A 57,671-nucleotide genomic window follows, 5' to 3' on the forward strand; every position below is an offset into this window, starting at 1 on the left:
AGTTTTCAAAGGTCTACCAAAGCTGATAAACAGCTTTTTAAGTATATCAGATAAGTCATACCCTTGTCAAGAACTTTTTAAATCAATGAATGTTTATGCATTTATTAATTTATTTCGTTCAATTGACAACTTTTATATCTTATCAAAATGATTTGTTGTCGTCAAGGACTTTTTAAATCAATTTTGAATGAATCAAATCAATTCGGTTTGCTCCTTGACAACGAATACTATCTTATCAGCAATCCAGAGCTACGTCAACGGTACTTTCACAACATTTTACAAAAGTCATCAAATCATCATTCTTCGTGTATTACAAATTCAGAATGTATAATAATCAGATATTTGATTATTCAATCATCTTGTCATGAATTATAGCGAACAAAATTATATGAAATATCATTAAAGTTCGTTTATTACCGTAAAATCATACTTATTTATCTCAAAATAATTCTTTTTCGTTCTTAGAAGCTTCTCATTTTACATAAAAATCATCGATTGCTTTAAATAGCCATTATCCGTTTCCTACTATAATATGCTAACTAAATATACTTGCATGGCTATTAATTGTCCTGCCTCAACCTAGTCCTTCCGAATAGTACTTCACATGCCAAGGCATCCTACGTTACTTACTTGCAGCAATTAAGCCATTGTCGTTTTCTATTGCTAAGTGTCCCTGGTGAGATAAAGTCATTCCCTTCCATTTGTTTGAAATGAACTAACTTTTATCGCTAAACATCGTTCATTTCAAACAATTTGTACTGGCCACACTGCATGACCATACCAAATTAGCACACAAAAGTTGCCATTAACGCTAATATCTAAGTCAATCATCGTTACCGCCCACATGCCGATAGCATGAACATCACTCAAAAAGCACGATTCGATCTAGCAGTTACCACTTATCACCGCCTCACATCACCCGCGTGTACCGGCTCAAACGCCACCTGCAAATGCTGTCCGGTGATGGCGATTCGTTTAAGTAGCGGCAGCGTCGCATCTACCGTCCCGTTTTCCAAACCAGTGATCACTTGTGGCAAACACCCAACACGCTGCGCCAACTGGGCTTGCGTCAGGCCTAATTCATAGCGCAATTGAAAAACGGCGACGCTGGCATCAAAATTCAGACCCTGTTGGACTAATATTTCGGTGAAAGCTGATTGTTGAACTTGTAATTGTTCCATGTGAAACCTTCCTAACCCTATTTTTTTGGTTCTATTATTAACTTACGCAACACAACCACATTTCCGTTTTATTCATCCAACTTTTTTGTGCCAGCACCCGGATCTCATTACGTATGTAATAGGCTTGACGTTCGCTAACACCCATCCTATCCGCAATTTCAGCGTATGAATGCCCTTTTTGACGTAAGGTTAAAAACCGGTATTATACTGGTTTTAAGCACTGCATGAAACGGCGACAGCATTATGCCCTAACAATTAGGTGCTATTAGCCGTTACCTAAAATTACAACTATTTAAAGGAAGAATTTTTAGATGAAACCTTTAGATCTAGCAGTCTTAAACGTAATCGACAAAACCAAACGCTTACGCCAACCAAGACTTAGATGAAGTCACTGTCAAACAAGCCATGGACACCATTGCTGGCTTGAAAATGTTCGAACAGGACTTGATCAATCCTTACGCCACCCCACGTTCGGCGCAATACATCGAACGGAAGGTCACACCAATTTTTGGTGGTGATGGTGAAGCTGTCGCTGAATAAGCGTTAGCCAGAACTCTTTCGTTGACGCAACACAAAACAAGCCACACGTCCGATTTGGGGCGTGTGGCTTGTTTGTTTTTGGAAGAAAATTAGCAATTTTTGCGAGTTGACTGTTACCGTTTTTGGGGAATCAAAGAGGTACCAGATAAACTGATATTAGGGGCAATTAATCCCCTAATAATATAAGGAGGTGATATTGACATGGCAACAAATCGAACGCGTATCATCGCAATCTGCCTGATACTAGCTAACGGCATCTATTTGCTGGGGACAGCAGCCACAGTCGAGGCAATCGGGCCACTAGGCAGTGTCAGCGGTAGTCCACTCGCTAGCCTGCTGACCTGGCTAGTCCCAACTTGGTTGATCACTGGTATCCGTTGGTGTCTCATGCTGATTTTGATTGGTACAATGGTTGATCTTATTATTTTAATTATTTGGTTGGTCGTGGCTGTTTGCCAGCGGTGGGGGCGATAATTCATCTACTAGAATCAAAAAAGGCAGTTTGTGTCGTTATAAGACTGCAAACTGCTTTTTTTAGAATCAAGATATGGAGAAATTCAAATTTCAGATTTAAAGTAATCCCATAAGCCGCCACATTGGATACATAACAGCGATAAATCCGACAAACATAATAACAAATTTCAAGGACATTTGTTTAAAGAAATCTTTCATAGGCATCATTCCGTAACCATACATAATCAAATTACCAGCGGATTCATAGGGTAGAAAGAGTAATTCACACGAGTAAAGCAAACACATACAAGCTACCAAAGGACTGATATTTAACGAAACGGCAATTTGAACAAATGGTAACGCCAATCCGCCTAACATCGCATAAGGTGTCATACAAAAATGTGCAATTACCCCAATCACTAAGAAAGCGATGCAAATGAATAATGGACTTTTACCAGCTAAAACTGGAACCACAAGTTTTGTTAAAAAATCACCAAAACCAACTTGGGCCCCAACAAGTCCAATTCCTAAACAGGAAGCCACAAAGAAAACCATTGGGAAATTAAGCTTTTTTAGCATTTCGATATTGCCCATACCAATTTTAGGAAGATACATTAAGATTGGCACAACCATAAAACCATATGCAGCAGGTAGCTTAATGAAAACTGAGATACAAAGATAAGCCAATAATAAAATGGTTAGTACAATTGCTTTCTTTTCCTTAACACTCAACTGACCTAGTTGACGATATTTATCATTGAACAGTTCTTTATGATCATTAACCTTTAAATTTTTGGTTTTATAAAGCTTCATCAAAATTAACAACGCTAGCATGCACCAGATTATGAAGTACCCGTTATAAATGAAAGATGTGAAAAACGACATTTGATAATTTGGTTTCACTTTCGTAATAGCCGATTCAATAATGGCGAAGTATCCCGGATCATAAAGGCATACAGTGCAACCAGTCGCACCAATTGTCCCAGCAAAACAAATCAATGAAGCTTCCCGAGACGGTTTTAGATCCATCGCTTTACAAACGCCATAAACCATTGCACTCGCTACCAGCCAACCATTACTAAATGTCACAATATTTAGAACGATTCCAATGAAAAAGCAGCCAAACACAGCACCCGCATAAGTACCGCCACATTTACAAATAACGTAATAAGCAATCCGTTTCAGTAAACCAATATCATCTAATACATTACTAAAAATCAGGCCACCTAATACCATCCAAACTGTGGTGCTTGTCCACGAACCAAATGCAATTTTAAAGGGTACTAAGCCACTCATTAAATAAAGCGATGGCATCAAAATAGCCGACACCAATTTGGGCAATAACTCAAGTGCAATAATTACGATCATGAATACTGTAATAACCAAAAACAGACGTAAACTCCTTGTAAAAGTTGTTGAAATCGGCACTAGTGCGATTAAAGTTGGTAATGTTAAACTCATTAACCAACCAATTACTGTTTTTTTATCAACATTAAATCCCCTATGGCAAATCCCCATCTTCTCCATATCGCAACCCTCTTATTGTCGGATAAATCTTATTATTCCAAACTACAGTGCTTTTTGATATAACGCAATCACATCTTTAATAGTTGTAAGACGTGGGTTAACTGCAATGTTAGGACTCTTCATAGCATCTTCGGCCATTTCTTGGAACTTATCTTCGGTGACACCAACTTCAGATAATGTGGTTGGCATTCCTAACGCTGCACTTAATTTCTTAACTTCATCGACCAACATCTCTGGTTCAAAATTAGCGGCTGGTTGTGCTGAAGTGCGGATATAATTATAGATTTTTTCATAACGTCCACGATCTGCAATCATGTTATATTCTAAAATCGTTGGTAACAAAATTGCATTAGCAACCCCGTGGACGACATGGAAATAAGCACTTAGAGGATGACTCATTGCATGAATATCACCTAATTTCGCCCAGGCAAAGGACATACCCGCAAACGTTGAGCCAACCATCATAGCACAAGCAGCTTCTTTATCTTGCCGGTTCGCAACAAACTGACGTAAATTAGGACCAATCAAGGCCATTGCTTTTTCAGCCATTGCATCGGTAAATGGTGATGCGTTCCGTGAGAGATATGCTTCCATTGCATGAATTAAAGCATCGATCCCACAAGCAGCCGCGATTGAAGCAGGTGCTGTCATAATCATATCTGGATCTAAAACAGCATATTTCGGCAACATTTCATGGCTGATCACTGACATTTTATAGTTCCGTGCTTCATCGGTGATCACAGCTGAAGCAGATACTTCACTCCCAGTTCCTGCTGTTGTTGGTACTGCAATGATCGGCACAATTGGGCCCGGCACTTTATGTAACCCTTCATAATCTGTAATTTCACCACTATAGGTTGCTAAAACTCCTGTCGTCTTCGCCACATCCATAGCACTACCACCGCCGATTGCAACAATGCTAGTCGCACCACTTTCTTGATAGTTTTTAGTGGCATCATTTACTACATCAACAGTTGGATTGGGCACAACCCCTAAATAAACGGTGCAGGTTAGCCCGTCGGTTTCGATAATATCTTGAATCTTTTTAACAACGCCTAATTTAGCTAATCCTTCATCTGAAATTAAGAAGACGTGTTCAGATTTATTTTCTTTCAAAATGCCAGGTAACTTTTTTAAACTGCCTAAACCAAACTCAATACTTTGTGGTACTTTAAATGTAAAATCTTGCATATTTATTTCCTCTACTTTCTAAATAGCTGCCATTAAACTAGTCACTAACATGTTGCCACCGACAAATAATAAGACGACATAAACAATCCGTAGAAATTGTTCGCGATTGATTTTCTTTAAGAAGGCCATTCCTAAGAAGAACCCAATTGCTGCCATTGGTAAACCAATTAATAAAGAACTCCATAAAACTGGTGATGATGCAGTCCCACCACGTAATTGCGTGAAAGCATTCCACGTATTTAAGATCACCCAGACCATATTCATTGTATTTCGAAATTTTTCTTTATCTTTAACTGCTTCAATGGTATAAACTGTGATCAGCGGACCACCAATCGTAAATGCCCCATGAACAACGCCGCCTAAAATTAAGCAACCATAACGGAAAATCTTTTTGCCAGTGGTATCAGGTACATTTTCATCATCCGGTTTCTTTAAAATAACGGGTTTAACAATATGTTTATAAATATTCATCAATGCAATCAGCGTTACCATAGCACCAATGAAGATTTTAGCCATATTCGGATCTAACGCGTGAAATAGGAAGTTCCCAACTAAAATACCAGGTACACATAAACCGATAATTTTGCCTAAGTCTTTCCATGAGACATTATGAAATGAACGAATCCCTAAATAATAGAGAAACGGTAACGTTATTAAAGTGCCATAAGGGACCCCAATATTAGTCCCTAATAGCCCGTTAGTAACCGCAGCCGCAATTACAGTACAGCCAAAACCTGTACAGCCTTGTACGAAGAACCCCACAATTTGCATTAAACCTACAAGTACATAATTGAAATGAAATATCATCCCTACCGCCCTCTCCGCTATGTTTAATTAAAAGCTCAGCTCTGTCCGTTGAATTAAGTCCTTCTGTAATGGCTTGCCAAGCTCTACAAAGTAAGCACTATATCCAGCTACTCGGACCAACATATCTTTGTAGTCTTCCGGTTTCTTCTGTGCTGCCCGCATTGTCTCAGAACTCATAATGTTAAATTGAACATGCATTGGGCCTTTCGCAATATACGCATCAATGAAGCTTAATAAGTTATTACGTCCTTGAATACCAGCAACTGCATCTTGTGGGAATCGTAAATTCATTAACGTCCCATTTGTAGCTAAACTATGATCCACTTTGGCTAATGAATTAACCAGCGCAGTCGGTCCACAAATATCGTGCGAACCAGCATCAGTATGAACCGGCCCCATATTATCAGAAATAGCCTCACCTTTTTTACGACCGTCTGCTGAAGCATGGGTGTTCATGCCCATTGCCACGTTAGCATTAACCGAGTAAACACCCGGTCGGAAGTCACCACCACGTAAATTCTTACGGCCAGTGATATGACGGCAATAGCATTCAAACATATACTTAAATAATTCATCAGCATAGTCATCATCATTGCCATAATGATGGACTTTTGAACTATTAACCATTGCGTATAAAACGTCATGACCTTCCCAATTGTCTTTAATGGCTTGCAGTAATTCTGAACCGCTACAATATTTATCCTCAAAAACTAATTGCTTGATGGTTGCCAAAGAATCTGCACACGTTGCTGTTCCACTTGCCTGTGGGCCAATACCATTGTACTTAGCACCGCCTTCAGTTAAATCCTTACCAGAATCCATACAATCTCCGAAGAAGGCTGAAACGTATGGCAATGGCTTTAGTTCACGATGTAAAGCATCGATTATATTCAAGCTACTGCACATTTGATCAGTCCAATATTCAAACTGTTGATCAACACTGGCTAAGACCTCATCAAAGCTAGTATACGTATCGAGGCTCCCTGTATCTGGCCCTAACTGCTTACCTGTATTAAAACTACGGCCACCATTTAAGACCATTTCCATCATTTTTGGTGTATTCACATAAGCCGCATCATGCCAGCCATATTCTTTTCCTGGTAGACTTAATTCAACACAGCCAACGACACAATAATCACGCGCTTCTGCCAATGTCATTCCTTTGCGCATCATTGCTTTAATAGCAGGTGCATCATTATATAATTTAGGATGCCCATAACCAGCACGAATACACTCAACAACTTTCATTTTCAGCTCATACGGTGTATTTTCATGCATCCGAACACAAACCCAAGGATTCATCATACGTGTATGTGCAGATCCTTCTAACATCAACATGGTTAAATCATTAGTCGCATCATTACCATCACGATCAACCCCACCGATGGTTAAGCTCTCACCACCAAAACCTCGACCATTCCGAACAGCCATACTGCCTTGATCTTTCAATTTTGTTGGATTATTCATCTTGACATACTCAACCTCAAGTAATTCCAAGGCAAAATCTTTCGTCAAAGTGGCTTTCTTCATATCAGCCTCATAATAAGGATATAACCACTGATCCATCCGACCATATGAAATTGAATGGCCATTACTTTCCACTTGAATTAAAGCGGTTGCAATATTGAACAATTGCAAGGCCTGCCAAAAAGTCTTCGGTGTCCCATCTGCGATTTGATAACAGTTAGCTGCCATTTCTTCCAACTCTGTCTGGCGTTGTTGATTTGTTGTTTCTTTTGCGGTAGCCATCGCTAATTTTGCATAGCGTTTAATATAAGTCCGTGCGGCCTCATGCATAATAATCATAGCTTGATAAAAATCTCGTTTAGCGGCCCATTCTGGATCACGTTTACTCAACGCCGCTAAATGCTTTTTAGCTTCTTTGATAAGTCCTACATAACCAACCTTCATTAGGTTTTTATAATCAATGGCTAAATGTCCAACACCAGCATAATGATAAAGATTCGTTTGAAAAATCTTTTCGCCCACTTCAGAGCCTTTCAATTGGTCTTCATCAAGACTGGCTTGTAATCGGTCATCAACTGTTTTACCTTGCCACCACTTACATAAATCTAGGATTTCTTGTCGTTCCTCATCATTACGAATAAAGAATTTATCATGTTCCCGTTCCTCAAATGGTGAATTTAAAATTTCATCAATGATCCAATTAACTGAAAATTCTGGATAAATCGGCGCCGCTTTCGCTGGTGCAGCAATTTCACCAACAATTAAATCCTGATCGTAAATATAAAGCTTGGTATTTAACAGTACATTCTCAAAAGCATAGGCGCACTGCATTTTTTTTGATTCAGTTTGATGCGCTTGATAAGATTCGGTTACTAATCTTAAACGTTCAACATCAATATCATAAGAACGATCCAGAAAATCCTGCCGTAACTTATTAACGCGTGAGAAAGGTGACCAATCTGTATGATGAACTTGATACCCAATCCCATAAGTCTTATCAAATGGCTCCGTTCCAATAGCTGTTGTATGTGTATTACTCATAAAAAAGCCTCCTTATTCTTTTGTATCCTCTTGTTCTTTTGTACCAACTAAACAATGAATGCCACGCCGATTAAAATAAGCGGCAATTTCCGCAACATGTTCCTGAAAGGCCTCACGATCAAGTTCAATCCCTTCCATGCCATATGGAATATTAAGCGACTGATACTTTTCGACACCTAATCGCATAAAACTAAGTAGTTGCAGGGTTCTAACACGACCATGCAGTTCATTTAAAATAAAATCAGCAGTTGCTTCAATATTGGTTCTATCATCATTAACGTTGGGAATTACTGGAATTCGTAGAATCAATTCCTGTTTTAGATCCGTTAATCGTTTCAAATTCTCTAGAATAATTTTATTGTCACCGCTGGTATATTGCCGATGAATCATTGGATCCATGTGTTTAATATCAGAAATCCAAATATCGGTATACGGGATCAGCGCCTCAACTTTTTTCCAATCTGCATAAAAAGTTGTTTCACAACAGGTTTGAATGCCTTCTTTTTGACAGGCCTTAAATAAAGACAACACAAACTCGCTTTGTAGCAACGCCTCACCACCTGAAACTGTTACACCACCACCTGACTGTTCATAGTAAGACTTATCTTTACAAATAATTGTCATACACTCTGACACTGACATAGTTTTTCCCCACTGTTTGATAGCATCTGCGGGACATGCTTTTTCGCAATCGGTGTAATCTACTTGTTTTGAATTATCAATTGCTGTCAATTTATCGCGCTTAAAGTTTAAAATACCTTTAACCGGACAAGCCGGCGTACATAAACCACATTTACTCAGTGAAATACACTTTGATTGATAGGCGCCCCATTCAATTGCTGGTGCCCAACTTTCTGGATTACTACACCACTGACATCGTAACGGACAGCCTTTTAAAAATAGTTCTGTTCTTAATCCTGGTCCATCATGAATTGTGTAGCGCTGAACGTCAAAAACAATTCCTTTATCAGCCATTCTATGCCCCCAATCTGCCTATCCAAAAGTTAAAAAGCTTTTGTATGCTCAAATAATAACAATATCTATTTAATTTAATAATTGGCCACTTGGCTTATTTTGAAATAAGGAATTTTCCCCAGATTAAATAAGACAGCTTTACAAAAACATCACAAATATTGGACACATCTATCCTGACATCAGCAAATTAAACAATAAAAAAGACGTTACGCCTAGGTCTAGTAACACCTAGTCATAACGCCACTTGTAGCATAACCTTTATATTCTATGGGTTTCATTAATTTTTCAAATTAAAAATAGTAAGCTAAATCAAATCTTTTAAAAGCGCTTTATGCTCAAATAATAACAAACTAAAAATAAAAATAGCATCGGCCATTCTGTTGATTTTATATCAGGAACATTCCTTATATAAAACCAGCCAATTTCAAAATTACTCACGATTATATAATTTATAAAGTTCAAAGCGACTATTGATGCCACATTTACTGTAGATGTTTTGAACGTGCTTTTTGACCGTATGATAGCTAATCACCATTTCGGCCGCAATCGCTTTATAAGTTAAACCATTACACATTAAGCGTACTACTTTTTGTTCTGTATTGGTTAACTGCGAATCTGCCGCCTTAGTACTCACGGTATCCGACTTACGTTCCTTAGCCACTGTAATCCAATGATAGCGATCCACAATACCATTGGAATACGTTTGATCATACGAATAAATTTTAAACTCATAATTTTTAATGATCCGCGTTCGAACACCGTCTTTTATATCATGTTCATCTTCACTTCCTAAAAGAAATGGTAACCAACTACACGGCGTTGTACTACTAATTTGTTCAGCAATCGTTGCGCCTAAAATACCTTTCAAACATTCAATCGCTTCCTGGTTATAGCTCATAACATGCATAAAATCATCGGTGATCAAATATGCTTTTTCACCAGAAGCAATAATCTTATTCTGAATATTTTGAACAATTTTTGCTTGCTCATATTTTTTAAAGTTCTTATAGGAGTTCGCTAAATAAACATATACTTCTTTGATCTTAGCCATTTCAGCCTCTGTAAAATCACCTTGATCCAGTGTTTTAAAAAGAACAACTTGAATATAAGCGTTAATACCAAAAGCCAGTGTAACACTATAATGTGTTTTAAAATTCTCCTCAATAAACTCAACGTAGGCTGAATGCTCATAGTCATTTTCTGGAATGATTTTAGTTGACTGATAAAGTCGTGGTTCAGTATTAAAATAAGTTAATTCATCTCGTACCGCATCTTGAAAAACAGTTTGCCGAATCACATCATGCGGCAACAATTGACGATAAGGATGCTGATCGCAATCTCCTAAAATACCACGCCAATAGGTCCAAGATAAAAACTGTCCCTGCGTATCATAATAAGAAATCAAAACTTTTTTCCAGCCAAACGTTTTATCTAAATAATCCAGTAGAACTGTACTAAAAAACTCACGTGCTGAAATTTGATATTCGGATAGCTCAGAAAACAGATTTGCTTGGCTTGAGTCTTCCTTTTTCATTTTATTTCCTCCCGCTGATACAGTATCACAAACAATTAAACGCTTATTCGCAACCACTCCGCGTATAAATCCGGTTTCATTACATCTAGTATACAATTCATTGTCTTTAAATAGCATCAGATTCAGGACAAAAAATGAAAAATTATATTTATTTTCATTCAAATACAAAAACCACGATTGCTGAATTAAACTTATTTTCATAAGTGTCCTCCCGTAATAGACTAATTTTATTAGTATCATTACCGTTATCTTATATTTGTATAACGAAATAAAGATATACCAATTGACTTTATGATCTGATACGGCTAAATTTATATGTATAGAGATTCACAATATTGAACTGTCGTTTAACAACATTTGCTGTTTTTAGGGGGTTTTATTATGGATACGGTAACACATGATTGGTCACGTCAAAACTACATTAAGTTATGGTTAAATGTCTCAATGTGTGTACCAACTTTTCTGGTGGTTGAAACATTAGCCGGTTATCATTGGAATTTATTAACTATTTTGCTAGTCGTTTTAGCTGGATCGGCTATTATGGGGGCCTTGTGTGGCGTGATGGGTGTCTTAGGGAGACGCTCACAAAAAAACTTTGTCACATTAATAGGCAACGTCTTTGGTACACGCTATAGTAAAGTATTTTACGTGCTACGCGGTCTTGATTGTGCCGGCTGGTATGGCATTAATATCGCTGCTGCAACACAACTCATTATCAATTTATTAGCCCTTACCACCGGCACTAAAATTGGGATGCTACCTTATTTATCCATATTTATCATCTTACTTATTGCAAATGCGATTATCGCACAAAGCTCCGGTAGCCTACAAAAACTATTATCAATTACACTCATTGTAATGGCAGTAGGCATTATATTAGTTCTCATTAATATGGGGAGCCGTACCATTTCTGATGCCAACTTTTTAGCAAATGGTCCGCTTCTCAAAACACGAGACATTATTGGTAGTATTTGTGTCGTAGCTGCTTACTGGAATGGCTTTGCACTAAACATGTTTGACTTCGGCCGTAACGCTGAAACTGATCGAGACGCCTTCTTAGGAAACTTTATCGGTATTATTTGTGGCATGTTTGCCATGGCTGTTATCGCTGCAATCTTTGCAATTCAGTCCTTTATCGCAACTGGCGCTTATAATTGGAACCTAAGCCATTCTTTATTACATCTTTCAGCTTCTTTACCAGCACATATTTTTGTTGTCATTATCTTCCTAATGTTTATGATTGCTACTAATTCAGTTGCTAATTACTATCCCGCCATTCAATGTATTCAGGCTATTGGTAGCTCCAAACATATCAAACTGAATGCAGCTATCTTTCTTCTGGTCAGTAGTGCTATTACACCTTTCTTTCTTAGTTCATCAACAAGTGAGTTAGCTTATTATTGGATCAACCTTTGCGGTACTGTCTTAGCACCACTACTTGCTGTACTAGTTTGTTACCTGCTCTTAAATAAGAGCCATACTGTCAGTATTACGCAATATCGTTGGGCGTACCTGATCTGGACCGGATTATACATTGGTGCCGAACTCGTAACTCGTTCCATCTTAAGCTACCTTTGGATTGTTTCGATTGCTGGTATCTTTGTGACAGTCTACTTATTACATAAGGTTCAATCAAAACAGGCACTAGCAAACTAATTATTACTTCACAAAAAAGCTCACTTCTTCAACTGAAGTGGGCTTTTGTAACCAGCATAAACGTTTGAATCACTTATAACGCCTTAAACTTCGCGACAACATTTTCCACAGTAAATCCAAATTTTTGCAAATTGGTGTCACCAGGTGCTGACGCACCAAAACGATCAATTCCTAAACTAGCACCTTGGTTCCCGACATATTGAGCCCAACCAAAAGTTGCACCGGCCTCAATACTCAGTCGCTTAGTCACGCCAGCCGGCAAGACGCTTTCCTGATAGACAGCATCTTGTGCCGCAAAGCGATCAAAGCTTGGCAACGAGACAACACTAACAGCCTGACCTTCAGCGGCCAATTGGGCTTGTGCTGCTAACGCCAAGTTAACTTCGGACCCAATAGCAATCAGCAAACCATCTGGCGTTTCTTGATTGGCCGCTTTCACAACATAACCGCCACGAATAACACCTGCTAAAGTCGTACTTGCTGAATTTGGCAAGGTGGCCAACCCTTGTCGACTTAAAACTAAGACTGTCGGTCGATCTGTGGTGGTTAAGGCCGTAGCCCAAGCCGCTGAAGTTTCATTCCCATCGGCTGGCCGGATAACTTGTACATTAGGCATGCAACGAAGGCTGGCCAATTGTTCGATTGGTTCATGAGTTGGGCCATCTTCTCCAACGGCAATCGAATCATGGGTCAGCACATAGATCACAGGTTGATGTTGCAATGCTGAAACTCGAATGGCTGCCCGCAAATAATCAGTAAACACAAAGAATGTTCCACCGAAAACGCGTGTACCACCATGCAACGAGATACCATTCATGGCTGTGGCCATTCCAAATTCACGAACACCAAACCAGATATTACGGCCAGCATAATTATCCGCTTCAAAAGCGGCTTCATCAGCAATTGTTGTCTTGTTAGAACCCGATAAATCAGCTGAGCCACCCCAGAAGTTAGGTAAAACTTTTGCTAACGCATTAATGGCCTTACCACTTGCTGCACGTGACGCTAACTTATCATCGGCCATATAAGTCGGAAGTGATTCAGCCAAGTTAGCTGGTAAAGTTTGTTTGAAGCCAGCTTCAAATTGCTCGGCTAATACTGGGTATGCTGCTGCATACTTTGTAAATAAGGTATGCCATTGATTCTCTGCGTCGGCACCTTTCATTTGAATAGTCGTTTTAAAACGGGCTGCCACGGTTTCAGGCACCGTAAAATCTGGATAGTTCCAACCATAAGCCTTTTTTGCTGCAGCAACACCGTCTTCCCCTAAAGGACTCCCATGAACATCATGAGTACCTTGTTTGGGTGCGCCAAAACCAATCACCGTTTTGATTTCAATAATTGTTGGCTTACCTGTTTCAGCTTTAGCCGCGCCAATTGCCGCATCAATAGCCGCTAGGTCAGTGCCATCGGCCACCGTCAAATGTTGCCAACCATAAGCTTCAAATCGTTGACCGACATTTTCAGTAAAAGCCGCTGCTGTTGGTCCGTCTAAGGAAATATGATTGGAATCATATAAAGCAATTAGTTTGCCTAACTGCAAATGGCCGGCGAGTGATGCCGCTTCATGAGAAATACCTTCCATTAAGTCGCCATCCCCGACTAAGGTGTACGTATAATGATCCATAATGGGATAACCAGGCTGATTGTATTGAGCACCTAAATGCGCTTCAGCCATAGCCATGCCAACCGCCATCCCCAGGCCTTGACCTAAAGGCCCAGTGGTTGCTTCAACACCATCAGTTAAATCATATTCTGGGTGACCTGGGGTCTGACTTCCCCATTGTCGAAATTGTTTGAGATCGGCAATAGACACTTGATAACCCGACAAGTGTAACAAACTATATAACAAGGCTGATCCATGACCTGGCGAGAGGACAAAACGATCCCGATTAGGCCATTTTAATGAAGTTGCCGGATTGACCTTTAAATGCCGCGTCCATAAAACATATGCCATTGGTGCTGCACCTAAAGGTAACCCCGGATGGCCCGAATTAGCTTTTTGAATCATATCCATACTTAATGTTCGCAATGTATTAACACCTAATTGATCTGTTTCATCAAACATCTATTGTCACTCCTTCTATACTAAAAAGTCGAACAAACAGTTTATTAACTGCTCGTTCGGCCAAATCGTTATTCGTGATGCTCGACGACTTCCTGAGCTAATTCATCAATAACCGGATCCTGTAAATAATTCGTCAGCGTTACAATGCGCATTCCTGGACGTGCTTTTTTCATTCGCTCTTCTAAATCTTTGTGTACCACTACAATTTCACTATCGTCTGGCACATCTTCGATTCGATAATTCTTAATTTCAACGTCTTCAACACCAAGTTTTTTCAATTTGCGTTTAAACGTCGTCGCCCCTAAGGCACTACTTCCCATCCCAGCATCACAAGCAAAGGAGATTTTCTGATAAGGTTCTGTTTGTGTCACTGTCTTTTTTCCAGCATCATGCATCGCATTTGAAGTCGCAACTGAGGTTTCAAAAGCATCATCACCATCTGATTTATCAGCCTTTAAAATAACCGCTGCCACCAAGAATGTCACGACTGTTGCCACAATGACATCAGCAATCATCCCTAGGAAATGGCCTTTAGGCGTTAACGCTAAGTAAGCCAAAATCGAGCCTGGACTTGGACCTGCAACTAAACCAGCACCTAAAACTTGGGCGGTTAAGATCCCAGAAGCGGCACCGGCCATCATCGCAATAATTAAAAGCGGTTTCATTAAAACGTATGGGAAATACATTTCATGGATACCACCTAAGAAATGAATAATCGCTGCACCAGGTGCTGTTCGTTTAGCGGCACCTTTGCCAAAAACAGTATAGGCCATCAATAAGCCTAAACCAGGGCCTGGGTTAGAAGCTAGCATAAAGTAAATTGATTTACCGGCTTTTAGCGTTTGTTGCATTCCTAATGGATAGTAAACCCCTTGATCAATAACATTATTTAAAAATAGCACTTTTGCAGGCTCATTAATAATAGCAGCTAAAGGTAACATCCCTGTTGAAACCAATGATTGAATTGCAATGGTCAGAATATGGTTAAGATATTCAATCGTTGGTCCAATCAATGAATAAGAGGCAAGCATTAAGATAAAGCCAACAATCCCAATTGAAAAATTATTGACGATCATTTCAAACCCGGCCGGAATTTTATCCTCCAAAAACTTATCTACCTTTTTCATGATCCAGCCGCCTAAAGGTCCAACTAGCATGGCACCTAAAAACATTGGTATTTTTGCCCCAATAATCAATCCCATCGTTCCGATACTACCAAGGACTGCGCCACGCCGACCACCAACCATTTTACCGCCTTCATAGGCCAGCAATAGTGGCAACAAATATGTGACTGTAGGGGATACTAACTTGTTAAAATCAGCATTGGGAAACCAACCATTTGGAATAAATAGTGCGGTTACGATCCCCCATGCAATAAAAGCCCCAATATTAGGCAACACCATATTGGTTAAAAAACCACCAAAGGCCTGCACTTTTGCGCGTGTAGAAACTGTTTTTTCTTTTGTTTGTGTTGTCATTGGTTATCACACCTCGCTTTCAAATACTTTCAAAACAGCTGCTTCTGAATCAGCCGATTGTAATGCTTGCACCTTTTCTGGTTCACTAAGTGCTTCACCAAGCTCCGCCAATAAATCTAGATGCCCATCATTTGATTGGGCGGCTAATGCAATAAATAGCGTTACTGGCGCTTGTTTTGGAAATAATACGGGTTGCTTTAACTGCAAGAAACTAAGGCCAGTCGCTAAAGCGCCGTATTCAGGTCGAGCATGCGGCATCGCAACTTCTGGCAAAATAATAATGTAATTTCCGTTTTGCTCAACGTTTTGAATAATCGCATCAACATAATTTGGCGTTACAATCTTTTTTTCAACTAAGGGTGTTGTGGCTATGCGAATTCCGTCCTGCCACGAATTAACCTGGTCTCGGAATTGAATGTTACCTTTCAGATAGTCTTGAAGCACCTTAATCCCCTACTTTCATAGCTTGTTCTGGGTGTTCTTGAAATAATGTGTAACGGTCGACTACAGCCTGGGTCAATTCGTCATCAAATTCTGAAATTTTTTGAACCGTGGCGGTGATTCCCTGTGCTTTAATTTGCGTTTGTAAGGCAACAGCTTCTGTATCTTCTGAATTGTTGAAACAATAACCAGCCGCTAACGCACATTGGCCAGCCACATGTGGTAATCCTAAGTTGGATAAGGCCTGAACTGGCCCTGCTAACCGATCATGAGCACTTAATTTTCGAATCGGATCCCGGCCTACTCGACGGACATCATCTGCCAAGCGCGGATTTTGTTGCCGTTTAGCCGTTTTCTCAATAAACTGGGTTAATTCTTGATCGGATAACCCATAATGTTGTCTAAAATACTGTTTATTTTCAGCCATAAATTGACTCACAATTTGATGGATCTTCTCGTCCTGAATAGCCTCTTGAACGGTACTGTAGCCGGCTAAAGCGCCTAAATACGCATAAGCGGCGTGTGATGCATTGACTAAATACAATTTCCGTTCAATATAAGGTGTTAAATCATCCACCAGTCTGACACCATTTAAATTAAAGGACGTTGCCGGATCCATTTGATCTTCAGCAATAACCCATTCATAATAAGGCTCTACCAAAGCAATCTGCCGCTCATGATCCGTTAATGACAATGATTGCCGATCAATCGCTGTGTTAACAAAATAACAATACTGATCCAATAAAGCCTGTTCTGCCGTCGTTGCTAACGCATAAACCGCCTGTTTTAAAAGTGAGCTGGCATTGACAATATTTTCATTTGCCAAAATGTTGACCGATTTTTTCAACTGGCACCGTTGCAGTAACCCTGTTTTCAATACTGGCGCAATCCGACCCAGATTCTTGGCCCCTACAGAAGTACTGATCAAAGTAGCGGCCACGATTTGAGCAATGATTTGATCCTGTTCAGTCAAACTATTAAAAGCCTGGACGCGATCAACCGTTAACCGCGTATGATCAGTGTCTAATAATTCAATTTGATAACTGTGGTCGGTATTTAATTGTTGAATAATTGCCGTATTGGTATCAACGTAATTTAATTGAAAGCCATTTTCGTGTAAAACATAACCGATGAACCCACGACCAATATTCCCCGCACCGAAATGAACTGCTTGCATATTTTCACCTACTCCAAATTAGCATGATATTGCCACAAACCTGGCATATCAATTGCCTGATCCTCAATCATCATTAACGCAACGGTATCGCCTAAAATTAATAATGCTTGTTCAAACAAACTGGTCATCGGTTGGATCGACTTGATCTCACCTGGTAAGCCTAGCTTTGTCTGAACTGGGATTCGAACAAAGATATCAGTAACTTCTGCCATTGAACTATTTGGATTAGATCCAATGTGCGCTACGGTTGCGTTAAATCCTTTCGCCTTACGCGCAATATTTAATGGAAAGAGGCTTTCACCACTACCTGAACCAACAATTAACAAATCATTTTCGGTAATCGCTGGTTCCGTAATATCACCAACTACATGTGCCTTAATACCGAGATGGACAAAGCGCTTCGCAATCGCTTGTAAGGATAGTAGCACCCGGCCAACACCTACAAAAAATACCTGATCTGCCTGTTGAATGGCCGCAATCAACGTTTGCACTTGATCATCTGAAACGGCATCAAATGTTTTACCTAGTTCTTGAATAACAGCAGCTTGTTCTCTTGAAAATTTAGTTGTCATTTGGCGGCCTTCCCTTCTGCAATGGCATCTAATACTTTTTGACGGTTTTCTGCTAATGTGGCACCTTTAGCGAATAAACTCGTACTGCCTAATACTAAATTATCGGCACCGGCTGCAACTAAATTCGCAATTGTATCTAATGAAACGCGGCCATCTACCTGAATTTTAGTTTTTAGCCCTTTTTGCTTAATTAATTGGGCCAAAGCACTGATTTTTTGTTGCGCATACGGAATTTGCTTTTCGCCTTTATTGGTAGCAAAGCCTGGATTAATCAGCATCAGACAAACTTGATCGAGTTCTGGTAATAAATAATCTAAAATACTCAATGAAGTTGCTGGATTTAGAGCAACACTAACTTTTGTTCCTGTTTGTTTAATTAAGTTGACTTCATGATCGAGATGAAGACTTGTTTCAACGTGAAAAGTAATATTTTGAACGCCGATTTTCAGCATTTCCTGAATAAAGAATTCATTATCTGTTGTCATCATATGAATATCGAAATCCATATCCGTAACCTCGCGCATACGCTTAATGGTCTCAAGACCCAAAGGCATGCTGGGGCTAAACTTGCCATCAATCACATCAATATGTAACGTCGTCAGCCCTAAGCTCTCTAATTGATGAATATCCTGCTCTAAATTCACTAAATCTGCACACATAATGGATGGCGATAAAATAACCTCACTCATACCGATCACTCCCTCAATTAATTGGTATCGCTTTCAATAATTGAATCGTAACATCTAAAAACGCACAAGTCAACAAATACACGCATATTTAATGCATATATTTAACTATATACATGCAAAAACACGCATTTTTTAGTACTCAAATTGACAAACAGGCACTAAAATGCAAAAATGGCATTTAGAAGGGTGTGACGAATGTGCTTAAACTTGAACGTCAACAAAAAATTCTTGCTATTTTAAATAAAGAACAAAAAGTTATTGCCCGAGAACTGAGCATTCGCCTAAACGTCTCTGAAGATACAATTCGACGTGACTTAAAAGAACTTGATAATCAAGGACTCTTACGCCGGGTTCACAGTGGTGCATTAAAGGTTGGGCCACCTGTAACTGACTTTAACTACCGAACAACAGTGGATCAAATGACCAAAAAAGCGCTGGCTAAAAAAGCCTTGCCATTTTTAAAAGAAGATAGTGTCATTCTAGTAGACGGTAGCACCACTAATTTAGCCTTGATCGAGCAAATTCCGTTAGACTTTCGTGCGACGATCATTACTAACAGCCCACCAATTGCAATGGCACTAGCCAATCATAAAAATATTAGTGTCACTAACCTAGGCGGTGATTTTTATAAACGCTCGATGATTGATATTGGTATCACAACCTATCGTCGTTTACTAGACTTTCGTGCTGACTTATATATCATGGGCATTTATAATATCGATCTCGAAGCCGGAACCAGTGTTCCTACTATCCAAGAAGCTGAAATCAAAAAACAAATGACACGTATTTCGACAGAAGTACTAAGCATGGTTTCAACTGATAAGTTTGGTACCGTCAGTCACAGCATTGTCGGACCGATTGAAGATCTGACTTATCTCATTACAACAGATCTTCCTACCGATATTCATAAAGCTTATAATCAGAAAAAAGTACTTTTAATCTAGCCATCAAACTAACAGAGCAATCTATTGTAGGTTGCTTTATTTTTTTGCAAAAAAAGGCCTCCTCTCGCCTAGTTGAGAGGAAGCCTTTTGGTAGTTTACCCGCTATAAAATTTAAAGCAATTAATCTTTTAAATCTGGATCATCAGGGTTTGAAGCAATAACGACTTTAAGTTCTTGCCCAGCCATCATTGCGTCAAATGCATCACGCCAGTGTTCAAGATCAAATGATGCTGTGATCATCTTTTCTTCATCAATGGCACCTTTGCTTTCAAGATGCAAAGCAATTGGCCAGTCATATGGGTTTTGTGAGCGTGAGCCACGGTAAGTGATTTCGTGTTGGATAATAGAACGTTCATCCAATTCATTCATTGGCTTTGCGAACAAACCAACTTGTTGGAAAGTACCGCCTTTACGAACTAATGGCAAAGCAGCATTAACAGCTGGTGTGGCACCTGAGCAATCGTAAACTTTTGTCACACCAACACCATCAGTTGCGTCCATCACGATTTTTGCTAAGTCTTCTTTTTGCGTATCAACAATAATGTCGGCACCTAATTCTTTAGCAATTTGCAAACGCTCAGCATCTTTTGTGATCCCAGAAACGATTGTGAATGCGCCAATTTCCTTTGCAATTTGCAAGGAAAGCAAGCCCATAGGTCCAGGGCCCATGATCAACAATGTGTCATGCAATGTAAATGGTGTCTTTTGATACATGGCATGGACACAAGAAGCCAAAGGTTCTGACATAGCAGCTAACTTGTAGCTAACGTTGTCTGGTAAAATATGAACACTTTCCTCACGTGTTAACACGTAGTTGGCCATACTACCATTGGCCTTTGTACCAATTCCTTCACGGTTGTCGCAAAGGTTGTATTCGCCTGCCTTGCAATAAACACAATGGCCACAAGTTGCAAATGTTGTTTCACTTGTTACACGATCGCCTGGCTTAACTTTCGTAACGTCATCCCCTACGGCTACGACTTTACCAGAGAATTCATGACCTAATACTAATGGTGTCACTGCATTCGCATATTGACCTTTGAAAGTATGAATATCGGTTCCACAAATACCGGTATAAGCAACTTTCATTAAAACGTGATTACCTGTAACTTCAGGAATTGGGATTTCCTTTAATACCATATTATCATAGCCGGCGTCAGTTTTAACAACCGCTTTCATCATTTCTGTCATTATATATACCTCCAGATTTAACTGTCTTAGTAAGCGTAATCATTTCAACAAATACATTGTATCACTTTGCATTTTATTTGCAAACTATTTATTTGCAAATATTTGAAAAAATTTTCAATATCGAAATTGTATAAAAAGAGTGTCTGACGAAAAATTGTCAGACACTCTTTCAGTAGATCAATCTTCAGTTATGCCATTTGGATAAAACATAACCTTATTGAAGGATTCTGAACGCGTTGTAATCATATTAAATGCTTCTTGCATATCCTTCATTTCATAGCGGTGTGTAATTAAGTCTTTAATTTTAAGACGTCCGCTATTTACTAGATCAATCGAGTTTGTCCATTCGCGGCCAGGGAATGGTGCAGAGTAAGAGTTCCAGAACCCTTTCAATGTAATTTCATGACGGAAAATATTTTCAAATGCTTTTTGATGCAACATAACATCGGCATAAGCAATCCCGACAAAACCCACTTTACCTTCACGCTTCGTGACAAGCAAAGTCTGTTCCTCAGTAATCTTAGAACCGGCACATTCCATCGCAATATCAACGCCTAAACCTTCTGTATACTCTTGAATTTTATCTTCCAAAGATTCATTCATAGAGTTAATTACATGAGTACAGCCTTCTTCTAAACCCTTAGCTAGCTTCTTATCATCAATATCAATTCCGATAATATTCGTTACACCAGCAGCCATTAATAAACGAACCACTAAATCTCCAACAGTACCTAAACCGAATACAGCTGCTGAATCACCGAGTTCTGGTTTAATCCCCATTACAGCATGTGCCGCAACAGCCATTGGTTCGATCAATGCACCTTCTTCGAAACTCATATCACCAATATCTAATAGATTACGAGCTGGTGCAGCAACGTATTGTTCAAAACCACCTGGTTGTTGTTGCCCTAACATTGAATAATGTTCACACATTTGGAAAAGTCCAATTTGACAGTAGTGACATTTGAAACAAGGAATAAATGGTGCAACAGCGACACGCTGGCCCACTTTAACATCCTTAACATCAGCGCCGAGTTCCGTAACAACACCCGCAAATTCATGGCCCATGATAGATGGATAACCATACTTCCAGCCACTTACCATTTTATGACTATCAGACCCACAAGTTCCGGCAGCCATGACTTTAACGATAACTTCGTCAGCCTTAGGTGTTGGTTTTTCAACTTCTTCAATAACAAACTTATTCAAATCTTTTAGCAAAGCTGCTTGCATGTATAATGCCCCCAGATTAAATCTAATTATTTCTAAACTAACTTCTAACGATTAAACAATACCAATACTCTTAACGACTTCACCTAACTTCAACAAGATCCAGTTCAAGAAGTTACCACCCATATCTAATGAAGATACTTTGGCAGCACCTGCAGGGAACTTAACAATACCTTGTAACATTTGTGTATGAACGGATGTAAAGTCAGTTGCCATGAATAAGGCGATTGCAACAACAATAGCACCAGTAATAACTGAATGAACAATATTACCTTTACGACGTGCAACAATTAAAGAAACATAGAATGGAATAGTAGCTAAATCCCCGAAAGGTAATACACGGTTACCAGGTAAGATAACGGCAATAAACAAAGTAATTGGTACTAATAATAAACCAGTTGCTAAAGTAGCTGGTGCCCCAGTTGATAAGGCGGCATCCATACCTAAGTAAATTTCACGGTCTTCACCATAACGCTTCTGCAATACTTCACGAGCAGATTCTGAAATTGGCATTAAACCTTCCATTAATAACTTAACCATGCGTGGCATTAACATCATAACAGCACCCATGTTGATACCTAACTGCAATACTTTAGCAACATCATAACCAGCCAAAATACCAATAACGGCACCGATAATGATCCCCATCATCATTGGTTCACCGAAAATACCAAATTTCTTTTGGATTGTTTCAGCATCAGCGTTTAAGTTCTTGATACCTGGGATCCGTGCAACAACTGCTGAAATCGGAATACCTAACAAACCAAATGCATCACTTGAACCAGTAGGGAAACTAATACCTTCTAGGCCATAGAATTCTTGAACATCTTTTGCAGTCCAGTCAGCAATTAACAAACAGAAAATCATGTAAAGGATTGCTGACAGAATACTGAACCACCAGCTCTTAGTTACAATATAAGCAACAGATCCAGCGGCAACCATGTGCCAATAGTTCCAAATATCAATATCTAAAGTCTTGGTAACCTTCAACATAATCAAAACAATGTTTGTTACCAATAAGATAGGAATCAAAACAGATGAAATTGGTTGACCCCAAGCCCCTGCCGCAGCAGATGGCCAGCCGACATCGACAACTGTTAAATGGAAACCAAACCGTTTAACCATAGCTTGAGCAGCAGGTCCAATGTTAGTCGTCAATAAATTAATAACTAAGTTAATACCAACCATACCAATACCAATAGTTAAGGCTGAACGTAATGCCTTTGAAACTTTAACTCTAAAAACAAGAGCGATAATAAAAATCATGATTGGGAGCATTACTGTTGCCCCCATGTTCAGTATGTACTGAACAACGTCATTCACTTTGTCCATATTAATCCTCCTCTAAAATTAACGGGCTAAGTTTTAAAAAATAATGATAAATAATGGCAATAAACAATCAGGAGCTAAGCTTCTGATTGAATTTCATGGGCAGTGTCAACAATTTCTTTCTTCAACTTATCAACGCCAAGACCTGTTAAGAAGCCCATTGCTTTAATAGATGGGATTGAGTAAGTCGTTGGTAATACAGTAGTAGAAATTAACATATCTGCATCTTCTTGTTTAGAAGCGGCCTCAGCAATCTTAATTTGAATTAAGTTAGCATCAATGTTTTCTTCTTTAAATAAGTCTTCAACCTTCTTCATAACAACTGTTGATGTTGCAATACCTGCACCACATGCAACCAATACGTTAAGTTTTTTCATAATCTTTTCCTCATTTCTTTTAGTCTTACTATAGAATATCAAAAATATCGTCTATTTTGGAAGCCTTTTCAACTTTATCTAATAATGCATCATCTTGAATGGTTGCCATTAACGTTTGTAACATTTCTAATTGTGCATGTGGCTGATTAAGCCCTAACACAAAAATTACTTTTGCCGATACATCGGCGTCTGGATCATCCATCCGCTTAAAAGGAACACCATTTTTATCAGTAATAACTGCGATAAATTCCTTTTTAATTGTATCTGCATCTGTATGCGGAATTGCAACACCGCGCGTTTCTAACTGTAAGCCAGTTGGAAATGTACTTTCTCGCTGCTTTATTTTTGGTAGGAAACTATCAGTAACAAATCCTTCTGTCGCTGCTTTTTGGGCTACAGCTTCAAATAACTCATCTGTAGACTTAAAATCCTGGTCTAAGAAAATCATTTGTTGGTTAAGGTAATTACTAATCTTAACTTTCTCTTCTGCCAATTTATATCAACTCCCTTTATATTTGTATAGGCATGTTGGAAAACGCTTACGTAATCGCTTTCGTTTTAAAGTATAACTATTTTGCGATATGTTTGCAAGCGTTTTATTGCTTGTGATTTTGCAAACAAAAACAAAACACTGATTATTGGTATTGTAAGCGTTGCCATTATATAATAACATTTACTTGCAAAGCAATTAAAATGCATTACACTAAATGCTATACTTAATTCCAAACAATACCAAACAAGTACAATCAAAAAAACAGTGTTTGCAAAACTCAATTTAATAGTGTAATCATTTCAATTAATAACTAATCAAAGGAAGTATCAACTATGGATATTGGACAAAGACAGAAATGGATTATTGACCAGGTCAATAAATTAGAAACCATTAAAATTTCAGATATTAGTAAAAAGCTGAACATCTCGCGTGAAACGATTCGAAAAGATATCTACACACTTGATCAACAAGGAATTGTACGTGCAATTCGTGGTGGTGCAACCCTTCCCAATCGGGTAAAAGAAACAAAATATGGTAAACGTAAAGAAGAATTTATTACAGAAAAACAGGAAATTGCACGTAATGCTATTCGCTTTATTCACAATGGCGATTCTGTTTTCTTAGACTACGGAAGCTCTGCTGTTCAAGTTGCAGAGGCTATTAAAAAAAGCAATTTACGTGAATTGACTGTTATCACTAGTTCAACAAATGTTTTAAAGTGTCTCGAATTTTACAATAATAATATTCAAATCATCTTTTTAGGTGGCAGCTTTCGACAAAGTGAGGGGTCTGTTTCTGGACCGTTGACATTGAATAATATTTCTAGCATTTACTGTGATGTAGGCTTTTTCGGCTGTGGCGGTGTTGATCTTAATGCCGGTATTACTAATCATTATTTTGGTGAAGTAGAGGTTTCTAAAAAAATGATGGAACATTGCAAAGTTAAAATTGTTTTGGCAGACCATTCTAAATTCAAAAAAAATGCCTTGTATAAGACTTCAGACATTTCAAATGTTGACGTTATCATTAGCGACTGTCATATTGACGATGATATTGCAAATCGTATTAGATTAGCTGATACAACAGTCATTTCTGGTGATAAGCACTAACATAAGAAGACAAAAATTAATTCTATTTATTTGGCACAAATGGTTTGACTTTCACTTCGAAAGCGGTATTATATTGGTGTAATCAATAAAAGCAAACAATTGCAAAGGGGATTGCCAATTATGAGTGAAGCACAAACTACTGACTATTCATCTACAGAATATTTAGACAACGTTGATAAATACTGGCGCGCAGCTGACTACCTGTCTGTCGGCCAACTATATTTGAAAGATAACCCATTGTTACGTCGGGAATTAAAAGCCTCAGACGTTAAAGTTCATCCAATTGGTCACTGGGGCACGATCTCAGGCCAAAACTTCATTTATGCCCATTTAAACCGGGTCATTAACAAGTACAACTTGGATATGCTTTACATTGAAGGCCCAGGTCATGGTGGCCAAGTTATGGTTTCCAATGCTTACCTTGATGGCAGCTATACGGAAGCTTATTCTAAGATCACTGAAGACACTGAAGGGATGAAGCGTTTATTCAAACAATTCTCATTCCCAGGCGGCGTGGCTTCTCATGCGGATCCTAAAACACCAGGTTCCATTCATGAAGGTGGCGAATTAGGTTACTCACTTGTTCACGGTGCTGGTGCAATCTTAGATAACCCAGACTTGATTACAGCCACTGTAATCGGTGATGGTGAATCAGAAACTGGCCCATTGGCAACTTCTTGGCATGTTAATAAATTCATCAACCCAATTACAGACGGGACTGTTTTACCAATCTTAAACTTAAATGGCTTTAAGATTTCTAATCCAACGGTTCTTTCACGGATGTCACATGAAGAATTGAAAGATTACTTCACTGGCTTAGGCTGGGACCCTCATTTTGTTGAAGGTACTGATCCTAAGAAGATGCATCCATTAATGGCCAAAGAATTAGATGCTGTCATTGAAGAAATCAAGGCCATTCGTAAGAATGCCAAGGATAACAATGACGAATCTCGTCCAACATGGCCAATGATCGTCTTCCGCGCACCTAAAGGTTGGGGCGGTCCTAAGGCTTGGGATGGCGAACAAATCGAAGGTTCATTCCGTGCCCATCAAATTCCAATTCCAGTGGATCAAAACCACATGGAACACGCCGACAAGTTAGTTGCTTGGTTAAAGAGCTACAAGCCTGACGAATTATTTGATGAAAACGGCACGATCAAGCCTGAAATCAAAGCTTTAGCACCTAAAGGTGACAAGCGGATGGCGAAGAACCCGAACACCAATGGTGGCGCCTTAACAAAAGAATTGATCTTGCCAGACGTTAAAGACTACGCGTTGGATAACACTGAACATGGCGCTAAGATGAACCAAGATATGATCATTTTAGGCGACTACATTCGTGACGTGATCAAGTTAAATGCTGACAACCATAACTTCCGTGGCTTCGGTCCTGATGAAACGTTATCAAACCGTTTGAATGCAGTCTTTGAAGACACACGTCGTCAATGGCTTGAACCAATCAAGGATGGTAGCGATGCTTTACTCGCCCCTGAAGGCCGGATCATTGATTCAATGTTGTCAGAACATATGGACGAAGGCTTGCTTGAAGCCTACACCTTAACTGGTCGTCATGGTTTCTTCGCCAGCTACGAGTCATTCTTACGTGTCGTTGACTCTATGTTGACGCAACACTTCAAGTGGTTACGTAACGCTCATGAAGAAGCTGATTGGCGTGCAGATGTCCCTGCTTTGAACATCATTGCTTCTTCAACGGCTTTCCAACAAGATCATAATGGTTATTCTCACCAAGATCCTGGTGTTATCACGCATTTGGCTGAAAAGAAGACCAAGTACATCCGTGAATACTTACCAGCTGATGCCAACTCATTAGTCGCTGTCTTTGACAAGTCTTTAAAGGCGAAACAAGTCATTAACTTGATCGTTGCCAGCAAACACCCACGCCCACAATGGTTCACCGCAACTGAAGCCCGTGAACTCGTTGAAAAAGGCTTAGGCATCGTTGACTGGGCTAGCACAGACCAAGGCGCTGAACCTGATGTTGTCTTTGCCGCAGCTGGTTCAGAACCAACTTTGGAAAGCTTAGCTGCGATTTCAATCTTGCATGAACAATTACCTGATTTGAAGATTCGCTTTGTCAACGTGGTTGATTTATTGAAGTTGAAAGCTGATGACCCTCGTGGTTTGTCAGACGACGAATTCGATATGTACTTCACCAAAGACAAGCCTGTCATCTTCGCTTACCATGGTTACGATGACCTGGTTAAAGACATCTTCTTCGACCGTCACAACCATAACTTGCATGTTCACGGCTACCGTGAAGAAGGCGATATTACCACACCATTCGACATGCGTGTGCGTAACGAACTGGACCGCTTCCACTTGGTTAAGGAAGCCATCTTAGACACCCCTGCCTTCACTGAAAAAGGTGCCCACACCATCCAACAAATGGATGCCATTTTGCAAAAGCATCATGACTTCATTCGTGAAGAAGGCACGGACATCCCAGAAGTTGAAGAATGGGAATGGAAGCCTTTAAAGTAACACTCTGATTTTGACACATCCTTATGAAACTGTTTCAACACCCAACTGATTATGCCAGTGGTCAGTTGGTTAAACTCAAAAAACGCCCTGCCGATGACGTGTCGGTGGGGTGTTTTTTTGTGATCAAAAGACTTTTAAAAGTTTTTAAAACGTATTAAAATAAGTTTATTAAGAAAGGATGGTTTGCGATGAAAATCTTAGATGTACCGACTGTCAGCACCTCTGAAGTCAAAAAGAATCCAACTAAAATCGCCAAAATGGCCGCTGAATTAGATACTGGCATCTACGTCCTTAACCGTGGTAAAGCACTTAGCGTGACACTCACACCGGAGCAATACCAACAATTGGTCGCTGATCAGGAAGCCCTACTCGATTTAAAGACAGAACAGCGTGCTTTAGCGGCCATTCAACAAGATGATGGCACACGACTGCACGAAACTGAAGCGATTGGTCATCGACTACCCAACGAAATCGATTCTAACGACGGTTGGGAATAGCATGACGCAAACCGACTATGAACTGCAGTACTTTAAATCTGCAGCACAAGATTATCGACATTTAGATGGCGCGCAAAAGGTCTTCGTGGATAAAGGGCTAGCACGCATTAAAAAACTTGGCATGCTCTGTGGCGAACCCCTTAGCGGACCACTAGCCGGTTATCATAAACTTAAAAATCGTAAAATGGGCTTACGCATTATTTTTGGCGCCACTGAAAATAAAATTCAAATTATTAATATTGTGGCAATCGGTAAGCGTGAAGATAAAAAAGTTTACAATCAAGCGACCGAACGCCTAAAACATCCTAAAACTGAATTGGACTAAACACCTTATCGAAATTGATGAGGTGTTTTTTTGCATTGCCAGCTCAATGGCTCAACACGCGCTAAAGCCGCCGTTTCACTCACTGAACAGTGCTTTCTCCCAGTTCGGGTCACGATCCAAATCATGAATTGGCGTCGTTTCAATCACCTGTTGCAAGCCAGCATCAATCGTCTGTTGTGTTGTGCGGCCTAATTCAAATGGCAGGCCTTGCTCAGCGACGATTCGCTTATAGAAAATGGTAATGGCACTAGCCGGTGTTAATCCAATTTCACTTAAAATGGCTGCCACTTCAGTTGCCAACGTTGCATCGAGTTGCACCTGAATTTGCTTTTTCGCTTTCTTTTGCATGTGAGTCACACCTTTCAGTGAGGTTGTCTCATGAGCAAGTGATGATGTTCAACTTATCTGCTGATAACTTCTGCCTGCTTCGTTTCTGTTTCACCTTCCCCCGCTACAGATGCCACAATCATTTTAAACATCACATCCCACCGTAAGTGCTCAAAAAAAATCAGAGCCCTTATCACAACCAATACCACAGTAAATAAAGCTTTTCAGACTATTTTCATAAAACTAACATGCTCGAAAAGTTGCTAGAATTTTCTGAAGGTGAGTGCTAAACTAGCGTCATGTTATGAAATGTAACATTTAAGGGAGATGTGAGAGGATGAAAGATTATTTACAGCGCATGGGACGCTCATTGCAGCTACCTGTTGCGGTACTACCAGCAGCGGCACTGTTAGTCGGGGTTGGCCATTATCTACCTAGCAAGTGGTTTCTAGCCCAGTTTTTACAAGCCGGTGGCACGGCTATTCTAAATCAGCTTGCGTTACTCTTTGCAGTTGGTTTAGCGCTAGGCATGGTAAAAGACAAATCTGGTGCGGCGGCTTTAGCGGCTGTTGTAGCCTATTATGTACCAGTTTCCATTTTGGCCCCGGCTAGCGTGGCACTGTTAAAAGGGATCAAAGTCAGCCACGTTGCCCCCGCTTTTAGCGCCATTAGTGGCAACGTCTTTATTGGGATCGTCGCCGGGCTGATTGCGGCAGCCTTGTATAATCGGTTCCACAACACGCAATTGCCCATGGCGTTATCCTTTTTCAGTGGTAAACGGATGATTCCCATTTTGGCCGCGCTGGTCATGTTGGTGTTCACCTTAATTTTAATGGTGATCTGGCCGGCTTTATATGGTGCCTTAGTGGCCTTTGGGAAGTTATTCGTTCATTTAGGCGCAGTGGGAGCTGGCCTATACGGTTTTTTCAATCGCCTGTTGATTCCCACCGGCTTACATCAGGCGTTAAATCAAGTCTTTTGGTTTAACACCGCTGGCATCAACGATATTGGCAAGTTTTGGGCCAATGAAGGGGTCAAAGGCATCACAGGCCGCTACCAAGCTGGCTTTTTCCCAGTGATGATGTTTGGCTTACCGGCTGGGGCTTTGGCCATTTATCGCAATGCCTTACCTGCGCGTAAAAAAGAAACAGCAGGCCTGATGCTGGCCGGCGCTTTTGCGGCCTTTTTCACCGGTGTCACGGAACCACTGGAATTCTCGTTTATGTTCGTGGCCTGGCCACTGTATTTATTACACGCGGTGTTCACAGGACTTTCGCTCGCTTTTGCGGCCTTAATGCACTGGACCGCCGGCTTTACCTTTAGCGCTGGCCTGGTCGATTTCGTGTTAAGCGCCCATTTACCCATTGCCAATCAGCCTTTGATGTTGCTGGCGCAAGGCGTAGTAATGGCGGTGATCTACTACTTTGGCTTTGATTTCGCCATTAAAAAGTTCAATCTCATGACGCCTGGCCGCGAGCCGGTCACCGCTGAAGCGCCAGTGGTCACCACCGCGGCTGGTCAAGATAAATACCAAATTAAAGCGCAACAACTTTATCAAGCTTTAGGCGGCGCAGCGAATTTAACCGTCGTTGACAATTGCACCACCCGCTTACGGTTGCAGCTTAATGACACTGGCAAAGTAGATCAAACTGCCATCAAAGCGGCTGGTGTTGCAGGCCTAAACGTGATCAGCAAAACGAACTTGCAAATCATCATCGGCACCGATGTTCAGTTTGTAGCCGACGCCTTAAGCGCCTTGAAAGCCAATCACGCACAGCTTCAAGCTAATCCCGTCACGCCAATAGCAGCGCCAGTCGAACCTAGCACTACCGGACACACAGCCACTGAGACATTGGTTAGCCCTGCCAGCGGTGAACTGGTGCCCATTGAACAAGTTGCCGATCCAACCTTTGCGCAAAAGATGCTGGGGGATGGCTTTGCCGTCGAACCAACCGCTGACACCATTGTGGCACCAGTTGACGGCGTGATCACCACCATTTTCCCAACGAAACACGCCATTGGTATCACCACACCAGCTGGGGTCGAAATCTTGGTGCATATTGGGATCAATACCGTTGAATTAGAAGGCACCCCGTTTGAAGTTTTGGTCAAAACAGACCAACACATTCAAGCTGGCACCCCCTTAGTTAAAACCGACTTAACAGCGATTCAAGCTGCTGGCAAAGCAACAACCACCATGGTTATTTTAACCAACATGGTCGTGATTGATCACACTTCCTTGGCTCAGCTTCATTCGCAACCCATTCAAGCAGGCGATCCAGTGGCGACTTTGACCACAAAATAACACTGCACAAACCAAACACCCTGTTAGCCAATGTGGCGCCAGGGTGTTTTTGGCGTTGCGCTATCATTCATCATTTCGTTTTCTTCCAACAACGATCTATCCCAGTCATTTTAAAAAAACTGCTGCACAACCTGCTGAATCATCTTCAAGCCACGACTATTGATCTGACCAACGGGTTGTAAATCAGATCGAACACTGGGATCGATTGCCCGAACGTGCTGTAACAGTGCTGTCCCAACAATATCCCCTGCTAAAAGATAGGGCTTCAGATCGACAAATAATGGCGACAGACGGTACTTTTCCATAGCCCGATATTTTTCGGCTGAGCTGATTGGGACCACGATCACAGTATTAAAAAATTGCTGGTATTGGTCATTGCTGATCACAAGGGCGGGACGATATTTTTTCATTTCTGTGCCTTTAGCTGGATTAAATTCAATCATTAAAATATCGCCTGACTGTAATTTCCGCTTGGTCATTCTTCAAACACCTCCGCCCCAACGTCTGAACCCCAATCAACTTCATCGGTGGCATAGCTGCCATATTTCGCTGTTTGTTCAGCGACAATCTCCCAGAGATTATCCTGAGTCAACGGTTTGCGTTTAACTTGGACGCCTTCAGTTGTAATAACAAATTCCAGTTGCTCATGTTCACGCAACTTCAATGCCTGCCGCACCTCTTTCGGAACTGTGATTTGATTTTTAGTTGTCATTTGAGCCGTCACCTTTGCGAGCGTCTTCATGCAATCACGTCCTTTCAAAAACTCCTTACATATTCCTTACTATCATTATATAGCAATCGCATTTTTTAACAAGCTAAAGGGCCTTGTCAGATTTTCCAAATACCACCTAAGCATGCGTGACCAAATTTCGAAATCATTCAATCAAACTAGGGCTGCAAGCCAACATGAATACCGCTCCAGACTGTTTTTATAAGCTGCTAAACCAATTTAAATTGAATCGGCTTTCTTAATGAATACCATACCATTATGACACCTAAACCAATTTGAATTTAAAACCTCGTCTATGCTATACTGAACGAAATGAAACAGACCCAAGTTAGCCGGCGCTTCCAAGTGGGAGTGGCGGCTTATTTGAATGAAAGGACGATTTTTTTGCAACAAAAGTTACCACGCAATGTGAGTTTTAGTATTTTGGCCACTGGCTTGCTCAGTTTTATGGGCATTATGGTGGAAACGTCGTTAAACGTGGCCTTTGTCACGCTGACCAAAACCTTCCACGTGAATTTAGCCACCATTCAGTGGCTGACCACCGGTAATTTACTGGTGGTCACCATGATCATGCTGACATCCGCCCATTTGATCAAACGTTATCCGGTTAAAAACCTCTTTATTTTCGCAACAGTAGCCTTTACCGTTGGTTGTTTGTTAGACGGCTTTGCCCAAAACTTCCCGGTCATGCTGCTAGGCCGCTTGATTCAAGCCCTCGGCACTGGCCTGTCCACCCCGCTGATCTTTCACATTATTTTATCCTGTGTGCCACGGAATCGAGTGGCCACCTATAACGGTTTGGCAGCCATGTTGATCGCGTTGGCCCCCACTTTAGGGCCCACTTATGGCGGCCTGCTTACCTCACTGTTGTCATGGCGCTGGGTGTTCTTCATTCTCCTGCCGTTTATGGTGATCGTTATTTTATTAGGTGTATTCAATTTAGACCTGCCACCGTTAAAACCAGATGATCAATTTGACGTGCCCGGCTTTGTGATTTTGGCGATTGCCTTAACGATTTTCGATTTATCATTTACCGCCGCAGCCAAAGCCGGCTTCAGCTCTTGGCAATTTGGCGGTTTACTGGCCTTAACGGCTGTGCTGGTGGGCCTTTACATCCTTTACAACCGCCATGCCAAGCGGCATTTAATGGACTTTTCAATTTTCAAAGACCCGCTGATCGTTTGGCATTGGGTCAGCTACTTTATTTTGCAATTTATTAACATTGGCTGTGCCTTTATTTTGCCGCAAGTGGTCCAGTATGCATTACACCGCTCTGCTTTTACTGCCGGGCTGTTGGTGCTGCCAGGCTGTTTAGTCGGGGCGATCGTCGCCCCATTGGCTGGCCGTTGGTTTGATAATTGTCACCGACCAGCGCCGCTGGTCGTTGGCCACTTAGTCCTGCTGGCTGGGGCCTTGATTTTCGCCTTGATTGGGGAACACACTACAATTTGGACCATTGCGATTTTCTACATTCTCATGCGGGCCGGTTTCGGGTTAGCTTTTGGCAACACGATCAGCGATGCCAGCCGCTATGTCGACCCTTATCAAAAGGCCGATCTTAACGCCTCATACAACACCAGTCAGCAGTACGCTGGCTCAGTAGGGACTGGCGTCTTTGCAGCCGTGATCGGTGTTTTTCAAGCAGGCCACACCAATTTAACCACCAGCACCTTACAAGGCGCCATCGCCGACTTTTGGATCATCGTGGTCCTGGCCACCATTGCATTGCTTGGTGGGTGGTATAGTTATCGCCACAGCCATTTCATCTAAATTGTGGTATACTAATCTTAAATCAAATTGACTCACGTTAACCGTAAATTCCGGGAAGCCTGGCTTCCGTGTTGGGGATCTGCGGTTTTTTTATTTGATGATATTTTAAATGAAAGTAGTGTGAACACTTTGGAACAACGCTTACCACGCCGGGTCATTCTCAGCATTATGGCCACCGGCTTACTGAGTTTTATGGGCATTTTAGTCGAAACGTCGTTAAACGTGGCCTTTGCCACTTTAACGCATACCATGCACGTCAATCTCGCCACCATTCAATGGCTGACCACAGGCTATTTACTCGTGGTGACCATGGTGATGCTGGCGTCAGCGCACCTGATCAAACGCTATCCGGTTAAAACGCTTTTTATTTTTGCGATTACTTGCTTTACCATTGGTTGCTTAATGAACGCCTTGGCACAAAATTTTCTCACCATGTTGATTGGACGCCTGATCCAGGCGTTTGCCACCGGGCTTTCCACGCCACTGATGTTCCACATTATTTTGGCCAGCGTGCCCCGGCAGCGCATCGCCACCTATAATGGGCTGGCCGCGATGATGATTGCCGCCGCCCCAGCTTTAGGCCCTACGTATGGTGGTTTGCTCACCTCGCTGTGGTCTTGGCGCTGGATTTTCTTAGTCCTCATGCCATTGATCGTCATCGTCTTTTTCATGGGCCTGTTCAATTTAGATCTACCAGCTTTGAAACCTGATGATCAATTTGACGGGTTCGGTTTCATCTTATTAGCCGCTGGTTTTACCGCATTAGACCTAGCCTTTGGGCAAGCTGCGCAGCGCGGCTTTTTGAATTGGCAGTTTGGCGGCTTGTTCCTCCTTACCGTCGTATTGGTCCTTAGCTATAGCGCCTACAATCGGCAGTCCCAGCGGCATCTGATCGACTTTTCCATTTTCAAAACAAAGTTGATCACTTGGCATTTATTAGGCTACTTCTTATTACAATTTATCAATATTGGTTTAGCCTTTGTGCTGCCACAGGTCGTGCAATACGTGTTACACCAATCCGCCTTTACCGCCGGTATGCTGGTGCTCCCTGGCTCATTATTAGGCGCCATTGCCGCACCCTTTGCCGGGCGTTGGCTCGATAATAGTGCCCGCCCTATTCCGATTATCATCGGCCACTGGCTCTTTCTAGCCGGTGCCGCCGCCTTTGCCATTTGGGGCCATCAACCAACGTTGCTGACGATTGCTTTATTTTACAGCCTGTTACGCATGGGGTTCGCCTTGGCCTTTGGGAACAGCATTAGTGACGCCAGCCGCTACGTCCAGCCACAACAAAAGGCTGACATTAACGCGGCCTTTAACACCAGCCAACAGTACGCTGGTTCTTTAGGAACAGGTGTCTTCGCAGCCGTCATTGGCCTCACCCAACAAAGTCACGCTGATGTGGCGGTTACCACACTAACCGGCGCCCAAATTGACTATTGGCTGATCTGCGGCTTAGCTGCCATTGCCTTATTCGCCGCTTGGCGCAGCTACCGCCAAACGCAACGTTAACATTTAAAGTCGCCACGAGGCGGCTTTTTTCGTTGCATCAAAAAAAGTCCAATCGCGCCAACGCAATCGGACTCTAGGCGCCTCCGTGCAAGCGGCGCGGCGCCTTTGATCAGCTACAATTGCCTGCAACCGCACCTGATCAATCAGAAAGTTTTGAATCTTGAGGCCACTCACTACCTCAAGCAGAGTATACCCGAGCCAGCGTCTGAAACACAACTATTCTGCTCGGTAAAAAGTTCAAAAATTTCAGCTTCTAAATTTTCATGCGACCATTATCAGCCTATTTTAGCCAAACTGATCTGCCAAATCATGAATGGGTACCTCGACAGTCAGATCACTTGTTGGATACGTGACACAGGTGTGAATATAGCCATAGTCCTGATCTGCTTTGCGGCGACCATCTTTAACAATTGGTGCAAAGACCTCTCCCGTCACCAAGCGTGAGCGGCAAATACCACAGTCCCCACTACGACACAATGATGGTGCGACAATGCCGGCACGCTCCATCGCGACCAAAACAGATTCATCACTTCGAGCAGGAATCGTACGGGTTTTGTCTTGTAATAAGACTGTCATTTGAAAAACTTTACCTTTGGCTGTCTGTGGATAGCCTGGTAATTGATCTGGAGCACCACCATTACCGCTTAATTCATGCCGTACTCGGCCGGCAGGTAGCTTCAATTTTAAAACTTCTTGATCAATGAACTGATACATGCCTTCTGGCCCACAAACAAAAATGGAGTAAGGGGTTGTCGGTGCATACTTACGGATCAAATCTGCTGTGATAAAACCCGATTCATAGCCGGGGACTTGTTCATCACTCAGAACATGGACTACCTTAATCCGATCACTTTGTTGCACTAACTGATCAAATTCAGTATCTAATAAAATTTGATCGTGTGTTCGGCTGCCGTAAAGCAAGGTCAGATCGACCGATTCTGTCCCATCCACAATTGCTTGCGCCAACGCATAGAACGGTGTGATCCCACTCCCACCAGCTAAACCAACGATGGTTGATTGATCACGTAATGGTTGTACGTATAATTCACCTGCTGGTGCCGAGGTTTCAATCTGTGTCCCGACTTGCCAGTTCTTGAAAATATAAGGGGTCACAAACCCATTTGGGACTAACTTAATGGTTAAAACATACTGATCTTTTAAAGCCAAAGCGGGTGCCGAGCGAATTGCGTAAGCCCGGGTCACATAGCTTTGCTCAATCTGAAGCCGGACACTCAGATACTGGCCAGCTCGAAAATAGGCCAAGTGTTGGGTGCCTCGAGTCGTATCTGGTTCTAAAACATAACTTCTAGCATTATCAAAATGTTCAATTACCTTTACAATACGTAAATATTGGCTTTCTGGATGCAAGGCTTGTGCTAATTGATTCATGGGTAGCTGTTGTGTCGTTAGTGGCGTTGCTGGTGCTGCTGCAATTTTCGCTGCCCGCATTTGTTTAATTTGATCTAATGCCGCCAAACCCGTTTGTTTAGCCATGCGTAACCCCTTCTTTCACGATTTCATCACTCACAATTTTTGCTGCAATATAACCTGATTGATAGGCTGAACTATAGCCATCTAATAAAAAGCCAGCGCCGCCACAGAAATGCAAACCTGGAATTGATTCATCCTCTGCTTTAAAACCCGCAGTTCGGCCTAACAACTGATCCCACGGCTGACCATAATAACCGTAAATATCACCACCAGGACTACGTAAATAACGTGCAAAAGTAGCTGGCGCTGCAATTTCAATTTCCTCAATGGCATCTTGAATGTGCACACCTGTCGCTTGTTCGTACTGTGTTATGACTTCCTGCGCCACTTGCGTTTTCACTTTTTCATATTGGTCGACGGTTACATCATCCCAAGCACGGTCGCGATAAAGCTTTGTGGCATATAAAATTGAAGTCCCTGCCGGCGAACATTCGGGCAAAACTTTATTCAAGCAATTCATAATTGTAAAATTATTATGGGTTCGATTATCCATTTCCGCAAACTGCTGGCGTGAATCCGCTGTATCTGCCATAAATACACTGTAGTCTTCAATACCGAGTTCTTCCGGTGATCGGTTCAATCCAAAATAAACCAAAAAACCGCTGGTACCGATCTGCCGGGCATGCGCTAACTGTAACGCTTGCTTGGGCACTGCCGTTGCTGGCAACATTTTTTGGTAGACCATATGTGGCATGATGTCGCAAATAACTTGTTTTGCAGTGATTTTTCGGTCGCCGATTTGTACCCCGGTCACACGCCCCTGATCGACAGTCAGTGCGGTTACTTCTGTATTAAACCAAGCATCCCCACCATGATCCAGTACAACTTGAACCAGCGCCGTCGATAGTTCATGCGACCGATTTTCCGGAACATAAGCATCTAGCATCACATAGGCGGCTAACATTGTCGAAAAATAAGCAAACTCAAACTCATCTCCCGGAATCCCCATGTAACACCAATACGCCATCATAATTGACTGTGCCTTTTTTGGAATCCCCAAGGTAGCCAATACTTGTTGATAAGGCTGTGTTCCATACAGTAAAAAATGCGGATATTTTTGATCTAACGCCTGCCAATCTATTTGTTCAGGCGCAGCTTGCAACTCTCGCAGTGCCAGCAAACCTTCACCTGCAATATTAAAAAATGCGGTGACACTGGCACGGCTACCAGGTACCAAATGTTCCATTTGGTCAATAAAAGCCTGCCGCCCCGCCGGCATTTTAGCATCAAAATGATCAGCGCCTGTATTGATCATCCGATAAACATCCGGAACTGGATGAAGCTTAACTTTTAAACCCAACCAGTCGAATAATTGCCGTATATTACCAGGTTGTGTCTTAGGCCCATAACTCGATAATTCATGTAAAGCAGGTTCAAATTCAAAACGACCACGGGTAAAACTTGTTGCGGCCCCACCAGGTAAATTGTGCCGTTCAATTAAAAGTGTTTTTAACCCTTTTTTAGCTGCTGTTGCAGCGGCTGCTAAGCCCCCATTGCCAGCACCAACTACAATTACATCATAAGTTGCCATTGTTTTTATTGCCTCCAATCGCTAAAATAAGAATCGATCAACACCTACATTATTGGCACGCCAGATTATGATGTAAACGTTTAATATCTAAAATACGCACTTTTAACAGCTTTTTTACAAACTGGTTCTTGGTATGACCAGATTAATAATTTGTAATTTTTTATAAGTAATTCATGACAACTCGCATCCTAACAGGAGGTTCTTATGCATTTCAAACCAATTCAAGCACCTACCTCAGTTGACCTATTTATGGATCAAATTAAAACTGCCATTTTAACTGGCGCTTTACAACCAGGCGAAAAATTACCTAGTGAACGCGAATTATGCCAACAACTTAAAGTCAGTCGTGCCGTGATCAACACGGGCTTTCGACGTTTAGCTGCGTTACATTTCATCACAATGCAACCTCGTAAAGGCAACTTTGTGGCAGACTATTGGCTTGAAGGTGGTCTGGCAACACTAAATGAAATCATCAACTTTCGCAACGGTAACTATCGCCCTTCACTTTTAAAATCGATCTTTGAAGTCCGCTTATCGCTAGAAATGGCTATTTTTAAACTAGCAACGCAACGACAAGATGCCCACCATTTACAGCAAGCCACACAAATACTTGACCAAATCGAACTCACACAAGACGCTACCCAATTAGCCAGCCTATATTTTGATTTTATTCACACAATGGCACTTGCTTCCAGTAACGCCGTTTATCCCATGCTGATCACTAATTTTAAACCGATTTACGAAACACTAGGTCGTTGGCTATTTGAAGAAGTAACAATCACTGAAATGAGCCATCATCATCAACAGGAATTAAAAGAATTACAAGATGTGCAAGCTGGTAATTTATCGGCCGTTGAGCAGGATGTCCAAGCCTTTATTCAGTGGACGTTAACACAACTATTAGCCATCCAATGACATATTAGGTCAATTTAGGCCTGAATTATTCCAAAAAAAATAGCACCAGATGCCAGGCTTCGCATCTCGTACTATACTTCGTTCATCTTTAACTGCGCAATTATTTTAGACTAATTAACACATAAAAAAGCCAATCGCTACTGCAATAGCAATTGGATCAGTCGTTTGATTCTAAGCACTGAATCTGATTGTGGTTGCCTAGCTTTCGCTTTGCAGGCCATGCAAGGTCATCTGCGGAATCAGACGAACCTGCTTAGTTCAGTCTACCAAGCAAACTGAGCATACGTCAACACAACAACTTATAACACCTTAAAAGCACTGGCTACGTTTAGCCTGATAAAAAATGGCCCTGTAAACGTACTTATCTTCACCGATAAATAAGACAACCAATCGCTGGACAGCCGCCTGAGTCACTATGCTAGACTAAGGATGCATGAAGCGAATCCGAGTAGTCACATAATCGCTTTAAACAATGAACATAATCAACTTCTCAAATAATAACCACCTACTTTTTGCGTAACTTATTAATAAGCTGATTTAATTTTATTAATTTGTAAAGGTGGTCTTAATTATGCAATATTATGTTCAAACAAAGCGTCTAGAAGTGATTTGTCTATGACGATAATTAAACTCTTTCACGGTACAACTCAAAAAATGCGGATCTAATATTTCAAAATGGGTTTAACGAAATCAATATTCCACAGTTTTATAAAGTCAGCCAAGCTTTGCTTTCCAAAGATCCCGGATCACTAGGATATGGTTTATATTCTTTTGAGAAGGACGCATACCTCGCAAAACTGTTTGCAAGTAAATTCACATCGCATCCTGCAGTTATTACATTTAATATTGACTGTCCCGATAATACAATACTCAAACTATTTCCAGGCACTAAAGATACGAAAATATTTGAGATTTGGTTAAGTAACGTCATTGAAACACCGGCCATTCGATCAATATTAACTCACTATACAAACTCTAGCTATCAAAAATCATTAGATGGTGCATTAATCGAAGCCTTTATAACAGATATGGCACCTAAAATGACGAATTCTATCAACTGTATTACGTCCGCCACACATACCTACATCGGCAAACTTTCAAAAATACCTATGAGTTTTCCGAATAGTATCGAATATTGTATTCGGAGTACGCGCATCATTCAGAATAGTACCATCACAAAAATCGAAGGAAGTGATTTCTTATGAAATGGATCGGCACTGAACAGGAATTACAGCAATACATCGCAAAAATAACCCAACAGAATGCCAAAAAGCTCGAGCAAACTTTAAATTACCTGGGCTTTCAAACCCCACAAAATACCAAACCAGCCCCATCAAAGCCTCACGACTAACCGTCAAGCTCCCCCATTAAAGCGCGCAACATTGCCCTTTAATGGGATTTTTTAATTTAACGCCAAATAATCTCCGACTGCACCGGCAATTGTTTTAACTGCCCGTTATAGGCCAGTTGAAACGCCAGCTGGCCGACTTCCTTAAAATGATGGTCAATGGTGGGCAACTTTAGCAGCTGGCCAGACAATTGATTTTCTTGGCCCATCATCGGTGGCACAGGTCGGTTTGCATCTTGGTAACGCTGTATAATCGCTGCGGCAATGTCGTCACTGTTAGCAAAAATAAAATCAGGCTGCTGGGCCAACTGAACAAAGGCAGCAGCTGCTTGATAGCCATCCGCGTAATTGGCCACGCCAGTTTGAATCAACTCTGGTGCAGGAGAAGTGCCAAAGACTTGGCGATAACTGGCCATGGTGGCTTGGCTGGTTAAGCTTACAGGTTCCGGTCGGCTTAAGGTCATGGCGATCCGGCGGTACCCTTTTTGTTGCAGTAACCGAAAAGCGTCTAAATAAATTTCTTGCCGCAACGTATAGGCCGCTGCGATCTTCACCCCACGCGGATCTTCACAGCAGATCACCGGACCATATTTTTGATAAGCCGCCAGCTGTGTTAACGGAATCCCATGGGACGTAAAAATCAACCCGTCATACGCTTTACGGTGTAATTGTTCCAAATATTGTACCTCAAGCTGCGCATCGTATTTTGATTGCAACATCACCACATGATCATTCACCGCAAAGGCCGCTTCCATAATGCTGGTCATCAATTGCATGAAATAAGGATGTCGTAAATGCGGCACCACCACGCCAATCGTTGATGTATGGCCTTTGCTGAGATCCCGCGCAATATCATTGGGCACATAGTCCATTTCTGTGATCACCTGCTGAATTTCCTCAGCGGCGATTTTCGACACGTAGCCACTTTGATTTAAATACCGCGAAACCGTTGAGATCGAATACCCGGCCCGTTTGGCAATATCACGAATTGTTGCCACCTTTGACACCTACTTTCTAGCGCCCACCGCTCCAATAAAGTGCGTCACGCCATACGCCACGCCGTCTTCATCATTGGTTTTGGTCACGAATTTTCCCGCCGCTTGAATGGCTGGTAGCGCGTTGCCCATGACGATCGGCGTGCCAACTGCTTGCAACATTGGCAAGTCGTTATGACCATCCCCAAAGGCCGCCATTTCAGTTGTTTTCAGCTGACGCTGGCGCTTGATTTGGGCGATACCGGCTGATTTTTTGGCCAAATGACTGGTGAGCTCTAAATACAGTGTACCAGATTGTTGAATACTGACGTCAGTCAAGTGTAAAGCTTGTAACGTTGCCTGTAATTTCAACATGACTTGTGGCTCAAAAACGATCAGCATGATTTTGAAAATCGGCTGCTCACTGATTGCGGTGCTTAAAGTCGGCTCCCAATCATTAATGGCCATTTCTGCTTTGATGCCCCGGTCGATCTGGGCAGTGTACCAATGGTCCGCCGTGTAATAACTCAGACTCACCGTTGGAAATGCTGTTTTTAACAGCTGCAACAAGCGCCGACTGGTGCGCTGTGCCAAGGGCTGCGCCGTTAAAGGCGCCCCTTGGGGTTGAAATACCAAGCCACCATTAAAGGCGATCTGAGGCGTTTTCAAATCCAGCGCTTGAATGGCGCTTCGCATTTCCATCGGCGCTCGAGCGGACACCAACGTGACGGGAATCCCACAACTTTTCAGCACCCTGGCATTTTCAGCGCTAACTTGGCCTTGACGATTTAATAACGTACCATCCATGTCTAAAAACAATTGTTTGATCATTTGATTCATTCCTTTAATTTGACATAGGTTTAGCTTACCTGCTGAAACGCGTTCCATAGCAAGAGCTGATTGAAATTTAAAATAGACCAATTTCAATGTGGAATGGGTTCCACATCATTTAAGGCTTGTGCTGGAACCCGTTTCACACGGTAGTATCTGGGATGAGGTGATCGAAATGAATACTTATTTAGAAATTATTGAAAATCAGCAGGCACAATTTTGCTATACCAATCTTTATTTTACGGCAGACAGTTTGCAGCTGACGTACACAGCTGGCAAACAATCAACCCGGCGCGATACCTTGGATCTCACCCAAATCAAACAGGGCATCCAAGATGAATTTCTAGGTGCCACCCGCATCAGTTTCCACTACGGCGACCGCGAATATGTTTTCTTCAGCCAAGGCAACGGCATCATCGAATATTTAACCGACCATTTAGGTGATCAGCTGGTGAAAATCGCCCGCACAGAAAATGCCTCATAAGGTCCCTATCACACACCTATCGGCACCAGTCGATAGGTGTTTTTAGGTGCCTTATCCAGTAACAACCTGACCGGCAGGGGCACCGCAATTCACTTGTTTCAAGACCGACCTGATCGTAAATGGTAAATCATTAGCGATCATTTTACGATTGAGCCAGTTGTTACTTCCGGACTAGAATTTGCGCTTATCATTTAGTGACCGGAATATAAACTAAACAACGCCCGATCCTACTTAGGTCACAGCATTTAAGTCTTTAAATTTAAAGGGCAATGTCTTAATTATTTTAGCGTGTCACAAGTACCAATCATGTTACGTCCAAATAACCAAATCATGATGACAATACTAGTCCGTAGGCAACAGTGGGCTCAGCCGTGAAATTGTCGTTGCGGTTTACCGCTTACGACAAGGTCGAGCTTTGAAACAAGTGATTTTCTTGGTTCAAAGTCGGCCCACAGCGTTCCAGCCCACTGTTGCCGGAGGACGGCCCAACAACGCAAAAAAAGCGCCGCTCCCAACAGGTTACGACGCTTTACAGTCAACTAGCCTTGCACTTTGGCAATGCGGCCTTGTTCGATATAAACGGACAAAATCGCAATATCAGCTGGGTTGACCCCACTGATCCGCGTGGCTTGGGCTAAGGTTTCTGGTTGGATCTGCTTTAATTTTTGATGTGCTTCAGTGGCTAAACCGTTAATCGCATCGTAGTCAATGTTGGCGGGAATCTTTTTCGCTTCCATGCGCTTTAACTTGGCCACGCGGTCTTCAGCTTTTTTAATATAACCGGCGTACTTGATTTGAATTTCGACTTGTTCAATCACCCGGCGATCCAAGGTTTCTGGTGCCGCTGGAATAAATTGCAATAGGTCTTGATAGCTGATTTCTGGGCGTTTCAAGAAATCACTGGCCAACACGCCATCTTTCAGCGGTGCCGTGCCTTTGGCTGTTAAAAAGGCGTTGACTTGATCATTTGGCTTAATGCGATAGGTACCTAAGCGGTCTAATTCAGCTTGAATCGCAGCTTTTTTAGCTAAAAAGGCTTGGTAACGTTCATCTGAGATCATCCCTAAGTCATGGCCGCGTTCCGTTAACCGCAAATCAGCATTGTCATGGCGTAAGATCAGACGATATTCTGCCCGGCTGGTTAACAGGCGATAGGGTTCGTTAGTGCCTTTGGTGACCAAATCATCCACCATGACGCCAATATAAGCATCGCTACGCTTCAAAATAAACGGTTCTGTTTTGCCTAATGCCCGCAAACCAGCGTTGATGCCGGCTAAAATGCCTTGCCCGGCAGCTTCTTCATAGCCAGAAGTGCCGTTCATTTGCCCGGCGGTGAATAAGTTTTTCACCACTTTAGTTTCCAACGTTGGCCGTAATTGCCAAGGTTCAACCACGTCATATTCAATGGCGTAGCCTGGCCGCATCATTTGCGCGTTTTCTAAGCCCGCAATCGAATGCAAGATCCGTTGTTGCACTTCTTCTGGCATCGACGTAGACAACCCTTGGACGTACCATTCTTCAGTATCGCGGCCTTCTGGTTCTAAGAACAACTGATGGCGATCTTTATCCGCAAAACGCACGATTTTATCCTCAATAGATGGGCAATACCGAGGGCCCACCCCTTTGATCAAGCCGGAGAACATAGGCGCACGGTCTAAATTATCCCGAATGATTTTGTGGGTCGCTGGATTGGTGTACGTTAACCAGCATGAGATCTGATCTTTCAAATAAATCGAATCAGACGTGGTGTAACTGAAATGATTCACATCAGCATCCCCAGGTTGTTCTTCGGTGGCACTGTAATCAATGGTGGTGCCATCCACCCGTGGTGGCGTCCCAGTTTTAAACCGCCGTAGCTTCAAGCCTTGTTTCATCAAATCTTCTGACAAATAGTTGGAAGGTTGTGAGTTGTTGGGACCCGATGAATATTGTAATTCACCGATAATGATCTTACCGCGTGAGGCCGTGCCAGCAGCTAAGACCACACTTTTGGCATGGTACCGGGCACCGGTGTTGGTGACGATGCCTACACAAGCGTCACCGTCCATTAACAAACGATCGGCGATGCCCTGACGCAAGGTTAAATGCGGTGTGCGTTCAATGGTGTCTTTCATGGCGCGATGGTAGGCGTGCTTGTCCGCTTGGGCCCGCAGAGCCCGGACGGCAGGGCCTTTCCCGGTATTTAGCATCCGCATTTGAATGTAAGTTTTATCAATGTTCCGACCCATTTCGCCACCTAACGCGTCGATTTCGCGGACTACAATGCCTTTGGCAGGACCGCCGACAGACGGGTTACACGGCATAAAAGCGACCATATCTAAATTAATGGTTAACAGTAAGGTTTCATTGCCCATCCGCGCGGCGGCTAAAGCTGCTTCACAGCCGGCGTGGCCTGCGCCAACCACGATCACATCGTAATCTTGCGCGTCATATTCTCTAACTTGCATGCTAAACTTCCTTTATTTTGATTTCAAGCGCGCTTCACTTGGCGCTTATTTGCCTAAACAGAACTGACTAAATAATTGGTTCAATAACTCATCTTGATAGGAATCTCCGGTGATCTCACCTAATAAGTCCCAGGCTCGGGTCATGTCGATTTGGACCAAGTCCACTGGCATCCCGTCAGCGATACCTTGTAGCACATCCCCTAAAGCCTGATCCGCTTGATGAAGCAAGCCGATTTGGCGGGCATTGGACACCAGCGTGGTGCTTTGACTATTATCGATCCCACCCCAGAACAACTGGGCGATTCGGCCTTCCAACTGATCAATCCCGTTGGTAGTTAACGCCGAAATGGCAATCACATCGTCCGCTGGTACTTTTTGTTTCAACGCAGCGTCGTCTAACTGCACGGGCAGATCTGTTTTGTTTAAAATGACGATTCGCTTTTTATTAGCGGTTAAATTTAATAGTTCCTGATCTTCTGCCGTTAACGGTTCACTGTTGTTTAACACCAACAGCACCAGATCCGCGGCGGTGATTGCCTGCCGCGACCGTTCGACACCAATTTTTTCAACTTTATCATCGGTGTCCCGAATACCAGCCGTATCCACCAGCTTCAACGGCACATCCCGGACGTTAACGTATTCTTCGATCACGTCGCGAGTGGTGCCGGCTACGTCGGTGACAATGGCCTTATCTTCATGTAACAAGTGGTTTAGCAAACTTGACTTGCCCACATTGGGCCGCCCGACAATTGCCGTGGCCAATCCTTCACGCAACACCTTGCCTTGATTCGCGGTGGCCAATAATTGTTGCACTTGTTTGCGCACCGTGGTGGCTTTTTCCAGCAACATTTTTGTGGTCATGGTTTCCACAGCATCATATTCTGGATAGTCAATGTTGACCTCGACCTGCGCCAGCGCGTCTAAAATCTCTTGGCGAATATTTTTGATCAAGTGCGACAAGTTACCATCTAACTGGTTCACGGCCACTTGCATGGCCCGATCAGTTTTCGCACGGATCAGATCCATGACAGATTCGGCCTGTGTTAAGTCGATGCGGCCGTTTAGAAAGGCCCGCTTGGTAAATTCACCTGGTTCCGCTAAACGCGCGCCATGGCTTAATAACAGCTGTAGCACATGATTCGTCGCCACAATGCCACCGTGGGTGTTGATCTCAACCATATCTTCACGGGTGTAAGTTTTCGGCGCCTTTAAAACGGAAACCATCACTTCATCCACCACGTTTTGGGTTTGCGGATCCACCACATGACCATAATTAATGGTGTGACTAGCGCATTGACTTAACGCTTTGCCTTTAAAGATTTGTTGCGCAACGGTTAAAGCTTGTTCACCTGACAGCCGCACAATGGAAATGGCACCTTCACCAGGTGGCGTTGAAATCGCCGCAATGGTATCAAATTCAGTTGTTTCCGTCACAGAAATCGTCCTTTCTTTTTGGCATAAAAAAAGTGCCTACACCACGCCACTGGTTTGGCGTGGAAAGCACTTTGACTACTTTACCGCTATCATAATAGCCCTAATATAAATCAGAACCGCGTGGCTTGTCAACCGTTTTGGCACCGACCACTGCGATTTAAACCCCAGCCCGTGGCGTGATCACCAAATAACGATGGGGTTCTTCCCCTTCTGAATGAGTGGTCACATAGCGATTGTGGGCCAAGTAAGCATGGACTTGTTTGCGTTCAAAAGCGGGCATTGGATCCAGCATTTGTGGCTGGCCGGTGGCAATCACATCTTGTAAGGCCTGTTTGGCCAACCGCTTTAAAATCTCTTGGCGATGCTGCCGGTATTCACCGACATTTAACAACAAGGTAAACCGTGAATGAGCTTGATGATTCACATACACTTGCCCCAAATATTGTAAGGCGTTTAAGGTGCGGCCATGCCGGCCAATCAGGCGCCCAGGGTGCTGCGTCTGCAATTGGACCCGTAATTCATGGTGTGGCGCGCGTTTCAAGGTTAAGCCTTCTGGTTGCCCGAGACTTTTTAAAATCGCTTGTAAATAAGTTTGGAGCGCTTTTAGCGCCTGTTCATCTTGGGCCCGATTAGCAGGCCGCATGGTTTGCGGCTGGGTAGCTGCTTGTTTGTTGACCGTTGCGATAGATGATGCGGCTGGTTGCGGCTTTGCTGGCGTTGTTGCTTGGCGTGGTGTTTCGGCCTTGGCAGGCATGGCTGGCACCGGCTTGGGTTCAATTTTTACTTGTGCCAACTGACGTCCAATGCCTAAAAAGCCCCGTTTACCAGCCTTGATCACCGTGATCGTGGCGGTGTTTTGCTCTAATTTCAAAGCGGCTAAACCTGCCACCACTGCCTCTGGCACCGTTTTAGCTGTAAAAATTGGCATTGCGTTCACTTCCTTTATTGTTGTCATGCAGCTTTAGTTTAACAAATTTCAGCTTGAAATGATGGTAATCAAAAAACGTTGAGAACAACTCCCAACGTTTCACGAATTTAGCGTTTGCGCTTTTTCCCACGTTTGGCCTTGGCGACCTTCCGTTGAATGGCACGCTGTGCAGCTTCTTTTTCTGCGCGTTCAGCCCGAATCTTAAATGGATTCATCAGTAACATGGTTTGACCAACTGAAAAAGCGTTGGTGATCACCCAGTAAACGGCTAAAGCAGATGGTAAATTAATGGCGGTGAACAAGATAATGATGGGCATGCCCCAAACCATCACCGTGTTCATCCCGTTTTGTTGGACTTGACTCATCGTTGTCAATTTAGAAGTGGCCCAAGTGAAAATCGCCGCTAAAATTGGCAAAATAAAGTATGGATCTGGCTTGCCTAATTGCATCCATAAGAAGGTACCCGCCCGTAAAGCAGATGTCCGTTGAATCCCTTGATACAAGGCAATCAAAACTGGCATTTGGACGATCAGTGGCAACATACTGGCAAATGGGTGCACCCCATTTTCAGAATACAATTTCGACATTTCTGCCTGCAATTTTTGTTGCGTTTCCATATCTTTAGATGAATATTTGGCTTGAATGGCCTTCATCTCTGGTTGCAAGTCCATCATTTTCCGAGAACTATTCATCTGATACTGCATCAGCGGCAAGATGATGATCCGGATAATAATGGTGAAGACGATGATCCCGACGCCGAAGCTGCCACCAAATAAATTGGACAGCCAGATAATGGCTCGCGAGAAATTCCAAATAATGTAGTGATCCCAAATACCGGTGCTATTGGCGGTAACGGGTTTGGTACTACAACCGGCTAATAATAGGAGCAAGGCGCCCATGCCGGCCGTGCCAAAAAGTTTTTTATGCTTCACTCTGTTTCCCCCACTTCAGCGTCTTTCAGCAAACCAGCCAAATTTAAAACATGCTGCAAATTTTTCTTTGCCCCGGCCTGATCGAGCTGATCGGCATGTGGTCGGGCAATCACCAAGAAATCTACCTCAGTGAGGAGCTCTGGCTTTAATTCTTGCAAACTTTGTCGGATCCGGCGTTTCACTTGATTACGGTGGACGGCATTGCCCACCTTTTTCCCAACTGAAATGCCTACCCGAAAATGCTTCTGCCCAGGCTTATCCATTCGGTACACCACATAATTGCGGTTGGCCTTGGAATTGCCTAACTGAAACACGGTTTGGAAGTCTGCTTCTTTTTTAACTCGGTACGATTTTCTCATAACTACTCCACATTTTAAATTCAAAGAAAAAGGCTAGCCCCTCGCCTTCCGTTGATTTGGACTAGCCCTAGCGAGGATAATGACGCGGCTCGCCTATTCACACTGCATGACTTTTTCAAAAAAAGACCACTGAGGGTCAGTGGCCTATGCAGATAATACTTTTCTACCTTTACGACGGCGGTTTGCTAAAACCTTGCGGCCGTTGCTAGTGCTCATACGTTTCATGAAACCATGAACGCGTTCGCGATGACGCTTCTTTGGTTGATATGTGCGTTTCATTGCCATTATTGTGCCACCTCCTTGACGATTATTCTTGTTGCTTATCTTCTTAAAGACATTTCAATCAATTACAAAAACATATTACATTATAACGGACCAAACAGTCCTTCGTCAAACAGCAATTACTCGGATATAGTAGCATAATTCACCACTAAAAGAAACCTTCTCTTGAAAAAAACTGTTCACATTTCTAGCGGCGCCGACCCGTTTTGTTGTGGATAACCGAAAAATCGGCAGCGGCGCTCCAGCGAGATAATTCACACGCTTGCCCACCGCTTACCCACATAATCCCAGGGTGTGATTCGTTTTTGCACATAGCGCCGCTTACCTGTTGATAACGTGTGAAACACTTGTTGTTATTGAGACGCTTATTAACATTTTCCTGTTGATAACTTTTGTTTCACACGCTCGATTTAGAATTGCGCCCAGAAAGTGAAAAACACAATTCACAAGCATGTGGATTTTGAGGATAAGATTTCAACAGTTTATCAAAAGTTGTGGAAAACTTTTTTTGAGAATGCTAAACTAGAGATACATTTTTGTGGCTGATTCATGTGGATTAACAACAAAAACCGCGGGTGTTTTTTGAAAACACCACGTATCACGTTAAAAAGGAGGCTTTTTTGTGTCTGAATTAAACGATTTATGGGCTTATCTTGAAAAAAAATTCCACGATACAGAAGCCCCAGTTGGGTATTCCACCTGGATCGCGACTGCTAAACCTGTGGCCTTAACCAAAGATCAACTCGTAATCGATGTTCCATCAAAACTGCACCAAGACTATTGGAACAAACGACTCGTCACAAAAGTTGTTGAAGGCGCTTATCAATTCGCCAACTTGGAAATCACGCCGGTGATCCGTGTGGCCGATGAGAAACCAAAAACAACTACCACAATGCCTAAAAAACCCCAGTCTGACGGGGCCGACGACGATGAGCAAATGCCCACCTTCATGCGCCCAACGCATCTCAATAATAAGTACACGTTTGAAACCTTTGTCACCGGTAAAGGTAACCAAATGGCACACGCTGCCGCATTGGTGGTTTCTGAAGAACCTGGGATGATGTACAACCCACTGTTTTTTTATGGTGGCGTCGGTTTAGGCAAAACACACTTAATGCACGCCATTGGTCACCAGCTGTTAGCGGCGCAACCAAATGCGAAAGTGAAGTACGTCACGTCAGAGGCCTTTGCCAATGACTTCATTAATTCAATTCAAACCAAGCAACAGGAACGGTTCCGTCAGGAATACCGCGGTGTGGATCTATTATTAGTGGATGACATTCAGTTTTTTGCCGACAAAGAAGGGACTCAGGAAGAATTCTTCCACACCTTCAACGCTTTATATGAAGATAAAAAACAAATCGTGTTAACTTCTGATCGCTTACCCAATGAAATTCCCAAGCTACAAGAGCGCTTGATCTCCCGGTTTAAATGGGGTTTATCCGTGGATATTACACCGCCAGACTTGGAAACACGGATCGCAATCTTGCGTAACAAAGCGGACGCTGAGCGAGTGGACATTCCAGACGACACCCTCAGCTATATTGCTGGGCAAATCGACTCCAACATTCGCGAATTAGAGGGCGCTTTATTGCGGGTTCAAGCGTACGCTAACCTTAAAAAAACGCCGATCACCACCAGTTTGGCAGCGGACGCGCTGAAGAACTTAAAACTTGACGGGAAAACCATGGGTTTAACCATCACCACCATCCAAAACGCCGTTTCAAAATACTATAATGTGACCGTCGCGGATCTGAAAGGTAAAAAACGGGTCAAACAAATTGTTTATCCCCGCCAAATTGCCATGTATCTTTCCCGGGAAATGACTGATAATTCCTTACCAAAAATCGGTAAATCCTTTGGTGGGAAAGATCATACCACTGTTATTCACGCCCATGAAAAGATCGGTCAAGAGTTGAAAACAGATGATCAACTGCAAACCGATATTCGCGAACTTAAAAATATTCTCAAAGCTTAACTTGTGGAAAAGTTCAAAGATATCCCCAACGTTATCCAGAAGTTATCCACATGTGAATAAGCGCTTGTTCGTAGGTTTCACTGGGTTTTCCCCAGTATTAACAGGGCCTACTACTATTACTTAAAGTTCTTTATACTTAATTAAAATAAAAAGAGCAGCCGCCTGCGGCGCTGCTCATTTAAAATTTAAGGAGGCATTTTCGTTTATGCAATTCACGATCAACCGGCCTGACTTCGTCCGCCGTCTTAATGACGTCCAACGGGCAATCTCTTCTAAAACCACAATTCCAATTTTAACGGGGATCAAACTGGTCCTTACTGATAACGGCCTGACCTTAACCGGGAGCAATGCTGATATTTCCATCGAGTCTTTTATTCCTGTCACCGATGAGGAAGCAGAGCTGAGTGTTGTCTCCACAGGGGCCATTGTGTTACAAGCACGTTTCTTTAGCGAAATCGTTAAACGCTTGCCTGAAAAAACATTATCGTTTGAAGTCAAAGATAATTTCCAAACCGAACTGTGCTCAGGCGCAGCGGCCTTTACCATCAAAGGCCAAGACGCCAATAATTATCCACGGCTACCAGAAATTGAAACAGACGATCAACTGATGCTCGACGTCCCTGTGTTACGGCAATTGATCGCACAAACCGTGATCGCCGTTTCAACCCAAGAAAGTCGGCCTATTTTAACTGGGGTCCATTTGGTATTAGCTGGCGGTGAACTTTTAGCAGTGGCCACGGACTCACATCGTTTGGCCCAACGTAAAATTAACTTAGACATTAACCCTAATATTCGCTATGACGTGATCATTCCTGGGAAGAGCCTGGTTGAACTATCACGGACCTTAGGCGAAGATTTTGATCAAGTTGAAATGCGCGTTGCCGACAATCAAGTATTGTTCTTAGCTGGAAATACGGCGTTTTATTCCCGCTTACTTGAAGGCAACTATCCAGAAACATCGCGCTTGATTCCCACCACTTCAAGCACCAAAGCGGAGTTTAATGCACCCAGTTTGTTAGCTGCCATCGAGCGGGCTTCCTTACTGTCACACGAAAGTCACAACAACGTGGTGAAATTAGCGTTAACGCCGGAAGATGGTAACGTGATGATCTCCAGTAATTCACCGGATGTGGGGAATGTGGAAGAAGCGCTGAATACTGAGTCGGTTAGTGGTGAAGCGTTGGAAATTTCCTTTAACCCTGATTACATGAAAGATGCGTTACGCTCTTTCGGCCAAACGCAAATTCGGATTGCGTTTACCTCCGCGTTGCGGCCGTTTACCCTTGTGCCAACTGAAGATGATGACCAATTCATTCAGTTGATCACACCTGTACGCACATTTTAATCACAAGCGTGTTATCCACCTGGGTAACACGCTTTTTTTTGTGCGCTTAAACGTGCAGCCTTGGGGATAACGGTGGGTTAAACAGCAGTTAGCGCTGGTTTATACACCGTTTTAGTCATTATCCACAAAAGAACTGTGAATTGTAGCCTTTCATGTATGCGCTGAGGCGTTAAAAATCGGCGCTATGATTTTTAAGCGCGCTAGGACCTGAGTTGTGCACAGATTTTAGGCCAAATTTGTTTAAAACCGCATATTTTTTTATTTGCGCCATTTTAAGCAAAAAAGGTCTTTTTTATCTGGAGGGGTATTTCGTGGCTGAAAATGGCTTTTAAACCATGATCCGTTGTTTTTGGCTTTCAGAAAGGGTATAATATACATAAGAAATTAAATCGATCATGAAGTGAGGGATGAGTTTTCGTGAAAAAAATCGTATATCTTGATAGTGCGGCAATCACTTTAGGGCAACTGCTAAAAGAGCAAGCCTTGATCGATTCCGGTGGCCAAGCCAAATGGTTTTTGCGGGAGCAAACGGTTTTGGTAAACGGCACAGAAGAACAGCGCCGTGGTCGGAAGTTAGTACCTGGTGACCAAGTTGAGATTCCTGACGCTGGTTACTTTTTTTTACGGTCAAAAGCCGATGCACCAAGTGATGATGCCTAATGTATGTGGAGCACTTAGCGCTGACCAATTACCGTAATTATCAACAGGTGACAGTGGATTTCTCGCCTGATATTAACGTGTTACTTGGTGAAAATGCCCAAGGTAAAACGAACTTGCTCGAGTCGCTGTATGTTCTGGCCTTAACGAAAAGCCATCGAACAAACAACGAAAAAGACTTGATCAATTGGCAAGCGGCTTTTGCCAAAATCGAGGCGGTTGTGCGTAAAAGCAGTGGCAAGGTTCCCTTGGAATTGGTGGTCAGTCGTAAAGGTAAAAAGGCCAAGGTCAATCATTTGGAGCAGGCCAAGCTATCCCAATACTTAGGGCAATTAAATGTCATTTTATTTGCACCTGAAGACTTGGCACTGGTCAAAGGTGCACCGGCAGTACGCCGGCGCTTTATTGACATGGAATTTGGCCAAATGAGCCCGCGTTATTTATACAACATTAGCCAATACAAATTGTGCTTAAAGCAACGCAATCAGTACTTAAAACAGTTGAAATATAAACAAGCTAAGGACCGCTTATACTTAGACGTCTTGTCCGAACAACTCGCCCAATTTGGGGGGATGATCGTTGCCCAGCGGTTGCAGTTTTTGAAGAAGCTAGAAGGCTGGGCCCAAGTGTTGCATCAAGGCATCACCAAAGGTGCGGAAACACTGACCTTTGATTATTTAACGAATTTGGACTTAACGGACACTGGCGCTGAGGGCCTACAAATGGCTTTACAAACAGCGTTCACCGCCGAAGTAGACCGTGAGATCGAGCAAGGGACGACGTTAAATGGTCCCCATCGTGATGATGTGCGTTTTTTAGTCAATGACAAAAATGTGCAAACTTTTGGCTCACAAGGCCAGCAGCGGACCACAGCCTTGTCAGTGAAATTGGCGGAAATCGACTTGATGAAAGAACAAACCGGTGAGTATCCGATTTTGTTACTCGATGATGTTTTGTCTGAGCTAGATGATGCCCGGCAAACGCATTTACTTAAAGTGATCCAAAATAAAGTGCAGACTTTTATCACCACCACTAGTTTAAGTGGTGTCGCACGCACCCTCATTCAAGCACCACGTATTTTTAGAATTCAATCCGGAACGTTAACCGTTAGTGACGAATAGGCCGCTATGTATTTGAGAAAGTGCCATGTTTCCATCGTGGCGGGTTGCGCCCGAGGGAATGGACAACCAGCGAAAATAGAACCTTTGCGAAGCAAAGACACAGTAGTGCTTTTAGCTGGTGCCATGTTTCTGGTGTGACGGTTTTCGTCCACCAGAATGGACATCCTCCGGAATAAGATTTTGCGGAAGCAAAATAGACATCAGAGACCTTAGGAGGTTTTGTTTTGACAGACGAAGAAAAGAACGAGCAAAAAGAAGAAAAATTAGAAGAACTTGCGAAGTCCTACGATGCCAGTCAAATTCAAGTCTTAGAAGGACTTGAAGCTGTGCGTAAACGGCCTGGGATGTATATCGGGACGACGACATCACAAGGCCTACATCATTTGGTGTGGGAAATTGTGGATAACGGGATCGACGAAGCGTTGGCAGGTTTTGCCGATGAAATCAACGTGATTGTTGAAAAGGACAATTCGATCAAGGTCACCGATAACGGACGTGGGATTCCAGTGGGGATCCAGGCAAAAACCGGCCGGCCAGCGGTTGAAACAGTTTATACGATTTTGCATGCCGGTGGTAAGTTTGGCGGCGGCGGATACAAGGTTTCCGGTGGGTTGCATGGTGTTGGGGCCTCGGTTGTCAACGCGTTATCCACAAAGCTGAACGTTGAAGTCATTAAAAATGGTCAACGCTATTACATGGATTTTAAGCGCGGTAAAGTGAATACTGAATTAAAGGTGTTAGGACCAGCTGCCGAGCATGAACACGGCACGATTGTGCATTTCTGGCCAGATCCAGATATTTTCCAAGAAACCACAACGTATGACATCAATATTTTAACCACGCGGATTCGTGAACTGGCTTTCTTAAATAAAGGCCTACGCTTAACGATTGAAGATTTGCGGCCGGAAGAACCTACGAAGCAAGTTTTCCACTATGAAGGCGGCATTAAGAGCTACGTGGAATATTTGGATGAAGGTAAAGAAGACTTATTCCCAGAACCGATCTACGTTGAAGGCGTGGAAAAGGGCATTACGGTGGAAGTTGCGCTGCAATACACAGACGACTACCACACCAACTTAATGACCTTTACCAACAACATTCACACGTATGAAGGCGGCACGCATGAAGCTGGTTTTAAAACAGCTTTAACGCGGGTGATCAACGATTATGCGCGCAAGTCTAACTTGTTGAAAGAAAACGAAAAATTATCCGGTGAAGATGTGCGTGAAGGGATGACCGCTGTGGTCAGTATCAAGCATCCCGATCCCCAATTTGAAGGGCAAACCAAAACCAAATTAGGGAACTCGGATGCGCGCACCGTGACGGATCATACGTTTGCGGAGACCTTCTCCCGCTATTTGATGGAAAATCCTAAGATTGCCCGTCAAGTGATCGATAAAGGGTTATTGGCTTCTAAAGCGCGCTTAGCCGCTAAACGGGCCCGGGAAGTGACGCGGAAAAAATCTGGTTTGGAAATCAGTAATTTACCTGGTAAATTAGCAGATAATTCCAGCCGTGACCCTGAAATTTCAGAATTATTTATCGTCGAAGGGGATTCCGCCGGCGGTTCAGCTAAGCAAGGCCGTTCGCGGTTGACCCAAGCCATTTTGCCGATTCGTGGGAAAATTTTAAATGTGGAAAAAGCTAGTTTGGACCGCATTTTAGCCAATGAAGAAATTCGCACGTTATTCACAGCCATGGGGACTGGCTTTGGGGAAGAATTCGATTTAGCCAAAGCACGTTACCATAAATTGATCATCATGACCGATGCCGATGTGGATGGTGCCCATATTCGCACGTTGTTATTAACCTTGTTCTATCGCTTTATGCGGCCAGTGGTTGAAGCCGGTTATGTTTACATTGCGCAGCCACCGTTGTACCAAGTGCGCCAAGGTAAAATGCAACGTTATGTGGACACAGATGAAGAATTACAAAGCGTTTTAAATAGTCTGCAACCAAGTCCTAAGCCAGTTATCCAGCGTTATAAAGGGTTAGGTGAAATGGACGCCTCTCAATTATGGGAGACCACCATGGATCCTGATTATCGCCGCTTGCTGCGGGTTGATTTAACGGACGCCAAGGAAGCAGATCAAGTCTTCGAAATGCTGATGGGGGATAAAGTCGACCCACGGCGGAAATTCATCGAAGAAAACGCTCATTATGTTGAAAACTTGGATATTTAAAAACTTTGTGAGCGCAAAATAGACAGTAGCTATAGGAGGCCATGTGTCCTGCGGAGTGGTTTGACCCTACAGGACTGGTGATCCTTCGGAAATGAGATTTTGCGGAAGCAAAATAGTCCTTAGCGTATTTAGGAGGAGCCATGTTTCTATCGTGGCGGGGTTCGCCCGAGAGAATGGACATCCTCCGGAAATAAGATTTTTGCGGAAGCAAAATAGTCCTTAGAGTATTTAGGAGGTACATGCAAAATGGCAGACGAACCACAAAATAGCCGGATCAAGGACGTGAATCTGGCAACCACCATGCGGACATCCTTCTTGGATTACGCCATGAGTGTCATTGTTGCCCGGGCTTTGCCTGACGTGCGTGATGGTTTAAAGCCCGTTCATCGGCGGATTCTTTATGGTATGAATGAACTGGGTGTCACACCAGATAAGCCTTATAAAAAATCAGCCCGGATCGTTGGGGACGTTATGGGGAAGTATCATCCCCATGGTGACTCTGCGATTTATGAATCCATGGTACGGATGGCCCAAGATTTCAGTTACCGTTACCTATTAGTGGATGGTCACGGGAACTTTGGGTCTGTGGATGGCGACGGTGCCGCCGCCATGCGGTATACCGAAGCGCGAATGAGTAAAATTGCCACTGAAATGTTGCGTGATATCAACAAAGATACCATCGACTATCAGCCCAACTATGATGGTACTGAAAAGGAACCAACTGTCTTACCAGCCCGTTTCCCGAACTTATTGGTAAACGGCGCTACTGGGATTGCCGTTGGGATGACCACTAATATTCCACCGCATAACTTGTCAGAAGTCATCAGTGCGTTGCACATTTTAATGGACAATCCAGAGGCGACCACCGCGGATTTGATGGAAGCTGTACCAGGGCCAGATTTTCCAACTGGTGGGTTAGTCATGGGCAAGTCGGGCATTCGTCGAGCTTATGAAACCGGTAAGGGTACGATTACCTTACGCGCTAAAACCGAG

51 protein-coding genes and 1 pseudogene (1 of these 52 running past the window's edge) are annotated in these 57,671 nt (G+C 42.7%); 20 read left to right on the forward strand and 32 right to left on the reverse strand.

Going from position 1 to position 57,671, the window contains the following annotated elements; translation table 11 throughout:
- Positions 1 to 902 precede the first annotated feature (902 nt).
- The gene (locus tag FC07_RS12315) at positions 903 to 1,181 is read right to left on the reverse strand and encodes a helix-turn-helix transcriptional regulator (protein WP_057905391.1); all 279 of its coding nucleotides are present in this window, start codon (positions 1,179 to 1,181) and stop codon (positions 903 to 905) included.
- A gap of 37 nt (positions 1,182 to 1,218) precedes the next feature.
- A pseudogene (locus FC07_RS16415) lies at positions 1,219 to 1,368 on the reverse strand (helix-turn-helix domain-containing protein); the annotation flags it as partial.
- A 218-nt stretch (positions 1,369 to 1,586) separates the two neighbouring features.
- Here FC07_RS16415 and FC07_RS16240 point away from each other — a divergent pair.
- Together FC07_RS16240 and FC07_RS12325 are read left to right on the forward strand one after the other, a co-directional pair.
- A complete protein-coding gene (locus FC07_RS16240) occupies positions 1,587 to 1,721 on the forward strand; it encodes a DUF2922 domain-containing protein (RefSeq protein WP_235807513.1) in 135 nt (44 codons plus the stop codon).
- Positions 1,722 to 1,922: 201 nt separating this feature from the next.
- A complete protein-coding gene (locus tag FC07_RS12325) occupies positions 1,923 to 2,195 on the forward strand; it encodes a hypothetical protein (protein ID WP_057905392.1) in 273 nt (90 codons plus the stop codon).
- Between the two features lie 96 nt (positions 2,196 to 2,291).
- Here the strand turns inward: FC07_RS12325 and FC07_RS12330 are convergent, their stop codons facing one another.
- The 6 genes from FC07_RS12330 to FC07_RS12355 form a co-directional block, all read right to left on the reverse strand.
- Positions 2,292 to 3,701 carry an SLC13 family permease gene (locus FC07_RS12330; protein WP_235807514.1) on the reverse strand — a complete coding sequence of 470 codons (1,410 nt, stop codon included), beginning with the start codon at positions 3,699 to 3,701 and terminating at the stop codon, positions 2,292 to 2,294.
- 42 nt (positions 3,702 to 3,743) lie between these two features.
- On the reverse strand, positions 3,744 to 4,892 hold the full coding sequence (locus FC07_RS12335; protein ID WP_057905393.1) for an iron-containing alcohol dehydrogenase: 1,149 nt from the start codon (positions 4,890 to 4,892) through the stop codon (positions 3,744 to 3,746).
- 18 nt (positions 4,893 to 4,910) lie between these two features.
- On the reverse strand, positions 4,911 to 5,699 hold the full coding sequence (locus FC07_RS12340; RefSeq protein WP_057905394.1) for a sulfite exporter TauE/SafE family protein: 789 nt from the start codon (positions 5,697 to 5,699) through the stop codon (positions 4,911 to 4,913).
- Between the two features lie 27 nt (positions 5,700 to 5,726).
- On the reverse strand, positions 5,727 to 8,207 hold the full coding sequence (hpfG, locus tag FC07_RS12345) for a (2S)-3-sulfopropanediol dehydratase (RefSeq protein WP_057905395.1): 2,481 nt from the start codon (positions 8,205 to 8,207) through the stop codon (positions 5,727 to 5,729).
- A gap of 12 nt (positions 8,208 to 8,219) precedes the next feature.
- Complete coding sequence (hpfH, locus tag FC07_RS12350; protein WP_057905396.1) at positions 8,220 to 9,182, reverse strand: (2S)-3-sulfopropanediol dehydratase activating enzyme; 963 nt, start codon at positions 9,180 to 9,182, stop codon at positions 8,220 to 8,222.
- Between the two features lie 430 nt (positions 9,183 to 9,612).
- Positions 9,613 to 10,917, reverse strand: coding sequence for a response regulator transcription factor (locus tag FC07_RS12355; RefSeq protein ID WP_235807515.1), 1,305 nt, complete (start codon positions 10,915 to 10,917; stop codon positions 9,613 to 9,615).
- Positions 10,918 to 11,097: 180 nt separating this feature from the next.
- On the opposite strand from FC07_RS12355, the gene FC07_RS12360 reads away from it, so the two are divergent.
- The gene (locus tag FC07_RS12360) at positions 11,098 to 12,372 is read left to right on the forward strand and encodes a cytosine permease (RefSeq protein WP_057905398.1); all 1,275 of its coding nucleotides are present in this window, start codon (positions 11,098 to 11,100) and stop codon (positions 12,370 to 12,372) included.
- A 73-nt stretch (positions 12,373 to 12,445) separates the two neighbouring features.
- Here FC07_RS12360 and tkt read toward each other — a convergent pair whose 3' ends face one another.
- The 6 genes from tkt to FC07_RS12390 all read right to left on the reverse strand — a co-directional run bounded on the left by tkt (position 12,446) and on the right by FC07_RS12390 (position 18,797).
- On the reverse strand, positions 12,446 to 14,440 hold the full coding sequence (tkt, locus tag FC07_RS12365) for a transketolase (RefSeq protein ID WP_057905399.1): 1,995 nt from the start codon (positions 14,438 to 14,440) through the stop codon (positions 12,446 to 12,448).
- A 68-nt stretch (positions 14,441 to 14,508) separates the two neighbouring features.
- The gene (locus FC07_RS12370; protein WP_057905400.1) at positions 14,509 to 15,918 is read right to left on the reverse strand and encodes a PTS mannitol transporter subunit IIBC; all 1,410 of its coding nucleotides are present in this window, start codon (positions 15,916 to 15,918) and stop codon (positions 14,509 to 14,511) included.
- A 6-nt stretch (positions 15,919 to 15,924) separates the two neighbouring features.
- On the reverse strand, positions 15,925 to 16,362 hold the full coding sequence (locus FC07_RS12375) for a PTS sugar transporter subunit IIA (protein ID WP_057905401.1): 438 nt from the start codon (positions 16,360 to 16,362) through the stop codon (positions 15,925 to 15,927).
- A gap of 1 nt (position 16,363) precedes the next feature.
- Positions 16,364 to 17,536: a mannitol-1-phosphate 5-dehydrogenase gene (locus FC07_RS12380; RefSeq protein WP_057905402.1), complete on the reverse strand. Its 1,173-nt coding sequence runs from the start codon at positions 17,534 to 17,536 to the stop codon at positions 16,364 to 16,366.
- Positions 17,537 to 17,544: 8 nt separating this feature from the next.
- Positions 17,545 to 18,108, reverse strand: coding sequence for a 6-phospho-3-hexuloisomerase (gene hxlB, locus FC07_RS12385; protein ID WP_057905403.1), 564 nt, complete (start codon positions 18,106 to 18,108; stop codon positions 17,545 to 17,547).
- A complete protein-coding gene (locus FC07_RS12390; RefSeq protein WP_057905404.1) occupies positions 18,105 to 18,797 on the reverse strand; it encodes a ribulose-phosphate 3-epimerase in 693 nt (230 codons plus the stop codon). Before FC07_RS12390 ends, hxlB begins: the two co-directional genes overlap by 4 nt.
- A 197-nt stretch (positions 18,798 to 18,994) precedes the next feature.
- Here FC07_RS12390 and FC07_RS12395 point away from each other — a divergent pair, with 197 nt between their 5' ends.
- Complete coding sequence (locus FC07_RS12395; RefSeq protein WP_057905405.1) at positions 18,995 to 19,741, forward strand: DeoR/GlpR family DNA-binding transcription regulator; 747 nt, start codon at positions 18,995 to 18,997, stop codon at positions 19,739 to 19,741.
- Between the two features lie 120 nt (positions 19,742 to 19,861).
- Here FC07_RS12395 and FC07_RS12400 read toward each other — a convergent pair whose 3' ends face one another.
- From FC07_RS12400 to FC07_RS12420, 5 genes are all read right to left on the reverse strand, one after another.
- Entirely contained in the window at positions 19,862 to 20,920 is a 1,059-nt protein-coding gene (locus FC07_RS12400) for a zinc-binding dehydrogenase (protein ID WP_057905471.1), read from the reverse strand.
- Between the two features lie 189 nt (positions 20,921 to 21,109).
- Positions 21,110 to 22,165: a galactitol-1-phosphate 5-dehydrogenase gene (locus tag FC07_RS12405; protein ID WP_057905406.1), complete on the reverse strand. Its 1,056-nt coding sequence runs from the start codon at positions 22,163 to 22,165 to the stop codon at positions 21,110 to 21,112.
- A 51-nt stretch (positions 22,166 to 22,216) separates the two neighbouring features.
- The gene (locus FC07_RS12410) at positions 22,217 to 23,494 is read right to left on the reverse strand and encodes a PTS galactitol transporter subunit IIC (RefSeq protein WP_057905407.1); all 1,278 of its coding nucleotides are present in this window, start codon (positions 23,492 to 23,494) and stop codon (positions 22,217 to 22,219) included.
- A 74-nt stretch (positions 23,495 to 23,568) separates the two neighbouring features.
- Positions 23,569 to 23,868 carry a PTS sugar transporter subunit IIB gene (locus FC07_RS12415; RefSeq protein WP_057905408.1) on the reverse strand — a complete coding sequence of 100 codons (300 nt, stop codon included), beginning with the start codon at positions 23,866 to 23,868 and terminating at the stop codon, positions 23,569 to 23,571.
- A 28-nt stretch (positions 23,869 to 23,896) separates the two neighbouring features.
- Positions 23,897 to 24,361, reverse strand: coding sequence for a PTS sugar transporter subunit IIA (locus FC07_RS12420; protein ID WP_057905409.1), 465 nt, complete (start codon positions 24,359 to 24,361; stop codon positions 23,897 to 23,899).
- A 332-nt stretch (positions 24,362 to 24,693) separates the two neighbouring features.
- Between FC07_RS12420 and FC07_RS12425 the strand changes: the two genes are divergently transcribed.
- From FC07_RS12425 to FC07_RS12440, 4 genes are all read left to right on the forward strand, one after another.
- A complete protein-coding gene (locus FC07_RS12425) occupies positions 24,694 to 25,470 on the forward strand; it encodes a DeoR/GlpR family DNA-binding transcription regulator (RefSeq protein WP_057905410.1) in 777 nt (258 codons plus the stop codon).
- A 120-nt stretch (positions 25,471 to 25,590) separates the two neighbouring features.
- Positions 25,591 to 27,972 carry a phosphoketolase family protein gene (locus tag FC07_RS12430; protein ID WP_057905411.1) on the forward strand — a complete coding sequence of 794 codons (2,382 nt, stop codon included), beginning with the start codon at positions 25,591 to 25,593 and terminating at the stop codon, positions 27,970 to 27,972.
- A gap of 188 nt (positions 27,973 to 28,160) precedes the next feature.
- Positions 28,161 to 28,469, forward strand: a complete 309-nt coding sequence (locus FC07_RS12435) for a type II toxin-antitoxin system Phd/YefM family antitoxin (protein ID WP_057905412.1) — start codon at positions 28,161 to 28,163, stop codon at positions 28,467 to 28,469.
- 1 nt (position 28,470) lies between these two features.
- Positions 28,471 to 28,794, forward strand: coding sequence for a type II toxin-antitoxin system RelE family toxin (locus FC07_RS12440; protein ID WP_057905413.1), 324 nt, complete (start codon positions 28,471 to 28,473; stop codon positions 28,792 to 28,794).
- 75 nt (positions 28,795 to 28,869) lie between these two features.
- Here FC07_RS12440 and FC07_RS12445 read toward each other — a convergent pair whose 3' ends face one another.
- Positions 28,870 to 29,142, reverse strand: a complete 273-nt coding sequence (locus tag FC07_RS12445; RefSeq protein ID WP_057905414.1) for a type II toxin-antitoxin system RelB/DinJ family antitoxin — start codon at positions 29,140 to 29,142, stop codon at positions 28,870 to 28,872.
- Between the two features lie 316 nt (positions 29,143 to 29,458).
- Between FC07_RS12445 and nagE the strand changes: the two genes are divergently transcribed.
- Entirely contained in the window at positions 29,459 to 31,426 is a 1,968-nt protein-coding gene (gene nagE, locus FC07_RS12450; RefSeq protein WP_057905415.1) for an N-acetylglucosamine-specific PTS transporter subunit IIBC, read from the forward strand.
- Positions 31,427 to 31,536: 110 nt separating this feature from the next.
- Here nagE and FC07_RS12455 read toward each other — a convergent pair whose 3' ends face one another.
- Together FC07_RS12455 and FC07_RS12460 are read right to left on the reverse strand one after the other, a co-directional pair.
- Entirely contained in the window at positions 31,537 to 31,905 is a 369-nt protein-coding gene (locus FC07_RS12455; RefSeq protein WP_057905416.1) for a type II toxin-antitoxin system PemK/MazF family toxin, read from the reverse strand.
- Positions 31,902 to 32,168, reverse strand: a complete 267-nt coding sequence (locus tag FC07_RS12460) for an AbrB/MazE/SpoVT family DNA-binding domain-containing protein (protein ID WP_057905417.1) — start codon at positions 32,166 to 32,168, stop codon at positions 31,902 to 31,904. Before FC07_RS12460 ends, FC07_RS12455 begins: the two co-directional genes overlap by 4 nt.
- 372 nt (positions 32,169 to 32,540) lie before the next feature.
- On the opposite strand from FC07_RS12460, the gene FC07_RS12465 reads away from it, so the two are divergent.
- Positions 32,541 to 33,926, forward strand: coding sequence for an MFS transporter (locus tag FC07_RS12465; RefSeq protein WP_057905418.1), 1,386 nt, complete (start codon positions 32,541 to 32,543; stop codon positions 33,924 to 33,926).
- Positions 33,927 to 34,055: 129 nt separating this feature from the next.
- A complete protein-coding gene (locus FC07_RS12470) occupies positions 34,056 to 35,438 on the forward strand; it encodes an MFS transporter (RefSeq protein WP_057905419.1) in 1,383 nt (460 codons plus the stop codon).
- Positions 35,439 to 35,723: 285 nt separating this feature from the next.
- Here FC07_RS12470 and FC07_RS12475 read toward each other — a convergent pair whose 3' ends face one another.
- The gene (locus FC07_RS12475; RefSeq protein WP_057905420.1) at positions 35,724 to 36,932 is read right to left on the reverse strand and encodes an iron-sulfur cluster-binding domain-containing protein; all 1,209 of its coding nucleotides are present in this window, start codon (positions 36,930 to 36,932) and stop codon (positions 35,724 to 35,726) included.
- Positions 36,925 to 38,460: a phytoene desaturase family protein gene (locus tag FC07_RS12480; RefSeq protein ID WP_057905421.1), complete on the reverse strand. Its 1,536-nt coding sequence runs from the start codon at positions 38,458 to 38,460 to the stop codon at positions 36,925 to 36,927. The genes FC07_RS12475 and FC07_RS12480 overlap by 8 nt, the downstream gene beginning before the upstream one ends.
- Before the next feature lie 204 nt (positions 38,461 to 38,664).
- Here FC07_RS12480 and FC07_RS12485 point away from each other — a divergent pair, with 204 nt between their 5' ends.
- Both FC07_RS12485 and FC07_RS15925 read left to right on the forward strand, forming a co-directional pair.
- On the forward strand, positions 38,665 to 39,375 hold the full coding sequence (locus tag FC07_RS12485) for a FadR/GntR family transcriptional regulator (protein ID WP_057905422.1): 711 nt from the start codon (positions 38,665 to 38,667) through the stop codon (positions 39,373 to 39,375).
- Positions 39,376 to 40,576: 1,201 nt separating this feature from the next.
- A complete protein-coding gene (locus FC07_RS15925; protein ID WP_155797816.1) occupies positions 40,577 to 40,726 on the forward strand; it encodes a hypothetical protein in 150 nt (49 codons plus the stop codon).
- 56 nt (positions 40,727 to 40,782) lie between these two features.
- Here FC07_RS15925 and FC07_RS12495 read toward each other — a convergent pair whose 3' ends face one another.
- A complete protein-coding gene (locus tag FC07_RS12495; protein WP_057905424.1) occupies positions 40,783 to 41,721 on the reverse strand; it encodes a LacI family DNA-binding transcriptional regulator in 939 nt (312 codons plus the stop codon).
- 9 nt (positions 41,722 to 41,730) lie between these two features.
- Positions 41,731 to 42,528: an HAD family hydrolase gene (locus tag FC07_RS12500; protein ID WP_057905425.1), complete on the reverse strand. Its 798-nt coding sequence runs from the start codon at positions 42,526 to 42,528 to the stop codon at positions 41,731 to 41,733.
- A 175-nt stretch (positions 42,529 to 42,703) separates the two neighbouring features.
- Here FC07_RS12500 and FC07_RS12505 point away from each other — a divergent pair, with 175 nt between their 5' ends.
- Positions 42,704 to 43,012 carry a hypothetical protein gene (locus FC07_RS12505; protein WP_057905426.1) on the forward strand — a complete coding sequence of 103 codons (309 nt, stop codon included), beginning with the start codon at positions 42,704 to 42,706 and terminating at the stop codon, positions 43,010 to 43,012.
- A gap of 539 nt (positions 43,013 to 43,551) precedes the next feature.
- On the opposite strand, the gene mnmG is transcribed toward FC07_RS12505, so the two are convergent.
- From mnmG to rpmH, 6 genes are all read right to left on the reverse strand, one after another.
- Positions 43,552 to 45,459 carry a tRNA uridine-5-carboxymethylaminomethyl(34) synthesis enzyme MnmG gene (gene mnmG / locus FC07_RS12510; RefSeq protein WP_057905427.1) on the reverse strand — a complete coding sequence of 636 codons (1,908 nt, stop codon included), beginning with the start codon at positions 45,457 to 45,459 and terminating at the stop codon, positions 43,552 to 43,554.
- A 45-nt stretch (positions 45,460 to 45,504) separates the two neighbouring features.
- Positions 45,505 to 46,893, reverse strand: a complete 1,389-nt coding sequence (mnmE, locus tag FC07_RS12515; RefSeq protein ID WP_155797815.1) for a tRNA uridine-5-carboxymethylaminomethyl(34) synthesis GTPase MnmE — start codon at positions 46,891 to 46,893, stop codon at positions 45,505 to 45,507.
- A gap of 157 nt (positions 46,894 to 47,050) precedes the next feature.
- Positions 47,051 to 47,821: an RNA-binding cell elongation regulator Jag/EloR gene (gene jag, locus FC07_RS12520; RefSeq protein WP_057905429.1), complete on the reverse strand. Its 771-nt coding sequence runs from the start codon at positions 47,819 to 47,821 to the stop codon at positions 47,051 to 47,053.
- Between the two features lie 107 nt (positions 47,822 to 47,928).
- Positions 47,929 to 48,720: a membrane protein insertase YidC gene (gene yidC / locus FC07_RS12525; protein WP_057905472.1), complete on the reverse strand. Its 792-nt coding sequence runs from the start codon at positions 48,718 to 48,720 to the stop codon at positions 47,929 to 47,931.
- 29 nt (positions 48,721 to 48,749) lie between these two features.
- On the reverse strand, positions 48,750 to 49,112 hold the full coding sequence (gene rnpA, locus FC07_RS12530; protein ID WP_057905430.1) for a ribonuclease P protein component: 363 nt from the start codon (positions 49,110 to 49,112) through the stop codon (positions 48,750 to 48,752).
- 144 nt (positions 49,113 to 49,256) lie between these two features.
- Positions 49,257 to 49,397: a 50S ribosomal protein L34 gene (rpmH, locus tag FC07_RS12535; protein ID WP_155797814.1), complete on the reverse strand. Its 141-nt coding sequence runs from the start codon at positions 49,395 to 49,397 to the stop codon at positions 49,257 to 49,259.
- A 619-nt stretch (positions 49,398 to 50,016) separates the two neighbouring features.
- On the opposite strand from rpmH, the gene dnaA reads away from it, so the two are divergent.
- The 6 genes from dnaA to gyrA all read left to right on the forward strand — a co-directional run.
- Positions 50,017 to 51,372, forward strand: coding sequence for a chromosomal replication initiator protein DnaA (dnaA, locus tag FC07_RS12540; RefSeq protein WP_057905431.1), 1,356 nt, complete (start codon positions 50,017 to 50,019; stop codon positions 51,370 to 51,372).
- Positions 51,373 to 51,577: 205 nt separating this feature from the next.
- The gene (dnaN, locus tag FC07_RS12545) at positions 51,578 to 52,717 is read left to right on the forward strand and encodes a DNA polymerase III subunit beta (RefSeq protein ID WP_057905432.1); all 1,140 of its coding nucleotides are present in this window, start codon (positions 51,578 to 51,580) and stop codon (positions 52,715 to 52,717) included.
- 417 nt (positions 52,718 to 53,134) lie between these two features.
- Positions 53,135 to 53,377, forward strand: a complete 243-nt coding sequence (yaaA, locus tag FC07_RS12550; RefSeq protein WP_057905433.1) for a S4 domain-containing protein YaaA — start codon at positions 53,135 to 53,137, stop codon at positions 53,375 to 53,377.
- Positions 53,377 to 54,495 (forward strand): DNA replication/repair protein RecF, encoded by a 1,119-nt coding sequence (gene recF / locus FC07_RS12555; RefSeq protein WP_057905434.1) that lies wholly within the window; start codon positions 53,377 to 53,379, stop codon positions 54,493 to 54,495. The genes yaaA and recF overlap by 1 nt, the downstream gene beginning before the upstream one ends.
- A gap of 224 nt (positions 54,496 to 54,719) precedes the next feature.
- A complete protein-coding gene (gene gyrB, locus FC07_RS12560; protein WP_057905435.1) occupies positions 54,720 to 56,678 on the forward strand; it encodes a DNA topoisomerase (ATP-hydrolyzing) subunit B in 1,959 nt (652 codons plus the stop codon).
- Positions 56,679 to 56,924: 246 nt separating this feature from the next.
- A protein-coding gene (gyrA, locus tag FC07_RS12565) for a DNA gyrase subunit A (protein ID WP_057905436.1) crosses the window boundary here: on the forward strand, positions 56,925 to 57,671 show its beginning. 1,728 nt of this gene lie beyond the right edge of the window; 747 of the gene's 2,475 nt are visible here — the first part of the coding sequence; it begins with the start codon at positions 56,925 to 56,927; the stop codon falls past the right edge of the window.

Origin of the sequence: Loigolactobacillus bifermentans DSM 20003 (assembly GCF_001434575.1) — a bacterium.
GTDB classification, from domain to species: Bacteria; Bacillota; Bacilli; order Lactobacillales; family Lactobacillaceae; genus Loigolactobacillus; species Loigolactobacillus bifermentans.

What these genes read in the sequence shown, in the direction of transcription:
- mnmG (WP_057905427.1), bottom strand. Translation starts at nt 45,459, where the DNA reads ATGCAAGTTAGAGAATATGACGCGCAAGATTACGATGTGATCGTGGTT.
- FC07_RS12455 (WP_057905416.1), bottom strand. Translation starts at nt 31,905, where the DNA reads ATGACCAAGCGGAAATTACAGTCAGGCGATATTTTAATGATTGAATTT.
- FC07_RS12415 (WP_057905408.1), bottom strand. Translation starts at nt 23,868, where the DNA reads ATGAAAAAACTTAACGTATTGGTTGCATGTGGTGCAGGTATTGCAACA.
- FC07_RS12425 (WP_057905410.1), top strand. Translation starts at nt 24,694, where the DNA reads ATGGATATTGGACAAAGACAGAAATGGATTATTGACCAGGTCAATAAA.
- hxlB (WP_057905403.1), bottom strand. Translation starts at nt 18,108, where the DNA reads ATGACAACTAAATTTTCAAGAGAACAAGCTGCTGTTATTCAAGAACTA.
- FC07_RS12405 (WP_057905406.1), bottom strand. Translation starts at nt 22,165, where the DNA reads ATGCAAGCAGCTTTGCTAAAAGATTTGAATAAGTTTGTTATTGAAGAA.
- FC07_RS12430 (WP_057905411.1), top strand. Translation starts at nt 25,591, where the DNA reads ATGAGTGAAGCACAAACTACTGACTATTCATCTACAGAATATTTAGAC.
- FC07_RS12485 (WP_057905422.1), top strand. Translation starts at nt 38,665, where the DNA reads ATGCATTTCAAACCAATTCAAGCACCTACCTCAGTTGACCTATTTATG.
- FC07_RS12475 (WP_057905420.1), bottom strand. Translation starts at nt 36,932, where the DNA reads ATGGCTAAACAAACGGGTTTGGCGGCATTAGATCAAATTAAACAAATG.
- hpfH (WP_057905396.1), bottom strand. Translation starts at nt 9,182, where the DNA reads ATGGCTGATAAAGGAATTGTTTTTGACGTTCAGCGCTACACAATTCAT.
- FC07_RS12370 (WP_057905400.1), bottom strand. Translation starts at nt 15,918, where the DNA reads ATGACAACACAAACAAAAGAAAAAACAGTTTCTACACGCGCAAAAGTG.
- FC07_RS12315 (WP_057905391.1), bottom strand. Translation starts at nt 1,181, where the DNA reads ATGGAACAATTACAAGTTCAACAATCAGCTTTCACCGAAATATTAGTC.
- FC07_RS12380 (WP_057905402.1), bottom strand. Translation starts at nt 17,536, where the DNA reads ATGCAAGCAGTTCATTTCGGTGCGGGGAATATTGGTCGTGGGTTCATC.
- tkt (WP_057905399.1), bottom strand. Translation starts at nt 14,440, where the DNA reads ATGTTTGATGAAACAGATCAATTAGGTGTTAATACATTGCGAACATTA.
- jag (WP_057905429.1), bottom strand. Translation starts at nt 47,821, where the DNA reads ATGCCAATTTTTACAGCTAAAACGGTGCCAGAGGCAGTGGTGGCAGGT.
- FC07_RS12340 (WP_057905394.1), bottom strand. Translation starts at nt 5,699, where the DNA reads ATGATATTTCATTTCAATTATGTACTTGTAGGTTTAATGCAAATTGTG.
- FC07_RS12335 (WP_057905393.1), bottom strand. Translation starts at nt 4,892, where the DNA reads ATGCAAGATTTTACATTTAAAGTACCACAAAGTATTGAGTTTGGTTTA.
- FC07_RS12330 (WP_235807514.1), bottom strand. Translation starts at nt 3,701, where the DNA reads ATGGAGAAGATGGGGATTTGCCATAGGGGATTTAATGTTGATAAAAAA.
- FC07_RS12500 (WP_057905425.1), bottom strand. Translation starts at nt 42,528, where the DNA reads ATGATCAAACAATTGTTTTTAGACATGGATGGTACGTTATTAAATCGT.
- FC07_RS12460 (WP_057905417.1), bottom strand. Translation starts at nt 32,168, where the DNA reads ATGAAGACGCTCGCAAAGGTGACGGCTCAAATGACAACTAAAAATCAA.
- yidC (WP_057905472.1), bottom strand. Translation starts at nt 48,720, where the DNA reads ATGGGCGCCTTGCTCCTATTATTAGCCGGTTGTAGTACCAAACCCGTT.
- FC07_RS12505 (WP_057905426.1), top strand. Translation starts at nt 42,704, where the DNA reads ATGAATACTTATTTAGAAATTATTGAAAATCAGCAGGCACAATTTTGC.
- FC07_RS12435 (WP_057905412.1), top strand. Translation starts at nt 28,161, where the DNA reads ATGAAAATCTTAGATGTACCGACTGTCAGCACCTCTGAAGTCAAAAAG.
- FC07_RS12400 (WP_057905471.1), bottom strand. Translation starts at nt 20,920, where the DNA reads ATGAAAGCGGTTGTTAAAACTGACGCCGGCTATGATAATATGGTATTA.
- dnaN (WP_057905432.1), top strand. Translation starts at nt 51,578, where the DNA reads ATGCAATTCACGATCAACCGGCCTGACTTCGTCCGCCGTCTTAATGAC.
- rpmH (WP_155797814.1), bottom strand. Translation starts at nt 49,397, where the DNA reads ATGGCAATGAAACGCACATATCAACCAAAGAAGCGTCATCGCGAACGC.
- FC07_RS15925 (WP_155797816.1), top strand. Translation starts at nt 40,577, where the DNA reads ATGAAATGGATCGGCACTGAACAGGAATTACAGCAATACATCGCAAAA.
- FC07_RS16240 (WP_235807513.1), top strand. Translation starts at nt 1,587, where the DNA reads ATGGACACCATTGCTGGCTTGAAAATGTTCGAACAGGACTTGATCAAT.
- FC07_RS12410 (WP_057905407.1), bottom strand. Translation starts at nt 23,494, where the DNA reads ATGGACAAAGTGAATGACGTTGTTCAGTACATACTGAACATGGGGGCA.
- FC07_RS12325 (WP_057905392.1), top strand. Translation starts at nt 1,923, where the DNA reads ATGGCAACAAATCGAACGCGTATCATCGCAATCTGCCTGATACTAGCT.
- FC07_RS12445 (WP_057905414.1), bottom strand. Translation starts at nt 29,142, where the DNA reads ATGCAAAAGAAAGCGAAAAAGCAAATTCAGGTGCAACTCGATGCAACG.
- FC07_RS12360 (WP_057905398.1), top strand. Translation starts at nt 11,098, where the DNA reads ATGGATACGGTAACACATGATTGGTCACGTCAAAACTACATTAAGTTA.
- rnpA (WP_057905430.1), bottom strand. Translation starts at nt 49,112, where the DNA reads ATGAGAAAATCGTACCGAGTTAAAAAAGAAGCAGACTTCCAAACCGTG.
- FC07_RS12390 (WP_057905404.1), bottom strand. Translation starts at nt 18,797, where the DNA reads ATGAGTGAGGTTATTTTATCGCCATCCATTATGTGTGCAGATTTAGTG.
- hpfG (WP_057905395.1), bottom strand. Translation starts at nt 8,207, where the DNA reads ATGAGTAATACACATACAACAGCTATTGGAACGGAGCCATTTGATAAG.
- recF (WP_057905434.1), top strand. Translation starts at nt 53,377, where the DNA reads ATGTATGTGGAGCACTTAGCGCTGACCAATTACCGTAATTATCAACAG.
- FC07_RS12355 (WP_235807515.1), bottom strand. Translation starts at nt 10,917, where the DNA reads ATGAAAATAAGTTTAATTCAGCAATCGTGGTTTTTGTATTTGAATGAA.
- FC07_RS12480 (WP_057905421.1), bottom strand. Translation starts at nt 38,460, where the DNA reads ATGGCAACTTATGATGTAATTGTAGTTGGTGCTGGCAATGGGGGCTTA.
- FC07_RS12440 (WP_057905413.1), top strand. Translation starts at nt 28,471, where the DNA reads ATGACGCAAACCGACTATGAACTGCAGTACTTTAAATCTGCAGCACAA.
- nagE (WP_057905415.1), top strand. Translation starts at nt 29,459, where the DNA reads ATGAAAGATTATTTACAGCGCATGGGACGCTCATTGCAGCTACCTGTT.